The following is a 57671-nucleotide window of genomic DNA, read 5'->3' as shown; positions in this document are numbered from 1 at the left end:
CGTCGATGATTTCGATCACCGGTACGGCGGCAACTGGCAAGGCACTCGCGAACGCGACCGTTAGCATAAACTGCGCGCGGGGCTCGATGTCGGTCGCAGCAGATGCGAACGGAAACTACCACGCGACGTTCGGCGCATTGATGCCGTGCATGATCGCCGCGACTTCGGGCGGGACGATGCTGCATTCCGCAGCGTTCGCTAGCGGCACGTACAACGTGACACCGGAGACGGATCTGCTGTTGTCGTATCTGGCGGCGCAACTCGGTACGAATGAAAGCGGGCTCATCGCCGGCTTCACGGCAAACACGCAGTTTCAGCAGACGCTGGACAATCAAGCCGACGTTCTGGCTGCGCAGGCCGCTGTCGTCCGGGGTCTGCAGCAGAAGTACGGTGTTACGCTTTCCACGCCCAATTTTCTGAGCACCGCATTCACCGTCGGCCAACCAGGCGAGGACAGTGATCTGGAAGCGCTCCTCGCTCGCGGCGCAATCGACACCAACGGCGAACCGGACGCTGTCGCCGTCACACTCATGGTCACGATGGGGGCCGCAAATCCGCTTGCGACATCGCCAGGTACCGGCACAGGCGGAACCGGTGGGGCCGGTGGGGCCGGTGGGGCCGGGGTGGGCGGCACCGGAAGCATGGGGGGCATGATGTGAGACGACAATCCAAAATACCCGTGGGCCACATGGCCGCAACGGCAGCGCACCTTCATGATGATGCGCGCTCGATTCACTAAAATAGATGCATGGCCCTGTTCGCATCGGGAGGCGCCATGAATGAATTTGTCAACGTCGCAATCCGGCTGGTTGGATCGGTGTTTCGCCCTCAGTCATATGAATCCGTTGCCGATCTGATCGACATTTTTTCTGGACTGGCTGGTCTTTTTCTTCTCACCATCATCCTGCTCGCGCATGAAGTAGCCGAACGTGCCCACGAACGGAACCCGGACTGGCAGACCGATCCACTGCATTCCCATGCAGTTTGGTGGCGGCATCACAAAAGGTGACGCGCAACGCGCCGTTTCAGCCCGCGCATGGCGAACCGTGACAATGGCTTGCGTCCCGCCCATTGCCGGTTCGTCGCCCCCAGGGAAATCCCTCGCCATGCAGGAGCCGCCTGAACGGCCATAGAGCGCACCGACTACGTGATCTCGTGCGCCACGCGCGGCAATCGACCATGCTAGGCTACGCGTAGATATCTTGCCGCACGGTATCAATTCCGGCGTCAGGAAAAGAAGCATTGAAAGTTCACGTTGCCTGAATATCCGCGCCCGCTCCCTCGTTTAGTCTAAACGCAGGCGATATAAGGTGGATCGATGATCGACGTCAACCCGCGTATTGTCCGGCCGCGGCGCCTGTGCGTCGCACTATGCGGCTGCGCCGCAGTGGCCGGCTGCATGGTCGGTCCCGATTACCGCACGCCCCCCGCACCCGCTACCGACACCTACACCCCCTCGCCCCTGCCCGAGCAGACGGCCTCCGCTCCAGGGGCCGCCGGCCTCGCGCAGCGCTTTGTGCCGGGACAGGACATTCCCGCCGCCTGGTGGGCGCTCTTTCATTGCGAGCCGCTCGATGCGCTGATCCGCCAGGCGCTCGTGAACAGCCCGAACATCGCCGCGGCGCAAGCCGCGTTACGGCAGGCGCGCGAAAACTTCTCGGCGCAAGCGGGCGGAACCCTTTTGCCCAGCGTCGACGCGCAGCTTGGCGCCACGCGCGAAAAATTGAACGGTATCGCGTTCGGCCAGCCCGGCGTTGTCGATGAGTTCAATCTCTACAACGCATCGGTGAACGTGTCGTACAAACTCGACGTGTTCGGCGGCACGCGGCGCGAACTCGAAGCGTTGCACGCGCAAGTCGATTACCAGCAATTCCAGTTGCAGGCCGCCTATCTCGCGATGTCAGCCAACATGGTGACCGCGGCCGTCAAGGAGGCGTCACTACGCGCCCAGATCGAGGCAACCGAGCGGATCGCCGCGGAAGAAGACGAGCAACTGGGCGTACTCGGCAAACAATTCGACCTGGGGGGCGTGGGCCGCACGGCGGTACTCGCGCAACAGACCCTGTTGGCACAGACGCGCGCAACGCTGCCGCCGCTGCGCCAGCAACTCGACCAGGTGCGTCACCAGCTCGCCGTGCTGGCCGGCAAACTGCCCAGCGACACCGCGTTGCCCGAATTCAGGCTCGAGATGTTCTCGTTGCCCGAGACCCTGCCGGTCAGTCTCCCGTCGGCCCTTGTGCAGCAGCGGCCCGACATCCTCGCTGCCGACGCCGTGCTGCATCAGGCCAGCGCGCAAATCGGCGTGGCGACCGCGGCGATGTATCCGCAGATCACCTTGTCCGCGAGCTACGGCGCCGAGGCCCTGACGCCGGCCCAGGTGTTCAAAGCCGGCAGCACGATCTGGAGCCTGGGCGCCGGCCTGCTGCAACCGGTTTTCCACGGCGGGCAACTGAGTGCGCAGAAGCGCGCGGCCGAGGCGGCGTACGAGCAGGCCGATGCGCAATATCGTGAAACGGTGCTGCTGGCGTTCCAGAACGTCGCGGACTCGTTGCGCGCGCTCGATCACGACGCAGCCGGCCTGAAAGCGCAGACCGACGCCTGGCGCTCCGCTAGCGATTCGCTGGAACTGACACGCGGACAGTATCGCGTCGGCGGAGTGAGCTACCTGTCGCTTCTCGACGCCCAACGCCAGTACCAGCAAACGGTGGTGAGCCTCGCGCAGGCACAGGCATCCCGTTACGCCGACACCGCCGCCCTCTTCCAGGCGCTCGGTGGCGGCTGGTGGAATGCCGCTGCGCCGGCCGCCGCCGCAACGACGCATTGATGTTGCCCGACGGGACACCCGCTTCACCGCGCTTTGCAACATGCGCTGTCAGAAGGGAAAGAACGAAGGAAGGAACCGTCCGGCGCTTCGCCCAATGCCCTGCAAGGACATCACGATGACCGAGAAAAAACCGATGGCAAGGCGGCTGGTGATCATGCTGATCTGTGTCGGCCTGCTGCTGGCCGCACTCGTCGGATTCAACCAGTTCCGCATGTACATGTTCGGCAAGTTCATGGCGAGCAACGCGGCGCCGCCCGCCACCGTCTCCGCGGTCGTCGCCAGCTATCAATCGTGGCAGCCGCAGCTCGCGGCGGTTGGCAGCCTGCGCGCCGTGCGCGGCGTCGATGTCACCACCGAAGTGGCGGGCCTCGTGCGCGAGGTGGCATTCAACTCGGGCCAGGAAGCGAAAGCCGGGCAAATACTTGTCAGACTCAATGCCGACAGCGACGTGGCGCTGCTCCAGTCGCTACAGGCCGCCGCGGAACTCGCACAGACGGTCTACACGCGCGACAAGGCGCAGTACGACATCAAGGCGATCGCCAGGGCGCAGCTCGACGCGGACGCCGCCGACCTGAAGGGCAAGAAGGCGCAAGTCGCGGGACAGGCCGCCTTGGTCGAAAAGAAAACTATCCGCGCACCGTTTGCGGGGCGCCTCGGCATCACCACGATCAATCCGGGGCAGTACATCAATCCGGGCGATGCGATCGTCACGCTGCAAGCAATCGATCCGATCTACGCCGATTTCACCCTGCCGCAGCAGCAGCTCGGCCAGCTCGCGATCGGCCAGACCATCGTAGTCGACACGAATGCCTACAACGGGCAAACGTTCGTGGGCAAGATCCAGTCGGTCAGCCCGAAAGTCGACAGCGCCACGCGCAACGTGCAGATCGAAGCCAGCGTGGACAATCATGAGCGCAAGCTGCTGCCGGGCATGTACGCGAATGTGAAGATCGACGCGGGCGCTGGGCAGCGCTATCTGACGCTGCCGCAAACAGCCATCACGTACAACCCTTACGGCGCGACCGTGTTCGTCGTCAAGCCGGGCACCCAACCTGACGCGCAGGGCAAGACGCTGCCCATCGCGCAGCAGGTGTTCGTCACGCCAGGCCCGACACGCGGCGACCAGGTTGCGATCCTTAAAGGCGTCGACGCCGGCACCCAGGTCGTGACGAGCGGGCAGCTCAAGCTCAAGAACGGCACGCCGCTCGTCATCAACAACAGCGTGCAGCCGGCGGACAGTCCGAACCCGGCGCCTCAGGAACAATAGAGAGACCGCGCGATGACATTCACCGATCTCTTTATCCGGCGGCCCGTACTGGCATCGGTCGTCAGCCTGCTGATCCTCGTGCTCGGATTGCGCTCGCTGGCTGCCCTGAAAGTCAGCCAGTATCCGCGGACCGAAAACGCCGTCGTGACGATCAGCACCGCTTACTATGGCGCGAACGCCGACACCATTGCCGGCTTCATCACGCAGCCGCTCGAGGCGGCGATCGCCCAGGCGCAAGGCATCGACTACCTGTCCTCGACGAGCAGCACCGGCGTCTCGACCATTATTGCGACGCTGCGCCTGAATTACGACGCGAACCGCGCGCTAACCGAAATCAACACGCAGATCCAGTCGGTCCGCAACCAGTTGCCGCCGCAGGCGCAGCAGCCGGTGTTGACGGTGCAAGTCGGGCAGACCACCGACGCCATGTACATGGGCTTTTATAGCAGCGTGCTGCCGAGCAACAACGTCACGGATTATCTGCTGCGTGTCATCAAGCCCAAGCTCGATTCGATCGAAGGCGTGCAGACGGCCGAAATCCTCGGCGGTCGGCAGTTCGCGTTGCGCGCGTGGCTCGATTCGGCGCGGCTCGCCGCTCACGGCGTGACGGCGACCGACGTCTTCACGGCGCTCGGGAACAATAACTACCTCGCAACGCTCGGCACCACGAAGGGGCAAATGGTCAGCGTCGACCTGAACGCGGGCACGGACCTGCATACCGTCGACGACTTCAAGCAACTCGTCATCAAACAGAAGAACGGCGCGATCGTGCGCCTCGAAGAAGTCGCAAACGTCGTGCTCGGCGCAGACAGCTACGACTTCAACGTCGCATTCAGCGGCAAGCGTTCGGTGTTCATCGGCATCAAGGTCGCGCCGGATGCCAATATCCTCGATGTGGCCAAGCGCGTGAAGGCCGTCTTTCCCGGCCTGCAGAAGCAGTTCCCGACCGGCATGACGGGGGACATCGTTTATGACGCGACCGATTTCGTCAACACGGCGATCTCCGAGGTCATCAAGACGCTGATCGAGGCGCTGCTCATTGTCACCGCCGTGATTTTCCTGTTCCTCGGCAGCTTGCGCGCGGTGATCGTGCCGCTGATCGCGATGCCCTTGTCGCTCATCGGCACGTTCTTCGTGATGCAGTTGCTCGGCTATTCGATCAATCTGTTGACGCTGCTCGCGCTGGTGCTCGCGATTGGGCTCGTGGTGGACGACGCGATCATCGTCGTCGAAAACGTCGATCGCCACATGAAAGAGGAAGGCAAGGCGCCATTCGATGCCGCGCTGATCGCCGCGCGCGAACTCGGCGGACCGATTCTGGCGATGACCGTCGTGCTGATTGCCGTCTATGTGCCGATCGGTTTTCAGGGCGGCCTCACGGGGGCCCTCTTCACCGAGTTCGCCTTCTCGCTCGCCGGCGCGGTGACGGTGTCCGGTGTGATCGCGCTGACATTGTCGCCGATGATGTGCTCGCGCTTCTTCCGCGCGGAGCAGGAGTCGGGGCGCTTCACGCGATTTGTCGACGGGCAGTTCGAACGCGTTCATCGCGGCTACGGCCGTCTGTTGCACGCGACGCTCGATACCTGGCCCGTGTTCACCATCATGGGCGCGCTGCTGCTCGGCGGCACGGTCTACCTGTTCATGACGTCGAAATCGGAGCTCGCCCCGCAAGAGGATCAGGGGATCGTCCTGTCGCAGGTCCAGGGGCCGCCCAACGCGACCATCCAGCAGATGCAGATGTATGCGGACCAGGTGTTCGACATCTCCAAAGCATTGCCTGAATACGCGCAGATGTTCCAGCTCACCGGCGCGCCGACGCTCAACCAGGGGATCGGCGGCGTACTGTTCAAAACGTGGGATCAGCGCAGCAAAGGCGCGACCGTGTTGCAGCAGGAATTGCAGCAGAAATGGAATCAGATTGCCGGGGCGCGCGTCGCGGCATTCCAGTTTCCGCCGCTGCCAGGCTCGCAGGGCTTACCGGTGCAGTTCGTCATCAGCACGACCGAGCCTTTCGAGAACCTCAACGAGGTATCGCAGGCAGTCCTGCAAAAAGCCCGTGCGAGCGGGATGTTTTTCTTCGTCGACAGCGATCTCAAGCTCGATAAGCCGGAAGCCACGCTCGTTGTCGACCGCGACAAGGTGGCCTCGCTCGGGCTCTCGCAGAGCGACGTCGGACAAGCGCTCGGTTCGGCGCTCGGGGGCGGCTATGTCAACTACTTCTCGATCGCCGGGCGCTCGTACAAGGTGATTCCGCAGGTATTGCAGACCGACCGTCTGAATCCTTCGCAGGTACTCGATTACTACCTGCGCACGCCGGACGGCAGTGTCATCCCGGCTTCGACGATTGCGCATATCGAACACAACGTCGTGCCGGAATCGATCAACCACTTCCAGCAACTCAACTCGGCGACGATCTCAGGCGTGATCGTGCCGGGCGTGTCGCAAGGCGAGGTGCTCGATTTTCTGCGCAAGGCGACCGCTCAGGCCGCGCCAGCGGGATACTCGGCGGATTACTCGGGGCAATCGCGGCAGTTCGTTCAGGAGTCCGGTGGTTTCGTCATCACACTGATGTTCGCGACAATCATCGTGTTTCTCGCGCTCGCGGCGCAATTCGAAAGTTTCCGTGACCCGATCGTGATTCTGGTTTCGGTACCGATGGCGCTTTTCGGTGCGCTTATTTTCATCAACATCGGTTTGACGACGCTGAACATCTACACACAAGTCGGGCTCGTCACGCTGATGGGGCTCGTCAGCAAGCACGGCATCCTGATCGTCCAGTTCGCCAATGAGCTGCAACACGCCGGCAGATCGAAGCGCGAAGCGCTGGAAGAAGCAGCCGGCGTGCGGCTGCGCCCGATCCTGATGACAACGGCGGCGATGGTGCTTGGCGTGGTGCCGCTCGTGTTCGCCTCCGGCGCGGGCGCCGCGGGTCGTAATGCGATGGGGCTCGTGATCTTCACGGGGCTGTCGATCGGCACCCTCTTTACGTTGTTTGTGGTGCCTGCGATGTATATGTTCCTTGCCGCCGATCATCACCAGCAAGCCGGAGTGCCGAATTGAGTACCTGAAAGGCAATTATTTGAGGAATGGGTGCCTTTTTCTTATGAAAATCGACCCCTTCGGCGTGCGGGCAGGATGACGGCAAGTTGCATAAACTGGGCGGCGGTGCCGCTTGTCCATTCCTGTTCTACGATGCGGGCGCATCGCCGGCGAGAGCCCATGCCGCCTTGGGCAGAGGACGCATGAGCAAATAGAATGCGGCGACGTGCGTGATCATCAGCAGAGGCACGTAGATGATCGGGATCGCGTACGTGGAGCCCAGTTGCCCCGCCACGGCAGGAAGGCCGATCCGGGTCGCGTGGTAATAGTCGACGATGATGTCGGCCGCTCCCGCGAGATTGAAGGCGAACACGAAAAACCAGAAGAGCGGACGTATCCTGAAGGTGAGCAGCGCCAGGATGGCCAGCACGCCGGTTACGAAGTCGCCATAAGCGGCGAACTGGGCAAAGCTGGCCGGCAGACTGGGGCCAACCACGCCGGGAATCATGAAGACAAGCCCGAAGAAGCGGAAGCTGTGCAGCGTAGCGATGGCGCGTTGCGCGTCGGCTCGGTCCATCGACCTAAGCTTGGGCAGCATGTACGCGACGAAGCAAAGTAGCCAGGCGACATAGCCTAGAACGAGATGTATCTGAAAGCCGGTTTCGGGTGACATTGCGGAACTCCTGACGGGGGTTGGTCGACGCGGCATCGAGGGCCTCGATATCGGCGGGATTCCTGATTCACAAGCAGATTTTAGGACCGCATCCGACGAGCGACTATTCGCGATAGTATTGATGGGTTATGAAGCAAAACTTCACAGTCCGCCAAGGCGCGCTCGACGGTGTCGAGGCGTTCCTGAGCGTTGCCCAGCACCGCAGTTTTCGCAGAGCCGCTGCGGAACTCGGCGTGACGCCTTCGGCGATCAGCCAGACGATTCGCGTGCTCGAGGCGCGCGTCGGCGCCGCGCTATTCGTCCGCACAACGCGAAGTGTCGGCCTCACCGAAGCCGGCGAACAATTCCTTTCGCGAGCAAGACCCGCTTTCGAGGAGCTCGTCTCTGCAAGCGAGATCGCCCGTGAACTCGGACAGCGACCGGCCGGACTGTTACGCCTCTCGGTGCCGATCTCGGTAGTGCCGACCGTGTTGGAGCCACTGATCTCATCCTTCTGCCGGGCCTATCCCGAGGTCGAGGTTGAGATCGTCGCAAGCGCGGAGTTGGTCGACATCGCGGCCGGGGGGTTTGACGCCGGCGTCCGGCTCGGCCAGTTCATCGCGGCCGACATGGTCGCGGTACGACTGACACCGCCGTTTCGATTCGAAGTCGTTGGCAGCCCCGATTATCTGAGCCGGCAAAACCGGCCGGAGCGCATCGACGATCTGCGTGATCACAGCTGCCTGCGCATGCGCCGCTCGAACGGGTCGATCGCGCCCTGGCCCTTTGTCGACGGCGACAAGACCGTTGAGGCTGTCGTCGCCGGGCCGCTAATTGCGCACGACTACCCCACACTCCTTGGAGCGGCAATTCGAGGTGTGGGACTTGCACAACTACCCGGCCCGCTTACTGCCGCGCCGATTGCTGACGGCCGATTGCAAGCGCTGCTGACGCCCTTCGCCGTCACAGCGCCTGGGGTTTTTCTATACCACTCAGGCAGACACCAGGTCTTGCCCAAACTGCGCGCATTCATCGAGCACGTTAAATACCGGAGCGAGTAAGAGGATCGCCCTTGTTGGCGGCAGGGATGACCTCGTCACCGGCAAGATTGCACTCATCTAAACGGGTGGGTTGCGCGTGCACCGTTGCCAGCAACGCCGCAGGTCTTGTCGTCACATTTTCGAGTCGACGTCAACGAAGTAGCACGTTGAAAGAACGGCAATTTTCTAACCAAAACTTTCCGCACCTTACCGATGGCCGAGATGGGAGGGATATTCCCCCCTTACCAGGCATTTGGAAGTGTTGTCATCACTTACCCTGAGTGCTCAACCTGTAAGGAGATCGAGCATCATGAGCATACAAAGTGTAAGTGGTTCACAAACCGCCACGAACCTGCTTTCTGTCGGCGCCACGCGCCGCTCGACCGGCGGCGGCTGCGAAACAACGACGTCCTCGTCCACTTCGTCGACCAGTTCGACGGATTCGAACCCGCTGTTGTCGGCACTCGAGGCGGCGTTGTCGGCACTTGGGATCGGCAGCACGTCGTCGACCACGGCTACGTCGGGTACGTCGAGCACGACGGCTTCGTCGAGTTCTTCCAGCACTGCGGCCTCTTCGACCTCCTCCGCTTCCACCACGAGCGATTCGTCGACAACCAGTTCGGTTTCCGAAGCAATGCAGGCCTTTCTCGGGGCGCTGTTTCAGGCACTAGGGTCGCTTCAGCAACCGGGCAACAGTGACAGTTCCACGTCCAATAGCTCAAATAGCTCAAATAGCTCCAATAGCACGAGCGGCTCGACGAACTCGATCGCGGCTTCGTCCTATGGGGATATTGGCGGAGCGCTGAACGCGCTCGCACAGGAACTCGGGGCTGGCAGCACGACGAGTTCGAGTGCTACGTCCAGTAACTCGAATACTAGTAGCGATTCCTCTTCGTCTTCTTCGCAGGCGTCGACGCTGCAGACGGATTTTCAGTCTCTGTTGAGCTCACTCGGCGATAGCAGCTCGGGCACGTCGTTGCAGTCGTTTGTGCAGACGCTCGCGAATAACCTTAAGGGAAACTCGCATAGGCAGACGGTTGGGAACCTGGTGTCGACAACGGCTTAATGTAACGAAAGCCCAGGTGATTTTTCGTCCTTCCTGATGACTCCATCGGGAAGGACGGACGCCAAACCCGGCCGATCGAGTTCGCGAGGCCACGTAGTCCGATCTGAGCGACGCGATCTCCAATCGATCTCGAGTGGAGGGCTCCTCCCCTCCAGTTTCTATGGCGGCAAGGATCGGGACCTTCTTCACCCGGATCTCCGTCACGTGTTCAATCGAGGGGAACGGTTAGCTGGTCGATGACGGACCGCGTCTGGGGCCGAATGCCACGCCACCATGCGAATGCTTCTGCCGCCTGCTCCACCAGCATGCCTACACCGTCCGCGATGCCCAGCACGCCCGCATTGCGCGCGAGGCGCAGGAAGGGAGTCAGTCCCTTGCCGTAGGCCAGTTCGTAGGCCGCTCCCTCCGGATTGAACACATTCGGGGGAACCGGTGGCAACTCACCGGTGAGGCTGGCCGACGTGGCGTTCACCACCAGGTCGAAGCGGCGCATCGCTTCAAGGTCGCCGTAGCCGCAGGCAAGAAGCGAGGCGCGCACTCCGACTTGCGCCACCAGCGCCTCGGCTTTGCTCACGTTGCGGTTTGCAATAACCAGTTCAGCGGGCCGCGCCGCGAGGAAGGGAAGCAACGCCCCGCGCATCGCACCACCGGCGCCAAGGACTAGCACGCGCTTGCCGGCCATCGGCAGGTGCAGGTTGACTTCAATATCGCGCACCAGTCCCACGCCGTCGAAGTTTTCCGCCACGATCCGGCCGTTTTCAAACCTCAGCGCGTTAGCCGCTCCGGCCAGTTCCGCCCGCTCACTGCGGTCATCCGCCATCGCGAACGCCTTCAGCTTGAAGGGCGCTGTGACGTTCATCCCTTTGCCACCCGCGGCCCTGAAAGTGTTCACGGTCTCGGCAAACGCCTCCTGCGGGCTTATCGGACCTTCGATGGCCGTATAGGTCATGTCCTGCTGCGTCTCTTGCGCAAAGAGACCGTGAATCAAAGGGGATTTCGTGTGGCCGATCGGGTTGCCGATCACCGCGTACTGGTCAGTCATCATGGCCTCACGTTTGAATACAGCACGCCATCGGTCTGCATGGCGTCGATTTCGGCAGCGCCGAAGCCCAGTGACTGCGCGACTTCGGCGTTGTGCTGACCCAGATCGGGCGCGACCTCGCGGATCGTCGTATCGCAGTCGGAGAAGCGAAACGGCAGGTTCGGTAGACGCAGCGTGCCGTAGCGCGGATGCTGTTGCTCGACCACCATGCCCCGCGCGACGATCTGCGGATCGGCGAGCACTTCGTCGATGCGCTGTACCTTCGCGCAAGGCACGTCGATGCCATCGAGCAGTTCCAGCACCTGTGCCACCGGCCGGCTGGCAACCCAGGGCTGCACCACGGACAGGATGTCCAACCGGTTGGCATTGCGTCCCGCGCCGTCATGAAAACGCGTGTCGGCTCCGAAGCCGGACGGTCCGCCATGGGCCTCGACGAGGGCGGCGAAGCGTTTCCACGCGTCGTCCACCTGCGCTGCGATCACGAGGTCGCCATCGGCGGCACGGAACACGCCATAGAGCGTCGAAGTGGGCATGTCGTGACCGGTCTGTTCTGGAACAACGCCCTGCAGCGTGTAGCACTGCACCGCGTATTCGTGCATCGACACCAGCGTGTCGTAGAGTGCCATGTCAATGTGCTGCCCTCGCCCGCTCTTCACGCGACCGAGCAGCGCGGCGTTGATGGCCGCCACGGCGTGGATGCCCGTGTACATGTCACCGAGCGAGATGCGCATCAGCGGCGGCGGCTCGCCGGGCGTGCCGATCATCTGCATGATGCCGCTCTTCGCTTCGGCAATCAGGCCGAAGCCGGCGCGATGCGCATCCGGTCCCGTATGGCCATAGGCCGAGATCGAGCAGTACACCAGTTCCGGATTTCGCGCGGACAGCTCCGGATAGCCCAGCCCGAGCTTGTCCAGTGCGCCCGGCCGGTAGTTCTCGACGAATACATCTGCCGAGTCGCACAGGCGCTGCATGAAGTCCTTGCCGCGCGGATCCTTCATGTTGACGCTGACGCCACGCTTGCCCATGTTGAGCTGCAGGAAGTAGCCGCTTTGTTCGCTATCGAGCACGGTGGCATGCTGGCGCCCCGCGTCGCCACTGCCGGGGCGCTCCACCTTGATGACTTCGGCGCCGAGTGCCGCGAGACACCGTCCCACGTACGGGCCGGCCAGAAAGTGGCTGTAGTCGACGACGCGAATACCTTCGAGAGGACGGGCTTGCATCAGAACGCTCCCGGTCGGCGCGGCACCATCAGGCGATGCTCACCATGCTGGACGACCTGGCCGTCCTGATTGATCAACTCGGATGGCAACACAACGATGCCCCAGCCGGGACGGCTCTTGCTCGCCCGCATCGCCCCCACACGGAATTTCACGTGCAGCACCTCGTTGACCTTGATGGGCAGATTGAAGTCCCAGGTCCAGCCGAGCGACATCCCCGGAAGGAAACGGTAGTCACTTTGGGTCTTGAGCCCATCGGCGATAGACAGTCCGAACAGACCGTGTGCCACGATCGAGCCGAAGTGGCTCGCGTTCGCGTATTCCTCGTCCACATGCACCGGCGTGTGATCGCCAGTGAGGTCGGCATAGGCCAGAATGCGTTCTTTGGTCACCGTGTAGGTCGGGCTCACGCACTCGTCGCCCTCGCTGGCGTCGTCCCAGTATTTATCCACGATCGTCATGTCACACCTCCGCGCGCGGGTTGATCTCAAGTGCCCGCGCGACGCACGAGGCAGGCCTCGCCTGGATCAGTTCGACGGCGAGGCCGTCCGGCAGGCGCAACCAGTTGCGCCCTTGTGGCATTTCGCTGACGCCATATCGTTGCGCAGCGGCCAGCGCGGCCTCCATGTCTTCGCACATCACGCCCAGATGCGCGAGCCGGCCCTCAGGTTCTTCATGGCACGGGGCATGGATGAATTGCAGACCGCCAAGCGTCCAGTACTGCCTGGGTTCCTCGCGCGTGCCGTCGACCTCGCGCATCGTCATGCCGAGCACGTCTTCAAAGAAACGGATATGCCAGTGAATATCCTTCACCCAGATGGCGACATGCTCCAGATAGGCCTTGCTGCCGTTCATACGGTTGTCTCCGTTGTCGACCAGAGTTGGCGCTTTAGCGCTTACTCTGGTCCCATGCAAAACGTTGCGGTCGACCAGAGTTGGCGCTTCAGCGCTTACTCTGGTCCCATGCAAATTGTTGCTGTGTTGTCGGTCGGTCATGGCACGCTCGATGCCCTTGATGCAGGCCACCAGCGTCGCGTTGACCGGGGTCGGCACGCCGTGCCGTTGTCCCCAGCGCACGACCGCGCCGTTTATAAAATCGATTTCGGTGATGGAGCCCTTCTCGAGGCTTTGCAACATCGAGGTCTTGAAGGCGAGGGAAAGTCCTTCGCCGGCGAGGGTCCACGGGCGTTCGGGATCAGTGGTCGAGAGCTTCACGCCAGCGGCCTGAGCGACCGCCATCGCTTCGGCGACCGCCGCGAGCGCAGTCGTTTTCAACAGCGGTTCGTCGTAGAGTTGCCCGTAGGTCAGGCCGGTGGCGCCGGTCAGCGCGCCGGTTGCGACATTGACCAGCAGCTTGTCCCACATCGTGCCGACGATGTTGTCGCTGACCGTGGTGGCCAGTCCGGCGGCATTGAACGTTTCGGCAATCGCCATTGCGCGGGGGGTGATCCGGCCATCGAGTTCGCCGATGTAGGTGGCTTTCCCTGTGACGCCGGACTCGATGTGCCCAGGATTGCGCATCACGCCGCCGATGTAGGTCTTGCCGGCCAGCACACGCTCGCGACCCACGATGTCCGCGAGGACATCCTCGTGCCCAAGGCCGTTTTGCAACGACAGGACCAGTGTTTCGGCGCCAATCAGTTCCAATGCCCCGCGCATCGCCGCATCGGTATGGAATGATTTGACCAGCACGACGACCAGATCCACGGCACCGGCTTCGGCCGCACGCGTCGTGGCCAGGACCTTCACCCGGCGCGAGCCGTTGGCATCGTCCACCTGCAAGCCATCGCGCCGCATGGCCTCCACATGCGCCGCCGAGCGGTTCAGCAACCATACCTCGTTGCCGCCTTCAGTGAGTGCCGCGCCGATGGCACAGCCCAGTGCACCCGCACCCAGAATCGCAATCTTCACTGCTGTCTCCTCAATATGGAGACCAAGATACGAGCCGGCGTTCATATCGGCAATGCAATGATTACAATGAGGTCATTGCGCTGGACAATAAAGCCATGAATCCGACCGAACTCCCCGATCTGAAGCTGCTGCAGCTCTTCGACCTTCTCTACGACGTCCGCAGCGTCACGCGCGTGGCCGAGCAGCTTGGGCAGAGCCAGCCAACGATCAGCATCTGGCTGGGCCGCTTGCGCGATCATCTGCAGGATCCGTTGTTCGTCCGCACGCCGGGCGGCATGGCGCCGACGCCGCAAGCGGACGCACTGATCGGGCCGTGCCGGGAAATTCTCGAATCGTTGCGGCGCTTCGCTGCGTGGGAAATCGCATTCGATCCCACCACCGCAAAACGGCGCTTCCGTATCTGCATGACCGACGCCAGTCACATCACGCTGCTTCCCCGCATGCTCGCGCACGTGAGGGCACAGGCACCGGGCATACGCCTGGAAGCCGCGCGGATCGACGGCAATACCGAACGCGCGCTGGAATCCGGCGAGGCCGACCTTGCGATCGGCCACGTGCCCTGGCTGGGCGGCGGGATTTATCAGCAGCAGCTATACATGCAGGACTGGGTATGTCTGACGAATCGCCATCACCTGCGGCTGGGCGCTAAACTCAGGTTGAAGCAATACCGTGCGGCGGGGCATGTCGCGATTACTGCGGGGACCGGCGCCCAACTGCTGGAACAGGCGCTGGTGCGCGAGCACATCGAGCGGGACGTGGTGCTCGAGTTGCCGGGCTTCCTTGGGCTAGGGGCGATCATCAAAACGACGGACCTGATTGCGACGCTGCCGCGACACATTGGCGAGACCCTGGCGAGAGTCAATGAGCTGGCCGTTCATCCTTGCCCGGTGCCCGTGGAAGGCTTCGCCGTTCGGCAGCACTGGCACGCCAGATATCACCATGAAGCGGGAAATCGCTGGTTGCGCGGTCTGGTCGTGCAGTTGTTTGGCGGTCGGGCTGACCTGGTGCATCAGTGACCGGCCACAAAACGACACTCACAATTTTAGAAACGCGCCTGGATCGTACGGAAACCGGTGCGCGACCGCGTTTGGAATCGGACATGCGGTGTCTTGCTTCCCGCGCTACACGCTGTTGCGCTCCGCATGCAGCGGCTCGACATCTTATGCGGCGCTCCCTAGCGAAGTGCAACCGCTACCGCCTCTTCAATCTGCAGCGCAAAGCGTGCGTCGACATCGGGCACCGCGTAGCCAATTGACAGTTCCAGATACGCGTCGCCAAGCACCAATTGAACGAATGTTGCTGCCCGCAATGCAGCAGTCGATTCGTCAAAACGCTTTCGCAGAATTTTTGCGGCAAAGGCACGCACGACCTTTGCACCATTTTCGAAAAACACCTGGCCAAGTTCCGGAAGACGCTCGGCCTCAGCAACGATGGCCCGATAAAGCCGCAGATAATCCGGCGTAATAAGGCTTCGTGCCAGCAACCATCCCAACTCGCGCAACTCCACTTCGGGTGCGCCATCGGTTTGCTCGCCCTGAGCGCTGGCAAGCAGCACGCCCACCTGAGCGCACATCTCGCTGACCAAACCAACGAAGAGCGCCTCCTTCGACTTGAAGTGGCGGTAGACCGTCTGTTTGCCGACGCCGGCGGCCGAGGCGACATCGTCCATCGTTGCCAGACCGAAACCCTCGCGTAAAAAAACGGTTTTCGCGCCGTCGAGGATTGCAGACCGCTTACGGCATTGCAGCGGGGTCAGCCCGGGGAGAGAAGAATTGTCCATGCGAGATAAATAACAGATCGCCGAGTAGTTGACAAGACTGGGTAGTCTCGTTTAGATTTGCCAAAACGAGACTGATGGGTCTCGTTTGTATGACTATTCAACTTCGTAGCCAATCATTGGAGAACGCTTTGAAACTGTTCATTACGGGTGGTACCGGCTTCATCGGGCAAGCGGTCGCGCGCAAGGCAATCAGCCTCGGCCATCAGGTAACGGCGCTGGTGCGCGAGGACAGCTCGGCGGCCGCCAGCGCGCTGGCACGTCTCGGTGTGACACTGCATTCCGGCGACCTGCGTGAGCCGCAGTCTTTCGCTGCGACTGCCGGTGCCGCTGATGGCGTGGTGCACGCCGCGTCGACCAACGATGCTTCCGCCGCTGCTGCTGATGAGGCCGCGGCTGTAGCCATGCTTTCGCATCTGCATCCGGGCGCGGCGTTTGTCTATACGTCGGGCACCTGGGTCTACGGCAATACAGAGGGGGAGCGCGCGACTGAAGCATCGGCGCTGAACCCGACACCACTCATCGCCTGGCGGCCCGCAGTGGAGCAACAGGTGCTGGCGCTAGCAGCACGCCGCTCGATTGCTGCAGTGATCTTCAGGCCGGCGATGGTGCACGGCTACGGCGGCGGCGTCTTCGGCATGCTTGCCGGCATGGCCCGCCAGAGCGGCAGTGTGAGGCTCGTCGGCGATGGTCGTAACCACTGGCCTGCCGTTCACGTCGACGATCTCGCCACGGCCTACCTGAGCGCGGTGGAGCGGGCGGCAAGCGGCGACCGTCGAGTCGCGGGGCAGATCTTCAACGTGGTCGCGGAAGATGCCGTTGCCGTTGCCGAAATGGGTGAAGCGATTCGTGCCTCGGTCGGCGCCGGTCGCGTCGAACCCTGGCCGCTCGACGATGCTCGCAACTCGCTTGGACCGTTCGCTGACGCACTGGCGCTCGACCAGACAGTCAGCGGCCAGCATGCCCGGCAAGTTCTTGCGTGGGAACCCCATGGCCCCGGTCTGATCGCGGACCTCTCTGTACAAAAGCACTTTCAGCAATTCAACGGAGCATGACGATGGTGTGGACCAGTGCATCTTTCGAATCGATTCTCGCGACGATCGTAGCGGTTCTGTTCGCGGTTGCCGGGGTGGTCAATCTCACAGGACGCGGCGCGGTGAAGCGCGACTTCGCGCGCTGGGGTTACCCGGCCTGGTTTCATCTGCTCTGCGGCGCCCTTGAGCTGTTGTCTGCGGCACTTCTTTTTGGCCAACAAACCAGAGTCCTGGGCCTGACGCTGGCCGGTGCGATCCTGGTCGCCGTGCTCTTCACGTTGCTACGAAACCGGGAGCCGTTCGGGCATCTCGCTCCGGCGCTGATCTTCTCGGCTCTCGTTGTGGCTACTGTGGCGCTCCGCGCTTGAGGCTTGCTCGCCGCCCGGCGAGTGAGCCCGGGACGCTGACAGGCCGTGCGGGAAATCCGTGCTGCCGGTCCTTGAAATACGCACACGGATAACGGCCTTGGCGCAACTCCAATTTGATCACGTGCGTCACGCGTCCGCTTTTTGTAGCGATGGCCGGGCGCTCCGGGTCGCCTGCCGCCGATCAGAGATTTGCGTGGTTCAGGTTGGCATGCCGATTGCATGAGGCATGCACGCGGCCAGTTTCGGCCGTTCGACATCAATGTCTAGATCGTCGACACCCATTAGGGGGCCCGACGAACCCTTCGCCGCCGGGCCATGAGCGCAGACAATAGAGACATGTGTCTGTACATATCCAAATCAGCGCTCAGATCACAGGCTCTTGACCGCCTCCGTCGCGGCCTCGTCAATCAAGGCTGCAACTTCCACGGGTTTCGATGCCAGCGAGGCATGGCTGGCCACTAGCGTAATGATTTTCTTCGCGCCCAATCGGGCTGACATCCTCGCCTCGTTTTCCGGCGAAATCATTCTGTCTTCGCTTGAAATCTGATACCACGATGGCTTCTTCTTCCACGCAGGAGCCGTGATCGTATCGCCGAACGTACTGGCGAGCGGCGCCTTTTGTGTCACCCCCATCACCAGCCCCTCTTCCGGCGTCAGGTCCTGGCAGAAACTCTCGTGAAACTTTTCTGGCTTGACCCACAGATAACCATCGCTGTCAGGGGCGAGATTGGCCGCGGCAACGGGAACGCTTTCCTGCGTGATGCCGCCAGGGCTTTCGCCTGCATCGGGTGCAAAGGCCGCGATGTAGACCAGTCCGACAACGTTCGGCAGATCGCCTGCTTCCGTGATGACCGCACCACCGTACGAGTGACCGACGAGTAGTACCGGCCCATTGATCTGTGCAACCATTTTCCGGGTTCGCTCGGCGTCATCCGCGAGCGAGGTCAAGGGCATTTCGACAGCGCGAATCGACGAATAGCCCTTGCGTGAAAGTTCGATGATCACTTTGCTCCAGTGAGCGGCGCCGCCCCAGAATCCATGCACGAGAACGATCGTGGGTTTGTTGCTCATAGCTGACTCCCGTTCGATAGTCACAAAGGCTTCTCACCGGCGGACGTTGCCTCATGCGATCCGCCGGCGCTTCGGACCACAAAGAGAAAGCCGTCATGCGGTTCCCCCACACGCGTTCAGATCGAGGCTGATCGACGAGCAGCGCGCGGCAGTTCTGGGAACCCACGGCAACCTGAACTAGATTATTGGGCCAGGAATCCCCATTTACCATGACTGAAACGCCAAAAATGATGCCGACACGCCGAAACCCTCTGCGGCAACGCAATATCGCGTTACCGCGCGGGCGCCTTGCAGGGGACGTCTTTTTCGATGTATTCGATCTCGCCTGTGTGCGAGGCGGCATTCAGTCCGATTTTTCGGCGAGCGTTCGGAATGTCGCCGACGGATTATCGCGAACGCGTTTGAATGACTTTGCGAAAAGATAGTAGATCTTGCAAGTCCGTCGAATGGCGCATTTCGGCGGCCCGGGGCGCATCCCGCGAATTTGACGGTGCTTTCCGCGATTTGCATGGCAACATACCCTACGTTCGACAGGTGGGTACATTCAGGCGAACTACTACAGGAGGGAATATGTCCGAGCGCGACACTAAGCTCCACGGTTGCTGGCGGTTGGTTTCTTTTGATACTGAGCTTCAGGATTCAAGGGAGCGCAGTCAACCGTGGGGCGCCAACCCCAATGGGTACCTTATTTTCGGGTCTGATGGGCGCATGATGGTACTCATTACCGCAACGGCGCGGGAGCCAGGGGATACAGATGAGAAGCTGGTGGCACTTTTCCGTACTATGGTGTCCTATACAGGACGGTATCGGATAGATGGGGATAGGTTCATCACAAAGGTTGACTCATCTTGGAATGAAGCCTGGAACGGCAGTGAGCAGGAACGATCCTACAAGCTGGATGGAGACACCCTCGACGTCTTTACGGCCTGGATGCCGAATCCGTTAGTATCAGGAAATTCAATAGGAAGGGCTATTCTCAGTTTTAGACGCGAGTAATTTTCGCTACGCTGAGTTCGTAACTGGTCGCTAGTTTGCAGGTCATCAACTCGACGGTGAGTCTGGCAGCCCGGCAGCCACCTTTGAATGACTGCATTGTGACAGCCTCCAGATCGGCTTTGGGTCGAAAGGACGCATCCGCAGGAGTTGGGAGCGGACGTTCGCCGTAGTGAGGCGTGAACGTCCGCAATGCGCACCATGGCCGCCTCACCCATGCCGATACAGGTACCGCGGTGCAGGCGTGCCGGGCTGGCAACCGCTAACTCATTCCCCCGGCACCCTCACCCACCCTTCCATCAACACCCGCGCACTCCGGCTCATGATCGCCTTGGTGACCGTCCACGCCCCACCTTCCTCCCGAGCCTCGGCACCCACGCGCAACGTCCCCGACGGATGTCCAAACCGCACCGCATCCCGCGAGCCGCCGCCGGCGGCAAGATTCACCAGGGTCCCTGAAATCGCCGCCGCCGTACCGATCGCAACAGCCGCCGTCCCCATCATCGCGTGATGCAGCTTACCCATCGACATCGCCCGCACCAGCAGATCGACGTCACTCGCGGCAACCCGCTTGCCGCTGGAAGCAACGTAGTCGGCAGGCCTGGCGACAAAAGCAATCTTCGGCGTATGCTGCCGCGTCGCAATCTCATCGAGACTCTTGATCAGGCCCATCCGCACCGCACCATGCGCACGAATGGTTTCGAACATCGCCAGCGCCTTATCGTCGCTGTTGATAGCGTCCTGTAGTTCGGTGCCCGTATAACCGATCGCTTCCGCGTCCACGAAAATGGTCGGGATACCGGCATTGATCATCGTCGCCTTCAGCGTGCCGACACCGGGCACGTCGAGGTCGTCGACCAGATTGCCTGTGGGGAACATCGCGCCGCCAGCACCCTCTTCTTCGGCGGCCGGGTCCATGAACTCAAGCTGAACTTCAGCGGCCGGAAACGTCACGCCGTCGAGTTCAAAGTCACCCGTTTCTTGCACGGCGCCATCGGTAATACGCACATGCCCGATGATCGTCTTGCCGATATTCGCCTGCCAGATGCGCACAATAGCCACACCGTCATGCGGAATCCGGCTTGCATCGACCAGACCCGCGCTAATCGCAAACGGCCCCACCGCAGCAGACAGATTCCCGCAATTGCCGCTCCAATCGACAAAAGCCTTATCGATAGAAACCTGCCCGAACAGATAATCCACATCATGATCAGGCTTGCTGCTCTTCGCGATAATGACCGTCTTGCTCGTGCTCGATGTGGCGCCGCCCATGCCGTCGATCTGCTTGCCATAGGGATCGGGGCTGCCGATGACACGCATCAGCAACGCATCGCGCGCGGCGCCCGGCACCCGCGCCGCCTCGGGTAAATCCTGCAGCCGGAAGAACACGCCTTTGCTGGTACCGCCGCGCATGTACGTCGCCGGAATCTTGATCTGAGGTTTGTGGGCCATGAAATTAGTGTCCTGATGAGGGCTTAAAGGTCTTAAATAAAGGTCTTAAATAAAGGCCTTAAATAAAGGCCTTAAATAAAGGCCTTAAGCCGCAGCCTTCGTCGATTCAAGAAAGTCCTGCGCAAAGCGTTGCAACACGCCGCCGGCTTCGTAGATCGACACCTCTTCCGCAGTGTCCAGGCGGCACGTCACCGGTACCTCCACGCGCTCACCGCTCTTGCGATGAATCACGAGCGTGAGGTCGGCGCGCGGTTTGCGTTCGCCGATCACGTCGTAGGTTTCGGTGCCGTCGATAGCCAGCGTAAGACGATTCACACCCGGTTTGAATTCCAGCGGCAACACGCCCATGCCCACCAGATTCGTGCGGTGAATCCGCTCGAACCCTTCAGCCACAATCGCTTCCGCACCGGCAAGCCGCACGCCCTTCGCCGCCCAGTCTCGCGATGAACCCTGACCGTAGTCGGCCCCCGCGATCACGATCAGCGGCTGCTTGCGCTCCATGTAGGTTTCGATCGCTTCCCACATGCGCGTCACCTTACCCTCGGGCTCGATGCGCGCCAACGAACCTGCCTTCACCTTGCCGTCTTCCAGCACCATCTCGTTCTTCAGCGTCGGGTTCGCGAAGGTGGCACGCTGCGCGGTCAGGTGGTCGCCACGGTGGGTTGCGTACGAATTGAAGTCCTCTTCCGGCAAGCCCATTTTGGCGAGGTACTCACCCGAGGCACTGTCCGCCAGAATCGCATTCGAAGGCGACAGGTGGTCGGTTGTGATGTTGTCGCCCAGCACGGCCAGCGGACGCATGCCCTTAAGCGTGCGCTCACCGGCAAGCGCGCCTTCCCAATACGGCGGACGGCGGATGTACGTGCTCATCGGACGCCAGTCGTACAGCGGATCGGCCTTCTCACCGGTATCCACGGAAACGGCGAACATCGGTTCGTACACCTTGCGGAACTGTTCCGGCTTCACGCTCGAAGCGACGATCGCGTCGATCTCTTCATCCGACGGCCAGATGTCCTTCAGCTTGATCTCGTTGCCGTTAGCGTCGACGCCCAGCACATCCTTCTCGATGTCGAAGCGGATCGTGCCGGCAATCGCGTAGGCCACCACCAGCGGCGGCGACGCGAGGAAGGCCTGCTTCGCATACGGGTGAATGCGGCCGTCGAAGTTGCGGTTACCGGACAGCACAGCCGTCGCATACAGATCGCGATCGACGATTTCCTTCTGGATCACCGGATCCAGTGCACCCGACATGCCGTTGCACGACGTGCACGCATACGCGACCACGCCGAAGCCCAGTTGCTCCAGTTCCGGCAACAGGCCCGCGGCTTCCAGATACAGCGTGACCGCCTTCGAGCCCGGCGCGAGCGAAGTCTTCGCCCACGGCTTGCGGATCAACCCGTGCCGATTGGCATTACGCGCCAGCAAGCCGGCGGCGATCATGTTGCGCGGGTTGTTGGTGTTCGTGCAGCTTGTGATCGCGGCAATAATCACCGCGCCGTCCGGCATCAGGCCCGGCTCGTTCTCCACCTTGCCGCTGATACCGCGCGCAGCCAGTTCGGAAACCGGCAAACGGCGATGCGGGTTCGACGGACCCGCGAGCGTGCGCACCACGGTAGACAGATCGAACTTCAGCACGCGCTCATACTCGGCGTGCTTCAGCGTATCGCCCCACAGGCCGGTTTCTTTGGCGTAGGTCTCGACCAGCTTGACGAGTTCATCGTCGCGGCCGGTGAGCTTGAGGTACTTGATGGTCTGCTCGTCGATGTAGAACATCGCCGCCGTCGCACCGAATTCGGGCGCCATGTTGGCGATGGTCGCGCGATCGCCGAGCGTCAGGTTGGCCGTGCCTTGTCCGTAGAACTCGAGGTACGCGCCGACCACTTTTTCTCGGCGCAGGAATTCGGTGAGCGATAGCACGACGTCGGTCGCGGTAATGCCCTCAGCCGGCTTGCCCGTGAGCTCCACACCGATAATGTCCGGCAGGCGCATATAAGACGCACGACCGAGCATCACGCTTTCCGCTTCGAGACCGCCCACGCCGATCGCGATCACGCCGAGCGCATCCACCATCGGCGTATGCGAGTCGGTGCCGACGAGCGTATCGGGGAACGCCACGCCGTCTTTGACCTGCACCACCGGGCTCATGCGCTCGAGGTTGATCTGATGCAGGATGCCGTTGCCCGGCGGAATCACGTCGACGTTCTTGAACGCGCGCTTGGTCCAGTTGATGAAATCGAAGCGGTCCTCATTGCGGCGATCTTCGATCGCGCGGTTCTTCGCGAACGCATCCGGATCGAAACCGCCACACTCGACGGCGAGCGAGTGGTCCACCACAAGCTGCGTCGGCACGACCGGGTTGACCATCGCGGGGTCACCGCCTTGCGCCGCGATCGCGTCGCGCAGACCGGCGAGGTCGACCAGCGCGGTCTGGCCGAGAATGTCATGACACACCACGCGCGCCGGAAACCACGGAAAATCCAGCTCGCGCTTGCGTTCGATGATCTGCTTGAGCGACGCGGTCAGCGTCACCGGATCGCAGCGGCGCACGAGATTTTCGGCCAGCACGCGCGAGGTGTACGGCAGCGTGTCATAAGCGCCGGGCTGGATCGCATCGACGGCAGCACGCGTGTCGAAGAAATCAAGTTGAGTGCCGGGAAGGCGTTTGCGGTTGGCAGTATTCATAGCGTAGGGGACAAAACAATAATGATCCGGGGACAATGGCGGCAGCCGTGCTTCACAATCCGCTGCCCCTCTTTCAAGCGGCGCTTCCCTCGCAAGTCGATCGGATAGCTTGTGTAGTTTAGCTCGCGGTGGCACGACGGCTTGCCGTGTGTTTCGTTGATGCGCCGCACCATGCGCTTCAAAAAAACAGCCTTGGCTCGGGGTTCCAGCGAGCCAAGGCCCAACTTCATTGCGCCGCGCTCATGAGACGCAATGGAGGAGAAACGCTTGCGGCTTTGCGCTTACACGGCTTGCACCGCGCGCACCGTTAGACGCTTTTAGCCGCGCTTGGCGAGCGGCACGAACGGCAGGTCATCAGGACCGGTGTAATTCGCGCTCGGACGGATGATCTTGTTGTCGATCCGCTGCTCGATAATGTGCGCGCTCCAGCCAGCCGTACGGGCGATCACGAACAGCGGCGTGAACATAGCCGTCGGCACGCCCATCATGTGATACGAGACCGCGCTGAACCAGTCGAGATTCGGGAACATTTTCTTCGCTTCCCACATCACCGATTCAAGTCGCTCGGCGATGCTGAACAGCTTCAGGTTGCCCGCTTCCTTCGAAAGCTGCTTCGCGACTTCCTTGATGACCTTGTTGCGCGGGTCGGAGATCGTGTACACCGGGTGACCGAAACCGATCACCACTTCCTTGTTTTCCACGCGACGGCGGATATCGGCTTCGGCCTCGTCCGGCGTCTGATAGCGCGACTGGATCTCGAACGCGACTTCGTTCGCGCCGCCGTGTTTCGGACCGCGCAATGCGCCGATCGCGCCGGTGATCGCCGAGTAGATGTCCGAGCCCGTGCCCGCGATCACGCGGCCGGTGAACGTCGAGGCGTTGAATTCATGCTCGGCGTACAGGTTCAGCGACACATGCATCGCGTCGACCCACTCTTTCGACGGCTCCACGCCGTGCAGCAGGTGCAAGAAGTGGCCGCCGATCGAATCGTCGTCGGTTTCGACTTCGATACGCTTGCCGTTGTGCGAGTAGTGGTACCAGTACAGCAGCATCGAGCCGAGCGAGGCCATCAGCTTGTCGGCGATGTCGCGCGCGCCCGGCAGGTTGTGGTCGTCTTTCTCCGGCAGCACGGTGCCGAGCACCGACACGCCGGTGCGCATCACATCCATGGGGTGCGCGCCGGCAGGAACGCACTCCAGCGCGGCCTTCACATTCGCGGGCAGGCCGCGCAGCGCCTTGAGCTTCGTCTTGTAGGCGCTCAGTTCGGCTTGCGTCGGCAGCTTTTCGTGGACCAGCAGATAAGCGATCTCTTCGAATTCGCACGCACCGGCGATGTCGAGAATGTCGTAGCCACGGTAGTGCAGGTCGTTGCCAGTCTTGCCGACCGTGCACAGCGCGGTGTTGCCCGCCGTCACGCCGGACAGGGCGACGGATTTCTTCGGTTTGAAGGCGCCTGCATTAGGCGTGCTGCTATCGGCTTCACTCATAATTTCGTCTCCAACTGCGGGGGTTGCGTTCGTGCGGCAATCAGCGCGCCGAGCTTGTCTTTCAGGGTTTCAATGCGGTGACCGGTGAAAACGGAGGCTAATACAGCAAAGAATGGGCCAGGTGACGCGCCCACCGCTAAGCGGTTGATTTAACAAACAAACCACTCCCCGGCCGCGCCACCGGAAGGTTTCATAAGTGAAATCACGAGTTTCAAATTCGAAAACGACGGGTGCATAATACGCGGGCTTCTCATCCTTCCCGCCCCTTTTCTCCAGACAACGAGCCGCCCGCCGTGAGCACGCCTCCCTTCGACCCCGCGCAACGCCCACGCATCTGGGCCGTCAGCATCAGCCGCCTGCGCGATCTGTTCTTCGACATTGCCGGTGAGTACGTCGAACGCGCCGATCTGCGCATCGTCTCGCATGGCTTCGAAGACGCCGTGCATGAGATCGACGCAGTCGGGGCCGGGCGTCCGGATGTCGTGATCGCCGGCGGCTCCAATGGTGCGTATCTGAAAACACGCGTCAGCGTACCGGTCGTGCTGATCGGGCCGACTGGTTTCGACGTCATGCACGCGCTCGCGCGAGCGCGGCGCGACGGCGCGAAGGTCGCACTCGTCACGCACGGCGACACGCCGGACGAAGTGCGCCGCTTCATCGCTGCGTACGACATCGATGTGACATTTGCGTCGTATCAATCGGCGCAGGATGCGGAGAGTGTCGTTCTCGATCTGCGCGATCGCGGCATCGGCGCCGTGGTCGGCCCGGGGCTCATCGCCGATCTCGCGGCGAACGCCGGCATGGGCGCGGTGTTTCTGTACTCGCGCGCGTCGGTACGCGCCGCGTTCGACACCGCACTCGAAGTCGCGCAGGCCACTCGCCGCGAGACAGTTCGCCGTCAGCGGCTCGACAATCTGCTGCAGCATCTGCGCGACGGCGTGGTGGCGCTCGACGCGCAAGGGCGCGTCGAAGCGATGAACCAGCGTCTCGCCGGCGTGCTCGGCATCGACGCAGTGCAGGCAGTGGGCCGCGCGCTGCTCGACCTCGCACCCGATCTCGCGGGCAGCTTGCCGGACTCGGACGGCGATTCGTTCTGCACGGTGCGTGGCGCGAGCTATGTCGTGCAGCGCGGGCCGCTCGCGAGCAACGGCACGGCGCCCGGCACCGTACTGACGTTTCAGGAATCGCGCGCGGTCGAACGGCTCGACCGCACGTTGCGCTCGCGGCAGCGCGTGCAGCAGTTCAGCGCGCGTTACCGGCTCGGCGATATCGTCGGCGTATCCGCTTCGATGGAACGGGTCCGCACGCTCGTGCAGCGCTACGCCAGATCGGACGCCACCGTGCTGATTCTCGGCGAAAGCGGCACCGGCAAGGAGATGGTCGCGCAGAGCATGCATCAGCTGAGCGCGCGGCGCGACTTCGCCTTCGTCGCCATCAATTGCGGCGCGTTTCCCGAGGCATTGCTTGAGAGCGAGTTGTTCGGCTATGAGGAAGGCGCGTTCACCGGCGCACGCAAAGGCGGCAAGGCGGGGCTGATCGAAGTGGCGCACCGCGGCACCTTGTTTCTCGACGAAATCGCCGAGATGCCGCTGTCGTTGCAGAGTCGTCTGTTGCGCGTGCTGCAGGAACGCGAAGTCGTGCGGCTCGGTTCGACGGAGCCGACGCGCGTGGACATCCGGGTCGTTGCGGCGACGCATCGTGCGTTGACCGAAGGGATCGAGGCGGGCAGCTTCCGCGCGGACCTGTACTACCGGCTCAACATTCTGAGCATCGCATTGCCGCCGCTGCGCGAGCGGCCCACCGATCTGCTGCCGCTCGCGGTCGAACTGCTGTTGCAGGCCGCGTCGCGCGAGCCGAGACTGGCGACCCGGCTACCCGATGCGGATGCTGCGGCACGCGTCCTCAATGATCTCAGTGAGCCGTTAAAGCGTTACATGTGGCCGGGCAACGTGCGTGAATTGCAGAACGTGATAGAGCGGATTGCGGTTGAGCTTGCCGATGCAGACACGGACACGGGCTCAAACGGCGCAACAGAAACTGTCTTTACGCGCGAAGTACTCCGCACCGTCGCGCCCGAAATTTTCGAGCAGCCTCAAGCACGCTCAAAGAAAGCAGCGCTGACGCTACGCGAACGCAGCCGTCACGTGGAAGCCGACGAAATCCGCGCCACGCTCGCCGCATGCGACGGCGATCGCGATGCGGTTTGCGAGGCGCTCGGCATCAGCAAGACGACGTTATGGCGGAAGCTGAACGCGGCGCAGTAGCCTGAGCCGCGCCGCCGTGCTTCACCGCATGCTTCGCCGCATTCGCCCCGGCGCGCGCGATGAACATGCTGGGCGTCATCCCGCAGCATCGTTTGAAATGCCGGCCGAAGTGGCTTTGATCGAAAAAGCCCACCTCCGTGGCCACCACCGATCCCGGCACGCCTTCGAGCAACAAGGTCTGCGCCCGCTGAATCCGCAACCCGCACAGATAGCGATAAGGCGATGAACCGTACTGCTGACGAAACACTGTCGCGAAGCGCGACACGCTGAGCGCGGACAGCGCAGCGAGTTGCGCGAGCGTCACCGGTTCGTCGAAATGGGCTTCGATAAACGCCCGGGCGGCATTGAGGCTGATGGACTGTTTCATGACGTCGCAATGGTCGGGCGAGGCGCGGCTTGCTTCGCAAACCGGGAGACGGAAAACACGTCGAGGGGAATCTCCGTGCTACCCGTGTCGACGAGTTCGGCCAGCGTCTCGCCAACACCCGGACCGATCTGGAAACCCGAGCCGCAGAAACCGAACGCGTAGTACAGGCCCTCGACCTTGCTGCTCGGACCGATTACCGGTTCGTTGTCGGGCAGATAGCTTTCCACGCCGCTCCACACGCGAATCACGTGCAGCGGCGCCATCGCGGGCACGAGCCGCCGCAACTGCGCGACTTGCCGCACGGTATTGCGAGGCAGGACCGACGCGCGGCACGTCACGGCATCCGCCGGCCCACCGGGACCGCCGCCGACAATGATGTTGCCGCGCGGAATCTGGCGGAAATAGATGCTCTCTTCCTTGTTCGACGTGAACACGCCCATCGACGACTTGAACACATACGGCACCGGCTCGGTCACGGACATCTGCGGTCCGCTCACAACCAGCGGAACGGGTTCGCCGAACTGTTCGCTCAGACGGCTTGCCCAGGCGCCCGCGCAGATCACGAGTTGCGCGGCCCAATACACGTCGCCGCTGGCGCTCTCCACGCGAAACCGCCCGCCTTCTTTTTCGACGCGCACGATCTCGGTGTTCTCGATCACCTGAGCACCGAGCCGCGCGGCCGCACGACCAAACGCGGGCGCGGCGAGACGCGGATTAGCGTGGCCGTCGAGTGGTGAAATCGACGCCGCCAGCACCTCGCGACCGAGAAACGGAAAGCGTTCGAACAGGGCATCGCCATGCAGCACGGTGAGGTCGAGTCCGTACGCGCGGGCGTCGATCGCATATTGATCGAAATTCTCCACGTCCTTCTGGTGGTAGCACACGCGTGTGTGCCCCGAGGCCAGAAACTCGACGTCCTCACCGAGCAGTTCCGCCGAGCGTTGCCATGTACGCAGCGCTCGGTTCGCCATCGCCAGTTGCGGCAGCGCGCGGCCCTGCCGGCGGACGCCGCCGAAGTTCACGCCGCTTGCCTGTTGCCCCGTGAGTCCACGTTCGAGCAGAATCACCGAACGCTGACGCTGACGCAAAAAGAACGTGGTCGTGGTGCCCATGATGCCGCCGCCGATCACAATCACGTCGGCTTCGTTCGCGGTCGTCGCGCTCATTCGGCCACCTCCTCGGTCAGCGCCACAGGCAGCGGTTTGACGGGCGCCTGGCCGCGCAGCCGTCCCACCGAAGACAACGGCACCGAAGCCGCCGCCGCGATGATTTCCGCGCCGGCGTGGCCGCAGTAACGCCCTTGGCAGCGCCCCATACCGACGCGCGAAAAGGCCTTCGCGCGATTGGCTTCCTGGGCGCCGGTTGCGTGCACGACACGGCGTAACTCGCCGGCCGTAATCGCCTCACAGCGGCAGACGATCGTTTCGTCCGGCAACGCAGCGGCGAATTTCGCCGGCCACGGAAAGGCTTCGCGCAAGCCTGCGGCAAAGCGTGTGAAACGCGCGAGTTCGGCTCGCAAACGCTCGACACCTTCAACCTGCATGCCGTGATCGCTCAACGCCGCCAGTGCCGCGAGGCGGCCCGAACGTTCGGCAGCGTCCGCACCGCGCACTCTTGCGCCATCGCCGGCCAGGTAGACGCCCTTGACGCTGCTACGACCGTCGTCGTCGATTTGCGGAAGCCACTGACGCGACTTGTCGTCGAACTGGAAGCGGCACCCCGCGAGGTCCGCAAGCTGCGTCTCGGGACGCAAGTGATAACCGAGCGCGACCGCATCGCATGCCAGTTCCAGGTGCTTGCCATCCGGTAACGCAACCACGACACCGCTCACGCCCTCTTGCGGCGAGCCTTTGATCTCCAAAGGCTGTACGCCGCGATGAACCGGCACGTGCGCCTTTGCCAGCACACGCGTCAACGCAATCCCTTTTTTGAGCGCGGCCGGAATCGCCAGCAAACGCGGCAGTGCGGCCACGCGCTGCATGAACGTTGACGTATCGAGCACCGCGGCCACCTGCGCGCCCGCCTTCACATATTGCGCCGCCACGAGATACAGCAGCGGACCGCTGCCCATCATCACGATGCGCGAGCCGATCGCGCAGCCCTGCGATTTCAGCGCAACCTGCGCGCCGCCGAGGCTATAGGTGCCGGCCTGGTGCCAGCCCTTGACCGGCATCAGCCTGTCTGTCGCACCGCTGCAAACAATCAGCGAATCGAACGCCAGCGTCTGGTAGCGCGTACCGCTCACCAGATGCACGGCGTTCGGCGAGATATTCCAGACCAGCGTCTCGGGCAGATAGTCGATCTTGCCCTTCAGCGCGTCGAAGCTCTGATGCAGCGAAGCGGCGCGCGCGGCTTCAGTGCCGTACAGCGTCTCGTAGCTGCGCGAAAACCCCTCCGGTTGCCGCCGATAAATCTGGCCACCGTCACGCCGTCCTTCGTCGATAACCGTTGGCCGCAGCCCGGCTTCGACCAGCGCCTCGGCAGCGCGCACGCCCGCCGGGCCGGTGCCAATGATCACTACGCGCGGGGCCATACACCCTCCCCGGCTTCGGCCAGCTTCGTGACGATCGACATGCCAGGCAACGCGGGCGTACTGCACGCCCGCATGCGTTCGCCTTGCGCCGTCCAGACCCAGCAGTCCTGGCACGCGCCCATCAAACAGAAACCGGCGCGGCGGCCGTCGCCGAATTCGGAATCGCGCAGGGTGCTCACCCCGGTCAGCAACGCGACCATCAGCGTGTCGCCCTCGGCGGCCTCGCGCACAACGCCGTCCACGATAATCGGAAAGGTCTTGCGGCCCGTCTCCGCTATGCGCACAAATCGTCCGTTCATGCCGGGGTCGCCTCCGTGGTCTGCAAGCGATTCAATTCGGTGGCTGGATGATGGCAAAGAATCTCCGCGCCCGAAGGCAGCTTCTTCAGGGAAGGCGGCGTCATATTGCACATGCCGTCGATACGCACCGGACAGCGCGCGCGGAACGAACACAACTCGGGGACATCGGCACTCTCGCCCATCGGCGGCAACGCGGCACAACCGATCTCGCGGCGAGCATCGAGCCAGCCCGGTTTCAAGGCGGGCACCGAGTCGACCAGCAATTCCGTGTACGGGTGATATGGCGGCGCGGCGAGCACGTCGCGCTGCCCGGCTTCCACGCGCTGCCCCGCGTACAGCACGATCACTTCGTCGCAGATCGCGCGCACGGTCGAGATATCGTGGCTGATGAACATGTACGACACCCCGAGTTCGCGGCGCAATTCGGCCAGCAGATCGAGAATCGCCGCGCCCACCACCGTATCGAGCGCGGAGGTCACTTCGTCGCACAGAATCAACGCGGGATTGGCGGCGAGCGCGCGCGCCAGATTCACGCGCTGCTTCTGGCCGCCGGAGAGTCCGGCAGGCGTGCGCGTGGCGATCGAGGCCGGCAGCTTCACCAGATCGAGCAATTCCACCATGCGTTTCTTCGCCGCCGACCCACTCAGATGGTGATAGAACGCGAGCGGGCGGCCCAGAATATCGGCGATCGAATGGCTCGGGTTCAGCGCGGTATCGGCGTTCTGGAACACGATCTGAATCTGCCGGTACTGCTCCGGCGTGCGGCGCGACAGTTGCGCGGGCAAGGGCTTGCCGTCGAACAACACTTCGCCGCGCGCACGGTCGACGAGACCCGCCACCACCCGCGCAAGCGTGGTCTTGCCGGAGCCGGATTCGCCGATCACACCGAGCGTGCTGCCGCGTGGGATCGACAGGCTGACGTCGTCGAGCACGCGCACGGCGGGCGCGCCGAAGCGGTCGATCCGTCCATAGCCGGCCGCCAGCCCGCGAATTTCGAGCAGCGGCGGGATGTGCTTGCCGAGCAGCTTCGGCGTTTCCAGTTCCATTTCCGGACGGCGCGTGGCGGCGAGCAATTGCTGCGTGTAGGCATCCACGGGCGCATCGAGCACTTGCGCGACCGCGCCGTTTTCCTTCACCGCGCCGCCGTTCAGCACAACAATGCGGTCCGCCATCTGCGCGACCACCGCCAGATCGTGCGACACGTACACGGCGGTCGTACCGAGTTCGCGGACCACTTTCTTGAAGGCCGCGAGCACTTCGATCTGCGTGGTGACATCGAGCGCGGTGGTCGGCTCGTCGAACACCACCACCGCCGGATCCGTAATCAACGCCATCGCGGCCATCAGCCGCTGCAACTGCCCACCCGACACCTGATGCGGATAGCGATCGCCAATCGTCTCCGGCTCGGGCAGCGCAAGCGCGCGGAACAGGCCGATCGCTTTCGTGCGTGCCGCGTCCTTCGTCATCAGCCGATGCAGCAACGCGGGCTCGGTCACCTGATCCATGATCGTGCGCGCCGGATTGAAACCCGCCGACGCACTCTGCGCGACATACGCCACGGTCCGCGCCCGCAATGCGCGACGGCCCTGAGCATCGAGCGAGAGCACATCCAGCTCGCCGATCCGAATCGAACCGCTGCTAATCGAACAACCCGCGCGCGCATAGCCCAGCAGAGACAGCGCAATGGTCGTCTTGCCCGACCCGGACTCGCCGATCAGCGCCAGCACCTCGCCCTTCTTCACCGAAAAATCGACACCCTTGACGATTTCCGTCACCGGCCCCGGCGCCGCACCAGCGACGACCCGCAGGCCCTTTACTTCGATCATGTCCTGCTCAGCGCGATCAGCCATCATGCACCTCCATGGCTGCGGCCGCGACGCCGCAGGTTGTCGATCAACAGATTCATACCGATGGTCAGCGTCGCAATCGCAATGGCCGGCATCAAAACAGCGGGCGCCCCCTCGGACAAACCGCCGATGTTCTCGCGCACGAGCGATCCCCAATCCGCATTCGGCGGCTGCACGCCGAGCCCGAGAAAACTCAGGCCGCTCAGCAGCAGCACGATGAACACGAAGCGCAAACCGAAATCGGCGAGCATCGGATGAATCATGTTCGGCAGCACTTCGACCCGCGCGATATAGAAAATGCCCTCGCCGCGCGCTTTGGCCACTTGTACATATTCGAGGCCCATCAGGTTCACCGCGAGCGAGCGCGAAATGCGGAATGCGCCCGGGATATAGGCCAAAGCGGCGACGGTTGTCAGCATCGGGATCGACGATCCGAATGCGGCGATCACCACGAGCGCGAGCACCTTGCTCGGGATCGAAATCAGCGCGTCGAACAGGCGGCTGAGGATTTCATCGACCCAGCGTCCCGACACGGCGGCGAGCAAGCCGAAGAACGTGCCGATCACGCTGGCCAGCACCGCGGCCGCCAGCGCAAGGCCTACCGTGTAGCGCGCGCCGTAGAGAATCCGGCTCAACATATCGCGGCCGAGATAGTCGGTGCCGAGCGGATACGCCGCGCTATAGCGGCCGAAAATCTCCGTCGACGTCAGCGTGCCGCCTTTATACGGGGCGACGAGCGGCCCGATGAACGCGACGATCAGCCAGAACGCCACCAGCACGAGGCCGATCAGACCGAGCACCGAAAAACGATGCACGAGACGCTTGAGCACGCCCGTTTTCAGCGCCGCCGCCTCGTACGAAACCGGCTCCGGTAGAACCTGCTCGGGACTCACGTCGTACAACTCGGTCGTCGCGTGAGGCACGTGGGGATTGGTAGGTTGGCTCATCATCGACGCAGCCTCGGGTTGGATACGATTTGACACAGGTCGGCGATCATCACGAGTGCGAGATACGCCGCGCAGAACACCATCACGCAGCCCTGCACGAGCGGCATGTCGCGATTGGTGACGGCATCCACCATCAGGCTCGCGAGGCCGGGATAGTTGAAGATTGATTCCACGATCACCACGCCGCCGAACAGATACGACAGGCTCAACGCCACCGCATTAGCAATCGGCCCGATGGTATTGGGCAACACGTGCCACAGCACCACCCGCGCAGGCGAGGCGCCCTTGAGCACCGCCATTTCAACGTACGACGAATTCAACTGATCGAGCACCGCGGCGCGCGTCATGCGCGCCATCTGCGCGACGATCACGCAGCACAGCGTCATCACCGGCATCGCGTAGATGCGCAGCAGCGCGCCGAACGAATGCACTTCCGAGAGATACGACAGTGCGGGCAGCCAGCGCAGCTTGACGGCGAAGATCAGCACGGCAATCGTGGCGATCAGAAACTCCGGCACGGCCACCGTCGAGAGCGTGAGCACGTTGAGCGTGCGGTCGAGCAGCGAGCCGCGGAACATCGCCGAGGAAATACCGATCAGCAAGGCCACGGGCACCGAGACCAATGCCGTCAGACCGGCCAGCACCAGCGAATTCGGCAGACGCGTGGCGATCAACTCGCTGACCGGCAGATTGTTCGACAACGAGGTGCCGAAATTGCCGCTGACGATATGAAGGAGCCACTCGAAGTAGCGTTGCAGTGCCGGCTGGTCGAGACCGAACTGATGCCGCAATGCCGCTACGGCTTCCGGGGTCGCGGCCTGGCCGAGCGCCTGCTGGGCCGCATCGCCGGGAAGCAGCCCGGTGATGGCGAACACGACCGCCGAGACCAGCAGCAGCGTCAGCAGCGCGAGGCCAAGGCGCGCGGCGATGAGTCGTTGCGCATGTGCTTTCATCGAAAGTCGCCTCTATGGTTGAAGCCGCACGCCGCTCGATCAGCGGCGTGCTTATTGCCTGTATTGCCGGGTCCGACTTTCCAGTTCGCCAGACTGGAAACCCTTCGTTACTGCGCGTCAGTTGCTCACGCTTCCAGCCAGACGTTTTCCGCGAACATGAAACCCATCAGACCGGCCAGCGGAATCGAGCCGAGGCCCTTGAGCTTCGAGGTGTAGGCATCGAGCGAGCTCTGGAACAATGGAATGCCGACACCGCCGGTTTCATGCACCAACACCTGCATGTCGCCGTAAATCTTCTTGCGCTTCGCATCGTCCGGTTCGCCGCGTGCCGCGACCAGCATCTGGTCGAACTTCGCGCTCTTCCAGTTCGCTTCGTTCCACGGTGCGTCCGACTTGAAGAACTGCGTGAAGATCACATCGGCGCTCGGACGCGCGTTGATATTGCCGAAACCCAGCGGATGCTTCATCCAGTGGTTCGACCAGTAGCCGTCGGACGGCACGCGCGACACCTGCAGATTCAGACCGGCTTGCGGCGCCACCTGCTGAAGGAACATCGCCATTTCAACCGACCCTTCCGCTGCCGGCGAAGCGAAAATCTGGATCGGCGCGCTGCCTACTTTGGCCTTCTGGAAATGGAACTTGGCCTTGTCCGGATCGAAGGTGCGCTGCGGCAAACCGGCCAGGTAGTACTTGTTGGTCGGATCGATAGGCTGGTCGTTGCCGATCGCGCCGTAACCCTGGAAGATCGCCCGGCGCATCTGCTCGCGATCCTGCAGGTACATCATGCCTCGCCGAAAATCGTCGTTGGCGGTAATACCGCCCTCGTCGCGAACAATCAGGTCGGTGTACTCGCCCGTCTTCGTCTCCAGCACCGCAAAACCACCGGCGCTCTTGATCTGGGCGGTCGAACGCGGGCTCACCGAGTTGATCAGTTGCACGTCGCCCGAGAGCAGCGCATTCACACGCGCCGATTCGTCGCCGATACCGATCAGTTCGACTTCGTCGAGATACGGCATGCCCGGCTTCCAGTACTTCTCGTTCTTCACGCCGACCGTACGCACGCCTGGCGAGAATTCCTTGACCTTGAACGGGCCGGTGCCGATCGCCGTTTTGAAATCTTTGGTGCCGTCTTTAATGATCTGGAAATGCGAGGTGGCGAGAATCACCGGCAGATCGGCGTTCGGCCCTTCCAGCGTGATCGTGACTTCGTTCGGGCCGGTCGCCTTCACTTCCTTGATCTGATCGGCCAGCGTCTTCGCTTTCGACGCCGTGGCCGGGTCCTTGTGGCGCATGATCGAATACACGACGTCCGCCGGCGCGAGCGCCTTGCCGTCGTGGAACTGCACGCCGCTGCGCAGTTTGACGACCCACACCGTCGCATCCTTCGTATCCAGCGAGGTGGCGAGCGACATCTTCGCGCCGAGATGCGAGTCGAGTTCGGTCAGGCAGTTGTAGAACATGAAGCCGCGGACATAGTCCGTGCCGAGTGCGCCCTTGGCCGGATCGAGCGTGTCGGCGGCGGAAGCGGACTGCGTGGCCACGCGGATCTTGCCGCCCTGTTTCGGCTTCGCTTGCGCAAGCGCCGCACCGCTCGCGGTCAGGAGGCCCGCGCCCGTCACCGACATCATCCCGGCCGCGGCCATCGCGCGCAGCACGCCGCGTCGCGACGTGCCTTTTGACGTCAATCGCTCCAACTCGGTGCCGAGTTGAAGAGCGCCATGTTGTGAGGTTTCCTTATTCATCGAACTTCTCCGCGAGGGTGACAGGGATAGCAGCGTGGTTTGTAATGGCAAATACAACAGTGAGGAATCAATAGAAAATGTCTTTGATGCGGTAGTACGTCCCCACCAGCGGCAGGAACCAGGGTTTGCCGGTGTGCCCCGGAATCGCGGGCCATTCGGACTCGCGCCACGGATTGCGCTCTTCGTGGCCGTCCATCACGTCGGCCATCACCTGGCCCATGTGCGTCGACATCTGCGTGCCGTGGCCGCTATATCCCAGCGAAAAATAGATACCGTCGTGCTGCCCGGCATGCGGCAGGCGATCGGCAGTCATGTCGACGAGGCCGCCCCAGCAATAGTCGATACGCGCGCCGGCCAGCATCGGGAACAGCTCGGCGAGACCCTGCTGCAGAATCCTTCCGCTCTTCGCGTCCGACGGCTGCTCGGAGGCCGTAAAGCGCGCGCGGCCACCGAACAGCAAACGCGAATCGGGCGTCACGCGGAAGTAGTTGTGCATCAAACGCGTGGTGGTATACGCGCGCTGGTTCGGAAACACCTGCGTCAACAGGTCCGGCGACAGCGGTTCCGTCACCACGATGAACGAGCCGATCGGCGCGAGCCGCCGGCGATACCAGCCGAACGGACCATGCCGCGACGGGCCGGTCGCAATCAGCACCTGCTTCGCGCGCACTTCGCCGCGCTCAGTGGTGACCTTGAAGCCACCGCCGTCTTTCGCGATCGCGGTGACCGCCGCGTTTTCATACAGCTTCGCGCCGCGCCGAACTGCGGCACTTGCAAGTCCGACCGTGAACTTGCCCATATGCATCTGACCGCCATGCCGTTGCAGCAGTCCGCCGTGAAAACTGTCCGACTGGATTTCGTCGCGAATCCGTTCCCGCCCGATTAGTTCGATATCCGTATCGACTTCGCGCCGGATCAACTCCGCCGTCTTCTCCAGATGCGCGAAGTGATGCGGTTTCGATGCCAGCTTCAGCTTGCCGGTCGCGATGTAATTGCAGTCGATGCCCTCCTCGCGAATCAGGCGTTCGACCGTATCGACCGCATCCGAAAACGCGCGGTAGCAGGCACTGGCCCGCTCCACACCGAGTTGCGCGACCAGCGCGACGAAGTCCTGCGCGACGCCGGTATTGACCTGCCCGCCGTTGCGCCCGGACGCGCCACCGCCGATGCGCCCCGCGTCGAGCACCGTCACCGAGGCACCCCGTTTGCCCAACGCCTGCGCCGCCGACAGCCCGGTGAAGCCGCCGCCGATCACGACGACATCGGTCTGACCTTCCACCGGACCTTCACACGCCGAAACGAGCGGCGGTGCGGTGTCGAGCCAATAGGAATCGAGCTTCATCCGGTCTGTCCTTGAGAGGGGCAATGAGCGAGGCAGTGATTGCCGCAACCGGCGCTTACAGGCCGAGTTCCGCAGCCAGGTGCGGAATGTCGTTGACTTCGTAGTACTGGTAGTACGGCGTAGACGGTTCGTGGCCGCGCTTGACAAAGGCCTTGTGCTTGATGCCCAGGTCGTGTGCGGTCATCAGGTCGTAGCGCAGGCTCGACGACACGTGCAGCACGTCTTCCGGATTGCAGTTGAGCTGGTCGAACATGTATTCGAAGCCTTGCATGCGCGGCTTGTACGACTGTGCCTGCTCGGCGGTGAAGACCGCGTGGAACGGCGCGCCGAGCTTGTCGACGTTGCTCTGGATCTGGTTGTTCGAGGCGTTCGACAGAATCACCAGCTTATACTTTTTGGCCAGGCGCGAGAGGCCTTCTGGCACGTCCGGATGCGGGCCCCAGGTCGGCACGGCGGTGTAGATCTTCTCGGCTTCCACTTCATTGAACTCGACGTTCATGCGCTTGCACGCGCGGCGCAATGCGTTGACCACCACGTCGCGGTACGGCTTCCATGCGCCGAGTACTTCGTCGCGGCGATAGCCCGCGTAGAACGCAACGAGCTTCTCCAGGTCGTCGCCTTGCAGCACGTTGCCGAACATTTCGCGGGTCATGTCGGCCATGCGGAACTTCGTGAGGGTGCCGTAACAGTCGAAGGTGATGTATTTCGGTTCGAATTCGATCATGGTGCAGTCCTATCGTGGTGGTGAACTCGCTGCGAGCTCATTGGCGAAAGCAGGGAAAGCAGGTAAAGCTCATTCCTGTTAAAGATTTAATCAGCGCAAAAACATAGATGTTTCTGATTCGGGCGCTGCTGATGACACAAACCATGCGTTTTGAGGCCGTTGCGCAGCACAGTCTGCGGTGGATGGGCTGGAAGGCCCGTCCACATTGGTGTTGCGGGTGTTGCGGGTGTTGCGGGTGTTACCGGTGTTGCGGGTTTCGCTTCAAGGCCGCAGGTCGATCAGCACGCTCTTGAAACGCAGGTTTGCCTCGTAAGCCTGGCGGCCGAGATCCTTGCCGATGCCGGAGCGCTTGTAGCCGCCCGTGGGGATCATGAAGTCGGAGGTGCGGCCGTAGCGGTTAACCCAGACCGTGCCCGCTTCGAGGCCACGCACAAAGCGCAGCGCGCGGCCAAGATCCCCTGTGTGCACGCCGGCAGCCAGTCCGTACTCGGGATGCTGGGCAAGCGCGAGCGCCTCTTCTTCCGTATCGAAGGTCTGCAGCGTCAGCACCGGACCGAACACCTCTTCGCGCACCGCCTCGGAGTGGGACGTGACATCCGTGAGCAGCGTCGGGGTATAGAACGCGCCGTTCAACGCGTCGGCACCCCCGCCGTCGACGCGCACGCCGCCATAGCGCAGCGTCGCGCCCGCCTCCAGCGTGCGCCCGACGATCCCTTCGATGCGCGCGGCCTGCGGCGCGGAAATGATCGGCGACAACGTGGTGCCGGCGGCCCAGGTCGCGCCGGGCTTCAACTCGGCGAAAACTCGGCCGATGCGCTCGGCAAGCGGCTCCGCGAGACTCCGCTCGACCAGCAGCCGCGAGCCCGCGACGCACACCTGGCCGGCATTCCCGGTAATGGCGCCGGCAATCCGGCGCGCCACGTCGTCGAGACGCGGGGCGTCCGCGAACACGATTTGCGGACTCTTGCCGCCCAGTTCGAGCGTGACCGGCTTGGTGCCGCTCTGGGCGCAGGCCGCCATGATCGCGGCGCCCGTGCGCGTGGAACCGGTGAAGGTGACCTTGCTGATCTTCGGATGGCGCACCAGCGCGTCGCCGGTAACGCGGCCGTCGCCTTGCACCACGTTGAAGATACCGGCCGGCACACCCGCCTGCACGGCCAGTTCGGCGAGCCGCAACACCGAGAACGGCGTCATCTCCGAAGGCTTCAGCACCACCGCGTTGCCCGCCGCCAGAGCGGGCGCGATCTTCCACGACGCCATCACGAGCGGGAAATTCCACGGCGCGATCGCGCCGATCACGCCGTACGGTTCGGCAATCGTCATACCCAGATGATCGTGATCGGTCGCGGCCACGTCGCCGCCCAGCTTGTCGGCGAACTCGGCGTAGAAGCGAATGCCTTCGGCGGTGAACGGCACGTCCCAGCCGGTTGCCTGAGCGATCGGGCGCGTGGAGCCGAGCGCTTCCAGACGGCCCAGATACGGCGCATCGGCTTCGACCAGATCGGCAAAACGGCGCAAAATCTTCGCGCGCTCACGCGGCGCCATGCGCGCCCAGCCGCTCGTTCTGAACGCCTGCCACGCGTTCTCCACCGCGCGATCCACCGTCTCGGCACCGGCGACCGGCACCCACGCGTAGGCCACGCCGTCCGAGGGGCGTGCCACCTCGAGGCGGTGCTCGCCGCTGCGCAAGTCTGCTTCGACATACTCGCCGCCGATGAAATGTCCGCTGCGAAACGCGACGTCGTCCGGATTGAAGCTGTCCATGAGAGAAGTGTCCTGTGTGACGGGCTGTGAAGCTGGCTGTGTAGCTGGCTGTGAAGCCGGCTGGGTGGCTGGCTGGGTGACTGGCTATGAGTCCCGGGCGGTGCGTCGAGACAACGCCGCCGCCATGACAAAATCGTAGAGCCGCAGGCATGGCATATGTCGCCGACAAAAATCCCCGCGCAGCAGAACACGCCTGTAATGAGCGACCAAACTGGGCGTTTTGCATCGATTTGCGATGCGGCCCCTTCGAGCGCCCCGGATAAAAAGATCGTCCTAGTCACACCGCGCACCGGATGACACAGTGACGGCGTAAGCCTTCAGCCATTCAGGGAGTACGGCGTGTCCGATTCGATCACCACTAGACGCTTCACCCACGAGGACATCGCCGCCGCGCACGCGCTGACGGTCGAACTCAAATGGCCGCATCGCGCGGACGACTGGAGATTCGTCGCGCAGCTGGGCGTGGGTTTCGTCGCGGAAGACGCGAGCGGCGTGATCGGCACGGCGCTGTGCTGGAAATACGGCGCCGACCGGGCCTCGCTCGGCATGGTGATCGTGTCCCCCGAGCGGCAAGGGCTTGGCATCGGCAGAAAGCTGATGGAACTGGTGCTGGAAGAACTCGGCAGCCGGGTCACGTTTCTGCACGCCACCGCCGCCGGTCAGCCTTTGTATGAAAAGCTCGGTTTTTGCGCGATCGGTACGCTCGACCAGCATCAAGGCGCCGTATTCCAGCCGCCGCTCGTTTCCTTGCCGCCAGGAGAGCGTCTGCGCCCGCTCGGGTCGAGCGATACGGCACGGCTGGTCGAACTGGCATCGCAGGCGAGCGGCCTGGATCGTGGCGAAGTCTTGCCCGCCTTGTTGAGCGCCGCCGACGGCATCGCCCTCGATCGCGACGGTGAACTGGTCGGCTTCGCCCTGTTTCGCCGCTTCGGCCGCGGCTTTGCGATCGGACCGGTGGTCGCGCCCGCGTCGGAGGACACAAGTCGCGCCAAAGCGTTGATCAGCCACTGGCTGGCGCTGAACGAAGGCGTGTTCGTGCGCATCGATACGCCGGGCGAGAGCGGGCTAACCGAATGGCTGGAGCAGTTGGGGCTGCCGCGGGTGGATACGGTCGTCAAAATGGTTCGGCATGCCACGCCGGCCGATCTTGCGAACGCGGGCCATGCCGCGGGTAACAACGCAGACAACACCGCGCCCTATCTGCAATACGGCATCATCAATCAGGCGATTCTCTGACCCACCATGGCCTTCCTTTATAAAGCCGACCCGGCGCGCGGCGCGCAATGGGCAAAACTCTTCGCGCAGAAAGCACCGGACTTGCCGTTCCACATCTGGCCCGAACTGGGCGACCCAGACGCCATCCGCTACCTCGCCGCCTGGCAACCGCCTGACGATCCCACTCGCCTGTTCCCCAATCTCGAAGTCGTGTTTTCAGTCGGCGCGGGCATCGACCAGTTCGACCTGTCGGGTGTGCCCGCGCACGTGCCCGTGGTGCGGATGATCGAGCCGGGCATCGTCGAAGGAATGGTGGAGTACGTCACGCAAGCCGTGCTGACGATTCATCGCGATCTGTTCGACTATGGTCTTCAGCAACACCAGCAGGTCTGGCGCGAACTGCCGCTCAAGCCGGCCGGCGCGCGCCGCATCGGCGTGCTGGGGCTTGGCGTATTAGGCACGGCCGTGCTGGAAAAGCTGCGCTTATTCGGCTTTGCCTGTGCGGGATGGAGCCGTTCGCCGCGTGAGATCGAGGGCGTCGATTGCTATGCGGGCGAAAGCGCGCTCGACGAATTTCTCGCCCGCACCGATATTCTGGTCTGCCTGCTGCCGCTCACGCCCGCCACGCGCGGCTTGCTCAATGCCGGGTTGTTCGCGAGGCTGCCGCGCGGCGCGTCGCTAATTCAAACGGGGCGCGGACCGCACCTGAATCAGCCGGACCTGCTGGCGGCGCTAGACAGCGGCCAGTTGCACAACGCCATTCTCGACGTCACGGATCCCGAGCCGCTGCCCGCCGGTCATCGGTTGTGGACGCATCCACGCGTGCGTATCACACCCCATATCGCCAGCGCGACGCGGCCCGAGAGCGCCGTGGAGGTGGTGCTGGACAATCTGCGCCGCCATCGCGAAGGCCTGCCGATGCTCGGTCAGATTGACCGGACCCAGGGTTATTAAGCGCGGCGCTGGATGAATGCCCGAATAAACACCCACCCCGCGCGCGGCTTTTCAGCGTCCGCAGCAGAAAATGCTATGACCACGCATCAAAACGCGTCGCGCGCGCTTTTCAGACAATTGTTTAGGTGAGCAGGCGATCGCCGTGGATCAGTAGTATGGAACGGTCAACAGCCCTTCCCCGCGACGAGAAACCATCATGCCGATTCATTCGCTCATTGAAGCCGACCGCAAGCATCTGATTCACCCCGTCATCAATTACCGCGCGCACGAGGCCCGCGGCGTCACCGTTCTCGAGTCCGCCAGCGGCGCGTTTCTGCGCGACGCGGCCGGCAACGAACTGCTCGACGCCTTCTCCGGCCTGTGGTGCGTCAATGTGGGCTACGGCCAGCAAAGCATTGTCGACGCCGCCACCGAACAGATGAAGAAACTGCCCTACGCGACCGGCTATTTTCATTTCGGCTCGGCCCCGGCGATCGAATTGGCGCAAAAGCTGGTAGAGGTGTCGCCCGCTTCGCTGCAACACGTGTATTTCACGCTAGGCGGCTCCGACGCGGTCGATTCGGCCATCCGCTTCATCACGCACTACTTCAACGCGACCGGCCGGCCGCAGAAGAAACACATCATCGCGCTGCAACGCGGCTATCACGGCTCGTCGACGGTGGGTGCGGGGCTGACCGCGTTGCCCGCGTTCCACCGCCATTTCGATCTGCCGCTGCCGAACCAGCACCATCTGCCGTCGCCGTACGCGTACCGCAACGATTTCGCCGACGACGCCGCGTTGATCGCCGCCTCGGTGGCCGCGCTCGAAGCAAAGGTGGCCGAACTCGGCGCGGACAACGTGGCGGCCTTCTTCTGCGAACCGATTCAGGGCTCGGGCGGCGTGATCGTGCCGCCGGTAGGCTGGTTGAAAGCGATGCGTGAAAGTTGCCGCAAGCTCGGCATTCTGTTCGTCGCCGATGAAGTCATCACCGGTTTCGGCCGCACGGGTCCGTTATTCGCCTGCCAGGGCGAAAACGTCGAACCGGATCTGATGACGGTGGCGAAGGGTTTGACCGCGGGCTATGCGCCGATGGGCGCCGTGCTGATGTCTGACGAAATCTATCAGGGCATTGCCGATGGCGACGCCGAAGCGATCGTCGGCCACGGCCATACGTACTCGGCCCATCCGGTTAGCGCGGCAATCGGTCTCGAAGTGCTGCGCCTGTATCAGGAAGGCGGCCTGCTCGCGAACGGCGTGGCGCGTGGCCCACGTTTCGCCCGCGGCCTCGACGCGCTGCTCGCGCATCCGCTGGTAGGCGACTCGCGCCATCGCGGCCTGCTCGGCGCGCTCGAACTCGTATCGGACAAAGACAGCAAGGCCGGTTTCGATCCCGCGCTGAAACTGTCCGAACGGATCGCCGCCGCCGCGTACGAGAACCGCCTGATTTTCCGTGCGTTCGGCGACAATATTCTCGGCTTTGCGCCGGCGCTGTCGTACACCGAGGCCGAGTTCGATCTGATGTTCGAGCGCCTCGAAAAAACCCTCGACGACGTTCTCGCACAAGCCGATGTCCGGGCCGCGCTGAAGGTCAAAATTCATGCCACTGCGTGCTAGAGTAGAGGACCGTTCGAGACCCTTTCACCCATCGCCGGAGCGATAACGTTACGATGAGCAGCGACAGCAAGCTGGACCGGATTGATCTGCGCATACTTTCCCAGTTGCAAAAGAAAGGCCGCATAACCAACGTCGAGCTTGCCGACGCGGTCGGCCTTTCGCCCAGTCCTTGCCTGATCCGGGTCAAGCGCCTGGAAAAGGCCGGCTACATCATCGGCTACGGTGCGCAAATCCAGCTCGAAAAACTCGGCGACGTGCAGATCGTGTTCACGGAAGTCACGCTCGCCGATCATCGGCGGGAAGACTTCATCAAGTTCGTGAATGCGATCAAAGACGTCGACGAGATCGTCGAGTGCCATCTGGCGAGCGGCGGTTATGACTATCTGCTGAAGTTCGTCACGCGTAGTGTCAGCCACTATCAGAGCATCGTGGAAGGTCTGCTGGAACGCGATATCGGCATCGAGAAGTACTTCAGCTACGTGATCATCAAGTCGCCGTTCGTGAAGAGTCATTACCCGCTCGAAACGCTGTTCTCGCAGAACCACCACTAATACAACAGCCACAACAGCCCGTTTTACGGATAATCGCTAAACCGGGATATCGGTTCGCTTTCCGTTGTCGCCGGCGTATAGCCCGGCACATTCGCGCGAAACTGATTGAGCAAGCCGTTATCCACCTGCGAAAAGCCTTTGAGCTGAAGCTGCATCAACACCCGCGTGCCGGTGCTGGGAGACGTGGTCGAGCTGGTGGCGTTGGTGTATTTCTCGAACGCGACGCCGAACGACCAGCAATCCGCATCGTATTGAAGTCCGAGCAATCCTGCGATCAGCCGGTGTGTGCTCATGTCGTAATTGACCCGCGCCACGCTGACAATGTTGTGCAACAGCGGCCATTGCTCGGACACGATGAACTGATTCACCGGTTGATAGTCGAGCGTGCTGTTGGCGCGCGTGTAGCGATACGCTACATTCAACACCTGCCGTGAAGCCGGCGACCAGCCGAAACCGGCTTCCGCATTCGTCAGGTAGCGATTGGCCTGGCTGTACTCCACGGCCTGTTCCGCCGAAAATCCCGCACCCAGCTTGTACGACGCACCGCCAATCACACTCGTGCGCGCAACGGTGCCGATGGCATCGTCCACGTTGAGGGTCACGCGTGGCGTACGAAAGTCATACTGTTCTGCAAGGACGAAGCGAGACCGTTCGTCGCCGCTCGCGGGATCGATAAAGCGCGTCGTGAGAGCCGCCGTGAGGCGGTTGGCATCGGAGACCCGGTCATTGCCGACAAAGCTGTTGGGCATGAACAGTTCCGCCAGCCCGAAATCGGCCGTCGCCGTATCGAACAGCGGCGCGAAAGTCTGGTTGCGGTAAGGCGTATACACATAGAACAGCCGCGGTTCGAGCGTCTGGATATACGATTGCCCGAAGAGCCGCACGCTTCGTTCGAAGCGCATGCCCGAATCGAGGCTGAAGGTCGGCACGTTGATATCGAACGTTTTCGGCTGCCCGGCGGGCGCGCTCGATCCGATCGACGTCAGGTCATAGGCGGCGAAATGCCATGCGAGCTTCGGCGTGATGAACCAGCCGGGACGCTCGATCGGATAGCTGATGTAAGGATTGAAAACGAAACGGCTGCCTTGCGTCGCATCCGCCGACGAGATCGTGAAGCGCGTCGCATCCGCTTCGGCACCAAAGTCGAAACCGCCCACGTTATAGCGTGCGTAGTGGACATTGACCTGCGGTTCGCGGTTATACGTCGAGTCGCTGGTAAAAGCTTGCCAACGTTGTTCGCGCGCCTGCACACTCCACGGCCCGTTGGTGTAGGTCAGACCCGCTTCCTGCTGATACAGCGTGGTGGAGCCCGTCGGAAACGCGACACCCGACGCGAGATCGGTCACCACCGTCGAATCCGACACGCGGTTGTAGTTGACGTAGGCGCCAAAGCCCGAGCCGAGATTCCAGTTCTGATTCAGCGCAATCGAGTAACGGTCGGTTTTGGTGATGGCATCGTGCGGCAGCCACGCAACCGAGATCGACCCCGAAGCATTCGGCTGGAGATAGCGGTAGTCCGCCGTCAACATCTCGCCGCGTTTCGACAGGACGCGCGGCGTCAGCGTTAGATCGTAGTTCGGTGCGAGGTTGAAGTAGTACGGCAACGCAATGTCGACGCCATTGGTCGAACTGATCGAAAACGTGGGCGGCAGCAAGCCGCTGCGCCGCGCACCCGACAATGGAAACGATAGCCACGGACTCGCCAGCAGCGGCACGCCCTGGAAGAACAGCACGCCATTGTGTGCGATCCCTTCGTCGTTGCCGCTATCCATGTCGAATTCGGAGGCCTTCAGATACCACGCAGGGTCCGACTCGCATTGGCAAGTGCTGTACGTGCCGTGATGAACGACCGTGCGCTCGCTATCGATCAGATCCGCGCGTTGAGCGCTCCCCCATCCCCCCGTCAGATGAAAACGATACTTGGGTACGCTAATGTAGCCTTCGTTCGCGTCGACGTAAAAATGCGCGTCCGGGCCATCGAACACATTGCCATCGTTCACGAGTCGCACCTGCCCGTAAGCGTCGGCCTTGTCGGTATCGACGTCGTAGTGCAGCGCATCGCCCTTGACGATCGACGCATCGCGCCGCAGTTGCGCGTGGCCCTTCAGCGAAACGTCTGTGGCGGTCGTGGCGGTCACCGAATCGGCAATCACCGAGGTAGTGGGCTTGTCCCCCGCCCGCAAGGGCTGCTCGGTCAGTTGCGGATCCAGCCGCAAGCTCCACACGCCGTCGAGCGGTTCCGGCACCGCGGAGGCACCGGCTAATTGCGCATAGCCGGCCAATGGCACGCATCCAGCCGTACCCAGCACGAAAGAAACGAGAGGCCTTAAGCGTAGGCGTCGAAGTACACCGCGTAGTATCAAAACAGATAAGGATCGGAAAGGAAGACAGGCGCGTCGAGGCGAATAAAGGCGAATAAAGGCCCTGACGTGCATCAGGTTGAACAGCGGCGAGTAAGCGTGGTGCTATTGGAGCGTGACGTCGTTGGAGCGGGGACTCTGTTCGCCTGCCGCGTTCGCCGCGCCACCGAGCGCCTGCAGCAGATATGGAATCTGCTCCGCGGGCAAAGAAAACGACAGCCCCGCGCTGCCGGAAAGACGGAACCGGATCACCACCATCTCCATTCCGTCCAGCCGGCCGACCTCCCAGCCCTGGCAGTGCAGCGCGAAACCCATCTCCTGATTGTTGTGAATCACGCGATCGGCATGCTCGATCGCGTTCGGAAGCGCCACCAGCAGATCATTGAGCACCGAACGGTGAAGTGCCGCCGTGGGTTGGTTGCCGTGTATGAGCAGATATTGACCATCCGCCGTCAACTGCATATCCGTGATCGAATTCAACATGAAGGCCGACAGATCAGACACGGCGTGCGCCCTCCCGCGTGCCCCCGGCATGAGCAACGCTCCTGCCCTGCGCCGCGTTCACCGTGCTGCCGGACACGTCGCGCAGCGAGCGCTTCGACGCCATTGCCAGACATGCCGAGAAGATCGGCGACGAGCTGACGCGTAAGACAGCCGCAAGAATCGCCGGTGAAAGAAATTCGATCATGATCAATTCTCCAAATGGTGCTACCTGAGGCAGCGAAAGCCGACCATTTGACGATACCAGCGCAAAACCGGCTTCAGGTTACGCGCGCCCTACGCTTCCTTCGGATCTGTAACGCATTATTTCCACGCCCACGCTGTAATCCGCACCGGCCTGAGCAGCCTGCGCGATGCACACGTTAGCAACCCTAATGGGCGGAAAGTTTTCAGTAACGGATAGCGGGGAAACGCGATCCTATACTTCGCGCTTTCCAGAGCCATAAAACGCCGTTTCGAATGCATCGCTCGCTGTCGAGCGTTCTTGTTTGCGCTACGCGCGCTGCATCAGGACAGAACCCCAAGATGAATCTTCAAGCTTTAACGAGCCGTATTGCGGGCGCGCTCTCGCTCGCCGGCATCACGCTGACAACCGGATCGGCGCACGCGGCACAGCCGTTTGTCGTGCAAGACATCCGGATCGAGGGACTCAAACGCATCGAACCCGGCACTCTGTTCGCCTATCTGCCTATCAAACAAGGCGGCATGTTTAGCGACGATAAGGCTTCGGAAGCCATTCGCGCGCTCTACGCCACGGGCTTTTTCAATGACGTCAAGATTTCGACTGAAGGCAATGTCGTTATCGTTCACGTTCAGGAACGTCCGGCGGTGGGCACGATCGACTTCGCCGGCATTCACGAGTTCGACAAGGAGAACCTGACCAAGGCACTCGGTTCGGTCGGCTTGTCGCAAGGCCGCTACTACGACAAGGCGCTGCTCGACAAAGCCCAGCAGGAACTCAAGCGCCAGTACCTGACGCGCGGATACTACGCCGCCGAAGTCGCCACCACGATCACACCGATCGACCGCAACCGGGTGGCAGTGTTGTTCTCGGTGACTGAAGGTCCGAGCGCGAAGATCCGTCAGATCAACTTCATCGGCAATAAGGTATTCAGCACGGACACGTTGCGCGACGAAATGCAGATGTCCACGCCGAACTGGTTCTCCTGGTACACAAAGAACGACCTGTACGCGAAAGACAAGCTGACCGGCGACCTGGAGCACATTCGCTCGTACTACCTGAATCGCGGTTATCTGGAGTTCAACATTGAATCGACCCAGGTATCGCTGACGCCGGACAAGAAAGAGATGTACCTGACGGTCACGCTGCACGAAGGCGAGCCGTACACCATTTCGTCGATCAAGCTGGCAGGCAACCTGCTCGATCGCGAGGCGGAGCTGGCCAAGCTCATCAAGATCAAACCGGGTGAGCGCTTCTCGGCTGAAAAGCTGCAAGCCACCACTAAGGCCATCGTCGACAAACTCGGCGAGTACGGCTATGCGTTCGCCACCGTCAACGCGCAGCCTCAGATCGATCAGGAACACCACAAGGTCGACATCACGCTGCAAGTGGATCCGAGCCGCCGTGTGTACGTGCGTCATATCAATGTGGTCGGCAACACGCGCACGCGTGATGAAGTAGTACGCCGCGAAATGCGCCAGCTCGAAAGCTCGTGGTTCGATTCGAATCGTCTCGCGCTGTCGAAAGACCGGGTCAACCGTCTCGGCTACTTCACCGATGTCGACGTCACCACGGTGCCGGTCGAAGGTTCATCCGACCAGGTCGACGTGGACGTCAAGGTGACCGAAAAGCCGACCGGCGCAATTACGTTGGGCGCGGGCTACTCGTCGACGGACAAGGTAGTGCTCTCAGCGGGCGTGTCGCAGGACAACGTGTTCGGCTCAGGCACGAGTCTCGCCTTGAACGTGAACACCGCGAAGACCTACCGCACGCTGACGGTGACCCAAACCGATCCGTACTTCACGGTGGACGGCATCAAGCGGATTACCGACGTCTACTATCGCACCACCTATCCCCTTTACAACTACACCGACACGAGTTTCCGGATCATCACCGTCGGCGCGGACCTGAAATTCGGCATTCCTTTCTCCGAAGCCGACACCGTTTACTTCGGCGTCGGTCTCGAACAGAACCGGCTGTCGATCGATTCCTCGACGCCTCAAAGTTACAAGGACTACGTAGCTGAATTCGGCGACGTCGTGAACAATGTCCCCGTCACGGTGGGCTGGGCCCGGGACGATCGCGACAGTGCACTAGTGCCGAGCCGGGGTTATTTCCTGCAAGGCAATGGCGAGGTCGGCACCCCGCTTGGCGGCACCGAGTACTACAAGGCGGACGTTCAGGCGCAGTATTACTATTCATTCGCGCGCGGCTTCATTCTCGGCCTGAATCTTCAAGGCGGCTACGGCAACGGCTTTGCTGGAAAGGCGTATCCGATCTTCAAGAATTACTACGCGGGCGGTATCGGCTCGGTACGCGGCTACGATGCGGGTTCGCTCGGCCCGACCGACAAGACGACCGGCGACCCGATCGGCGGTTCGCGCATGGTCGTAGCCAATGTCGAGATGACGTTCCCGTTGCCCGGCAGCGGCTGGGACCGGACACTGCGCGTCTTCACTTTCATGGACGCCGGCAACGTCTGGGGCGACGAAGGCAACAGCACGGGCGCCAACGGATTGCGGTACAGCTATGGCGCGGGTCTCGAATGGATTTCACCGATCGGCCCGCTCAAGTTGTCGCTTGGCTTCCCGCTTGTCAAACACGCCACCGATAAGTACCAGAAATTCCAGTTCCAGATCGGCACGTCGTTCTGATCTGGAACACCGCTCGCGGTCGGTGTATGAGGACCGCGGGCATCACTCGCATCATTCAGCCGCGCTTACAACTCCTCCTGACGTCCTACCCCGCCTGAACCGGTTCCCGATCCGTTCACAGCACCGCGCATTCTCCCTCCCGCTCCGTTTTCACAAAGTCTTCTCAGTTTCGCCATTGTTGCTCCGACATTGGCATCTATCATTCGCTCATCATCAGCGCGACCGAGTACGGTCCGCTTTCTGAGCCCGATAGGTCGCTCAAAAAAATAGCGAATTGTTGAACGTGAACATCGCACAGACCGCAATCGTCGATTCCGGTTGGGAGGTAACGCAGATTTATGACTATCAGCCTGCTTGTAGTCGAACCCGATCAATCAGTCCGGGATCAGTTGCGCTCTCACTTTCAAAAGAACCAGATCGCGCTCTCGGTACTGTATAGCGCGGTTCAGCTTGCCAGCCGGGTGGAACTGGAGTGTCCGTCAGCGATTCTCTTGCGTGCCGAGTCGCCGATGATTGAAGCACGAGAAGCGCTGCGGCAACTCCGGCTAGCGGGCTACGACATGCCCATCTTCGTACAAAGCAGCTCCGACGAGATCGTCGATAAAATCGTCGCTTTCGAATTGGGCGCGGATGACTATATCGTCGACCCAGTCGATCCTCACGAATTAACCGCCAGGATCAAGCGCGCCGTGCAACGCTGCAACCGCTCGCTCTGCGATGCCCCGGAAATTCGTGAGAAGGTTTTGTTCGGCAGTTACCAAATAGACTTTGCGACGCGGCGCCTGGTGAGGGACGGCTGTGAAATCCCGCTGCGATCCGGCGAGTTTGCCTTACTCAAGCTGTTTGCAAGCAACCCGATGCGAATCTTGACGCGCGCGATGGTCAACAGCCAGCTAGGCAGGGCGGAAAGCCAGAAGGCCAGTCTGGACGTTGCGGTCTGCCGCTTACGCGGCGTGATAGAAGCCGATCCGTCCGCCCCGAGGTTCATTCAGACCTTGCGCGGACGAGGCTATATGTTCGTACCCTCGCCAGAGTCGCCACCCTCGCATGAGGTACGCGAAAGTGCGATTACGATGCACGATGGAATGGACTGAGAGAGTCCCGCGAGCATGCGCGTATAACGCTATACGTGCATGCAGGCGTGCATGCGCCCAGATCATCCGCGGCGCCTTCGGAAACGCGCCCGGTGCCGTTGCCGCGGGAGAAAGCATTGATGCTCTCCAGGCGCAATCCATGGCGGATTGAAGGGCAGCAGATCGCTGCCGCGGCCAGGACGAGTATGAGGACGCGCATAACGGAATGCTCAAAGTTGATCTTGTCAGTCAGACAGCCATAGGACACCGAAGTTTTTTTGACTGAATTACACTCCCTTTCTGCCGGACCGATCTACTTTCAGTAACGAGGTTGAGCAGCGCTTAGGCTCGCCGCAGGCGCACGCGGCTCGCAGGCGTAGCGGGGTCATCGGTCAGGGTGTGACGCTGACCGATGCGATGCAGACTCACGCGCTCCCTGATCTCGGCCACGGTCGCGGCGCCTCGCACCGCAATGCAGGAGTATTCGCCGTTGCGGTTGATCCACTCGACGATCCGGCAGCACTCGCCCCACGGCTGCATGAGCGGCGCGGAAACGCGGCAGCCGCGTATCTTCACGGCATCAGAAACGCGTGGTGCGCTAAGGCCGTTTTGAGCCTCGCGGCGGGCGCCGGCAACGGCGGCTGTCTTTCGGCCGGGCTGGAAACCGCGCGATTCGGCACGGATCGCAGGTGAAGAAACTTGCATGAGATTGCTCCACTGACTGAACTGACGGAACTCACCATCGGACATGGCCTCTTTGTCAGGCCACTGTAAAAGTGCCATACCATCATATCCAGACAACGCGCAGACACAACGAAGAAAGGATGGAGAAGTTGTGGAGATTCGCCGGCAACTGTGGATTGACACCGCATTCATCTAGAATTCAGCCATGCAAAGTGAAACGATCCGAATTTGTCCAGGCCGCCCTTTCAGGACCTTTCTCTCGCACGTGCGGCAACAGCGAATGAAGATGCGCTTTGGCCGATTTGGCCGATTTGGCCGCTTTGGAATTACCTGGAAAATGTTCCTCGCGGTATTAGTCGCATGCCTCGCGATTTCCCTAACTATGGGATACGCCTTGCGCGTGAGCTTCGAAAACGGCTTCCTGCACTATGTTCGCGAGCGCAACGCCGGGCGCATCAAAGCCGTCATGGCGAAGGTCACGAGTGAATACGCCGCTCACGGCAACTGGAGCTTCCTGCGGGAGCATCCCGACGCATGGCTCGCGCTGCTGGACGGCGCCGCACACGACGCCCTGCGCGAAGAACTCGCCACCGCGCAGTTAGGCAAGTTGCCGGGCTGGCGAACCTTTCCGGGCAGCGGCAGCGTTCAGCAACTGCTCGGGCCGCTCTCGGGCCCGTCAGAAGGACCGCATTGGGGCATGCGCCTTCCGCCCGCGCCACCACCCAATCAGGACATGGCGATGGAGCGTGACCGTGTTTCGGCAAGCGGCGTCGCGGGCGGTGACAGTCGCTATGACCGGCCTGCGCCTTCAACCCCTTTGGCGTCATCTCCCGCCTCGCTGCCTTCGCGTGACGGCGTGGCTCGCGACACGCCGCCCGAGGGGCCGCCCGTCACACTCTACGACGCCAGCCATGAACTCGTGGCGAGCACCGGCCAGCCTCCGCCGCCCGGCAGCACGATGAGACCGGTTGTCTATAGCGGCAAGGTGGTGGGCTGGCTCTCCGTGAACGGGCCCGACACCCTTTCGGACGCTGCGGACATCGCGTTCCAGGCGCAGCAAAAACGCTCGACCTGGGAGATCGCGGGCGTTGCTGTCGTGCTCGCGGCGCTCGTCGCACTGATCCTTGCCCGCATCGTTCTCGCGCCGGTCAAGCGCCTGATGAAATCGCCGGGACGCATTTTTTCTCGCGACTACCTGCTGAGTCATCTCTACGCGGATCACCGTGTGGTCACCGACCGGACCATCGACAGCCATATCAAGAACCTGCGCCGCAAGCTGCAGGGCGCACGGCCGGACAGCGAGCCGATCGCGTCCGTGTACGGCGTGGGCTACCGTCTGGAGATCTGATCGATACGGCGGATAACGTCTTGAGGTCTTGATCCGGCGCGGGCCGTTTTCGAATTCAGGTCGCCTGTCCTGAAGGTGCCGCCGTCTCAGGCGGCGGACTCCATTGCGCGAATTCCTCGCTCAGAAAGTCGACGCACACCCGCACCTTCGCCGATTGCGCAAGCCGCGCCGGGTACACCGCCCACAGGTTCGCGGGTTGCGTGACCTCGGGAAGAATCTGCTGCAACTGGCCACTGTCGAGCAACGGACGCACGTCCCACATCGAGCGCAACACGATCCCGCGACCGGCCAACGCCCATTGCACGGCCACTTCGCCGTGATTGGTGGAAAGCGGCCCGGTGACCTTGATCGACGCCGTTTCGCCGCGCACATTCAAGCGCCACAGACCGAATGGATGGTCGCGCTCCTTGATAGCAAGACACGCATGTGCGGACAGATCGGCGAGTTGCCGCGGCGTGCCATGCCGTGCGAGATAACCGGGCGAAGCGCATAACACACGATGATTCGACGCGAGCCGCTTCGCAATCAGGTGCGGAGCGATCTCGTCGCCGATCCGGATATCGAGGTCGAAGCCTTCGCCGCCCACGTCGACGAGACGGTCGAACAGATCGAGCCTCACGCTCAGTTGTGGATATCGCTCGGAGAAGCGGGCCAGCGCGGGCGCCACGAAACGGCGGCCGAAACCGAAGCTGCTGGAGATGCGCAGCTTGCCGCCGGGAATGCGGCGCGTAGTGGAGACGTCTTCCACCAGTTGATCGACGTCGTCGAGAATCTTTTCGGCCCATGTGTAGACGCGCTCGCCGGCCTCGGTAATCGCGACGCGCCGAGTGGAGCGATGCAATAACCGCGTACCGAGCGTAGTCTCGAGCACATTGATGCGTTTGCTGACATACGCCGCGGACACCGACAGCGCCTCCGCCGCCGCGCTGAAACTCGATTTGCGCGCCACTTCACAAAACACGCGCAAATCGCCGAGATCGGGTGACGGAACGGCGTTCATAGGGTTTCCGTTTATGCACGAATCGTGCACAGTGGCTTAACTAAAGCGACCATTTTAAGCTCAAACGGCAGGAATAAAATAACCGCAATCGAATCGTTGAATCGTTGAACCGCCGAACGCCCAAATAGGAGGAGCAGGAACATGTCGAAGAAATATCGGATTGCGGTCATACCCGGCGACGGCATCGGTGTCGAAGTGATGCCGGAAGCCATTCGCGTGCTGGACACGGTGCAAAAGCGCTTCGGCATCGAACTGGAGTATCAGCACATTGAATGGGCAAGCTGCGATTACTACGCGAGGCACGGCAAGATGATGCCGGACGACTGGAAAGCCCAACTGCAATCGGCCGACGCGATTCTGTTCGGCGCGGTTGGCTGGCCCGACACCGTGCCTGACCATATCTCGCTGTGGGGGTCGCTGCTGAAGTTCCGGCGCGAATTCGATCAGTACATCAACCTGCGCCCTGCCCGGCTCTTCGCCGGTGTGCCTTCGCCGCTCGCGGGCCGCAAGCCGGGCGACATCGATTTCTGGATCGTGCGCGAGAACACCGAGGGCGAATATTCGTCGGTGGGCGGCGTCATGTTCGAAGGCACCGAGCGCGAGTTCGTGCTGCAGGAATCCGTGTTCACGCGGCACGGTAGCGAGCGTGTGCTGAAGTTCGCGTTCGATCTCGCGCAACGGCGCGAACGCAAGAAGATCACCGTGGCCACGAAGAGCAACGGCATAGCGATCAGCATGCCGTGGTGGGACAAATGCGCGGCCGGTATCGCGGCGCAGTATCCAGATGTGACGTGGGACAAGCAGCACATCGACATTCTCTGTGCGCGCTTCGTGCTGAACCCGGACCGCTTCGACGTCGTGGTCGCAACCAATCTGTTCGGCGACATCCTCTCCGATCTCGGTCCTGCCTGCACGGGCACGATCGGCCTCGCGCCGTCGGGCAATCTGAACCCGGATCGCAAGTTTCCGTCGCTGTTCGAGCCGGTGCACGGTTCGGCGCCCGATATCGCCGGTAAAAACATCGCCAATCCGATCGCGATGATCTGGTCGGCCGCGATGATGCTCGACTTCCTGGGCAAGCATGAGGGCGCGGAACGCGAGGCGCATGACGCGATTCTCGCGGCGATCGAAGCAACGCTGATCGAAGGCCCGCATACCGGCGATCTCGGCGGCAAGGCGAACACCACCGAAGTCGGTCAGGCGATCGCTGGGAAACTCGCCTGAGCCTGTCGGCCCCAACCCTCTCTCGAGGACACTTTCGAATGAGCACGGAAATCTACCCCATCGAAGTCGAGTTCCCGGATATTTCGGTTCACGAACAATCGTCGTCCGGCATCGCCTACGTTCATACGTTCGACTCGGGCGTGCCGGGACCGCATGTGATGATCAACGCGCTCACGCACGGCAACGAAGTGTGCGGGGCGATCGTCGTCGACGAACTGCTGCGCCGCGGCTTAAGGCCGCGTCGCGGATGCCTCACGCTCGCCTTTGCGAACGTCGCGGCCTACCAGCGTTTCGATCCTGCAAAGCCCGACGCGGCCCGCTTCGTCGATCAGGACTTCAATCGCGTGTGGACCGCCGCGATGCTCGACGACACATCGAGCACGTCGAGCGAATTGGCCCGCGCACGCGAAATACGCCCGGTGACCGACACCGTGGACATGCTGCTCGATCTGCATTCGATGCATGAGAAGAGCAAGCCGCTGATCGTGGCGGGACCGCTGCAGAAAGGCATCGACCTCGCGGTGCGTCTCGGCACGCCCGCCACGGTGATCTGTGACGCAGGTCATCCCGAGGGTCGCCGCATGCGCGATTACGAAGGCTTCGGCTCGGCGGACAGTGCAAAAAACGCGTTGCTGATCGAATGCGGACAACACTGGGAACAGAGCGCGGTTGCCGTGGCGCGCGACACGACCGCGCGCTTCCTGCTGCTGGCCGGCGTGATCGACGAAGCGGATCTGCCGGGCGGCTGGCTGGCGCCGCTGCCGCCCGCCCAACACATTGTTCGCGTGACGCAACCGGTGGTCGCGACCAGCATGGATTTTCGTTTCGCGGCGCCGTACACCGGCCTGGAGATCTTTCCGGATGCCGGCGCGGTGATCGGCTGGTCGAATGGCGAAGCGGTGGTCACGCCTTACGATAACTGCATGCTGGTGATGCCGTCGCTGCGGCAGTTGCGCCCAGGCGTTACCGTCGTGCGGCTGGGCAAGATCGAACAGACCGTCTCGAACGCAAACACGAGTTTCAATACGGCCGGCCGATGAATCGGCTCCCGCACATTCAAAAGGTAACGTGAACATGAAGGTTCAAAGCATCAAACAAAGCGTGAGTCTGCCGAATCTGGAGGACTGGGGCACTGCGGGGCTGCCCGGCACAACACCGCTCCAGGTGTCGGGTGTGCAGCGCGTCATCAAGGGCAGCGAAGCTATCGACACCGGCATTTTCGAGTGCACGACCGGCACGTATCGCCGCTCGATCAAGCAGGCCGAGGTGATGCACTTCCTCGCGGGGCGCGGCCGCTTTACACCCGATAACGAAGAGACCGTCCATTTTGAAAGCGGCGACACGCTCTTTTTCGAAGCCAATACAGAAGGGCTTTGGGAAGTCGAGGAAACCATGCGAAAAGTTTACGTGATCTTCTGAGCCCTACCCCGAGCGCCGTCTCCCGGCGCTCGCTCCCGTCTCACCCTGCCCCAAGCCGCACTCCCGACGCCCCCCCTCGCTGCGGCATCCACAACCGTTCCCGCTATTCCTTTGCTCCGCCCCATTCGTGGGCATCTGCAATATAGTCGGGTAATCCCGCGTTGCTCCTCTTTGTCAAACTACTTACAGTTCGAGGTCGTTCGCATAATGAATCAGCGTTCTATATGCGAACAAATCGGATGCGCGCCGCAGGCGTTCCAGCGCACCAACATGCAACACGCTCGACACGACGGGTTCGGGCCACACCATCACGGCCACTGCGACCATAGGCGACGGCTTGCCGAGCGCGCCGTCGTCGTCGCGCAGCCCGTGCGTTGCCGGCGTAGGCATCGTGCACCGCTTCTAACCAGCGTACGATCGTAAAAGAAAGGAAGGTTCGTGACGGCGAGCCTTCCCATGTTCTGCATGTCAGGAGACCACCATGAGCCGCAGCACCGCCGTGAACGTTCAAACGTTTATCAACGACCATCCCTTCTCGCCGTTCCAGTGGCTCATTTTTTTCATGTGTTTCGTCATCGTCCTGCTGGACGGTTTTGACACAGCCGCGATCGGCTTCATTGCACCGTCGCTGATCGCTGAATGGGGCATCACCCGGCCGGCGCTCGCGCCAGTGCTCAGCGCGGCGCTGTTCGGCCTCGCGTGCGGCGCGCTTGGCTCAGGGCCGCTGTCCGACCGGCTCGGCCGGCGCTCGATGCTGCTCGGCTCGGTGCTCCTGTTCGGTGTGGCCTGCTTCGCTTCGGCGTTCTCGAACAGCATCGAACACCTCACGATGTTGCGCTTCATCACCGGCGTCGGCCTCGGTGCGGCCATGCCGAACGCCGTGACCATGATGGGCGAATACTGCCCGGATCGCCGCCGCGCGACCGTGATCAATCTGATGTTCTGCGGCTTTCCTTTGGGCGCGGCCTTCGGCGGCTTTCTCGCTGCGTGGATGATTCCGCACTTCGGCTGGCGCAGCGTGCTGCTGCTCGGCGGTATCACGCCGCTGGTCCTGCTGATCGTGCTGGTCGTGAAGATGCCGGAGTCGGTTCGCTACATGGTGGCCAATAGCAAGCCAGTTGAACGGATTCGCGCAGCGCTCGCGCGCATTTCGAGCGACGCCGCCGAAGCCGGCAGCTTCATCATGACGGAGACCGCGCCGCAAACCGG

The 57671-nt window shown here is 62.2% G+C and carries 51 protein-coding genes and 1 pseudogene (2 of these 52 running past the window's edge); 22 read left to right on the top strand and 30 right to left on the bottom strand.

From position 1 onward, the window contains the following. The 5 genes from KHO23_RS10715 to KHO23_RS10695 form a co-directional block, all read left to right on the top strand. A protein-coding gene (locus KHO23_RS10715) for a hypothetical protein (protein WP_211610989.1) crosses the window boundary here: on the top strand, window positions 1–659 show its 3' portion. The gene continues 115 nt to the left of window position 1, outside the view; only the last 659 of its 774 coding nucleotides appear in the window; its start codon lies off the left edge, out of view; the stop codon is at window positions 657–659. Window positions 660–775: 116 nt separating this feature from the next. After that, window positions 776–1009 carry a hypothetical protein gene (locus KHO23_RS10710; RefSeq protein WP_211610988.1) on the top strand — a complete coding sequence of 78 codons (234 nt, stop codon included), beginning with the start codon at window positions 776–778 and terminating at the stop codon, window positions 1007–1009. A 309-nt stretch (window positions 1010–1318) separates the two neighbouring features. Then, complete coding sequence (locus tag KHO23_RS10705) at window positions 1319–2824, top strand: efflux transporter outer membrane subunit (RefSeq protein ID WP_211610987.1); 1506 nt, start codon at window positions 1319–1321, stop codon at window positions 2822–2824. A gap of 115 nt (window positions 2825–2939) precedes the next feature. Beyond that, window positions 2940–4091 (top strand): efflux RND transporter periplasmic adaptor subunit, encoded by a 1152-nt coding sequence (locus KHO23_RS10700; RefSeq protein WP_211610986.1) that lies wholly within the window; start codon window positions 2940–2942, stop codon window positions 4089–4091. A 12-nt stretch (window positions 4092–4103) separates the two neighbouring features. Further along, window positions 4104–7151 carry an efflux RND transporter permease subunit gene (locus KHO23_RS10695; RefSeq protein WP_211610985.1) on the top strand — a complete coding sequence of 1016 codons (3048 nt, stop codon included), beginning with the start codon at window positions 4104–4106 and terminating at the stop codon, window positions 7149–7151. Window positions 7152–7278: 127 nt separating this feature from the next. Here KHO23_RS10695 and KHO23_RS10690 read toward each other — a convergent pair whose 3' ends face one another. Further along, window positions 7279–7803, bottom strand: coding sequence for a hypothetical protein (locus KHO23_RS10690; RefSeq protein ID WP_211610984.1), 525 nt, complete (start codon window positions 7801–7803; stop codon window positions 7279–7281). A gap of 128 nt (window positions 7804–7931) precedes the next feature. On the opposite strand from KHO23_RS10690, the gene KHO23_RS10685 reads away from it, so the two are divergent. Continuing rightward, window positions 7932–8843 carry a LysR family transcriptional regulator gene (locus KHO23_RS10685; RefSeq protein ID WP_211610983.1) on the top strand — a complete coding sequence of 304 codons (912 nt, stop codon included), beginning with the start codon at window positions 7932–7934 and terminating at the stop codon, window positions 8841–8843. A 264-nt stretch (window positions 8844–9107) separates the two neighbouring features. Here KHO23_RS10685 and KHO23_RS10680 read toward each other — a convergent pair whose 3' ends face one another. From KHO23_RS10680 to KHO23_RS10655, 6 genes and pseudogenes are all read right to left on the bottom strand, one after another. Further along, window positions 9108–9419: a hypothetical protein gene (locus tag KHO23_RS10680; RefSeq protein WP_211610982.1), complete on the bottom strand. Its 312-nt coding sequence runs from the start codon at window positions 9417–9419 to the stop codon at window positions 9108–9110. Between the two features lie 677 nt (window positions 9420–10096). After that, on the bottom strand, window positions 10097–10930 hold the full coding sequence (gene aroE / locus KHO23_RS10675; RefSeq protein ID WP_211611178.1) for a shikimate dehydrogenase: 834 nt from the start codon (window positions 10928–10930) through the stop codon (window positions 10097–10099). Then, window positions 10930–12150, bottom strand: coding sequence for a CaiB/BaiF CoA transferase family protein (locus KHO23_RS10670; protein ID WP_211610981.1), 1221 nt, complete (start codon window positions 12148–12150; stop codon window positions 10930–10932). Before KHO23_RS10670 ends, aroE begins: the two co-directional genes overlap by 1 nt. Further along, the gene (locus KHO23_RS10665) at window positions 12150–12608 is read right to left on the bottom strand and encodes a MaoC family dehydratase (protein WP_211610980.1); all 459 of its coding nucleotides are present in this window, start codon (window positions 12606–12608) and stop codon (window positions 12150–12152) included. Before KHO23_RS10665 ends, KHO23_RS10670 begins: the two co-directional genes overlap by 1 nt. A 1-nt stretch (window position 12609) precedes the next feature. Further along, window positions 12610–13002: a VOC family protein gene (locus tag KHO23_RS10660; RefSeq protein ID WP_211611173.1), complete on the bottom strand. Its 393-nt coding sequence runs from the start codon at window positions 13000–13002 to the stop codon at window positions 12610–12612. Between the two features lie 126 nt (window positions 13003–13128). Beyond that, window positions 13129–14058 (bottom strand): annotated as a pseudogene (locus tag KHO23_RS10655) (ketopantoate reductase family protein); the annotation flags it as partial. Between the two features lie 95 nt (window positions 14059–14153). Between KHO23_RS10655 and KHO23_RS10650 the strand changes: the two are divergent. Continuing rightward, a complete protein-coding gene (locus tag KHO23_RS10650; protein ID WP_211610979.1) occupies window positions 14154–15074 on the top strand; it encodes a LysR family transcriptional regulator in 921 nt (306 codons plus the stop codon). A gap of 158 nt (window positions 15075–15232) precedes the next feature. On the opposite strand, the gene KHO23_RS10645 is transcribed toward KHO23_RS10650, so the two are convergent. Continuing rightward, window positions 15233–15838 (bottom strand): TetR/AcrR family transcriptional regulator, encoded by a 606-nt coding sequence (locus KHO23_RS10645; RefSeq protein WP_211610978.1) that lies wholly within the window; start codon window positions 15836–15838, stop codon window positions 15233–15235. A 128-nt stretch (window positions 15839–15966) separates the two neighbouring features. On the opposite strand from KHO23_RS10645, the gene KHO23_RS10640 reads away from it, so the two are divergent. Then, window positions 15967–16890, top strand: a complete 924-nt coding sequence (locus tag KHO23_RS10640) for an NAD-dependent epimerase/dehydratase family protein (protein WP_211610977.1) — start codon at window positions 15967–15969, stop codon at window positions 16888–16890. Between the two features lie 2 nt (window positions 16891–16892). Further along, window positions 16893–17237 (top strand): DoxX family protein, encoded by a 345-nt coding sequence (locus tag KHO23_RS10635; RefSeq protein ID WP_211610976.1) that lies wholly within the window; start codon window positions 16893–16895, stop codon window positions 17235–17237. A 369-nt stretch (window positions 17238–17606) separates the two neighbouring features. On the opposite strand, the gene KHO23_RS10630 is transcribed toward KHO23_RS10635, so the two are convergent. Then, window positions 17607–18308 (bottom strand): alpha/beta hydrolase, encoded by a 702-nt coding sequence (locus KHO23_RS10630; RefSeq protein WP_211610975.1) that lies wholly within the window; start codon window positions 18306–18308, stop codon window positions 17607–17609. Window positions 18309–18878: 570 nt separating this feature from the next. Between KHO23_RS10630 and KHO23_RS10625 the strand changes: the two genes are divergently transcribed. Next, window positions 18879–19304, top strand: a complete 426-nt coding sequence (locus KHO23_RS10625) for a lipocalin-like domain-containing protein (RefSeq protein WP_211610974.1) — start codon at window positions 18879–18881, stop codon at window positions 19302–19304. 264 nt (window positions 19305–19568) lie between these two features. On the opposite strand, the gene prpF is transcribed toward KHO23_RS10625, so the two are convergent. The 4 genes from prpF to prpC form a co-directional block, all read right to left on the bottom strand. Beyond that, complete coding sequence (gene prpF / locus KHO23_RS10620) at window positions 19569–20753, bottom strand: 2-methylaconitate cis-trans isomerase PrpF (RefSeq protein ID WP_211610973.1); 1185 nt, start codon at window positions 20751–20753, stop codon at window positions 19569–19571. A gap of 84 nt (window positions 20754–20837) precedes the next feature. Next, complete coding sequence (acnD, locus tag KHO23_RS10615) at window positions 20838–23435, bottom strand: Fe/S-dependent 2-methylisocitrate dehydratase AcnD (protein ID WP_211610972.1); 2598 nt, start codon at window positions 23433–23435, stop codon at window positions 20838–20840. Further along, window positions 23432–23665 (bottom strand): hypothetical protein, encoded by a 234-nt coding sequence (locus tag KHO23_RS10610; protein ID WP_211610971.1) that lies wholly within the window; start codon window positions 23663–23665, stop codon window positions 23432–23434. Before KHO23_RS10610 ends, acnD begins: the two co-directional genes overlap by 4 nt. An 87-nt stretch (window positions 23666–23752) precedes the next feature. Then, window positions 23753–24922: a bifunctional 2-methylcitrate synthase/citrate synthase gene (gene prpC, locus KHO23_RS10605; RefSeq protein WP_211610970.1), complete on the bottom strand. Its 1170-nt coding sequence runs from the start codon at window positions 24920–24922 to the stop codon at window positions 23753–23755. Window positions 24923–25215: 293 nt separating this feature from the next. On the opposite strand from prpC, the gene prpR reads away from it, so the two are divergent. Further along, the gene (gene prpR / locus KHO23_RS10600; RefSeq protein ID WP_211610969.1) at window positions 25216–27186 is read left to right on the top strand and encodes a propionate catabolism operon regulatory protein PrpR; all 1971 of its coding nucleotides are present in this window, start codon (window positions 25216–25218) and stop codon (window positions 27184–27186) included. On the opposite strand, the gene KHO23_RS10595 is transcribed toward prpR, so the two are convergent. The 11 genes from KHO23_RS10595 to KHO23_RS10545 form a co-directional block, all read right to left on the bottom strand. Next, window positions 27143–27553, bottom strand: coding sequence for a helix-turn-helix domain-containing protein (locus KHO23_RS10595; RefSeq protein WP_211610968.1), 411 nt, complete (start codon window positions 27551–27553; stop codon window positions 27143–27145). The two genes, prpR and KHO23_RS10595, sit on opposite strands and share 44 nt — an antisense overlap. Next, a complete protein-coding gene (locus tag KHO23_RS10590; RefSeq protein ID WP_211610967.1) occupies window positions 27550–28719 on the bottom strand; it encodes an NAD(P)/FAD-dependent oxidoreductase in 1170 nt (389 codons plus the stop codon). Before KHO23_RS10590 ends, KHO23_RS10595 begins: the two co-directional genes overlap by 4 nt. Beyond that, the gene (locus KHO23_RS10585; protein ID WP_211610966.1) at window positions 28716–30086 is read right to left on the bottom strand and encodes an FAD/NAD(P)-dependent oxidoreductase; all 1371 of its coding nucleotides are present in this window, start codon (window positions 30084–30086) and stop codon (window positions 28716–28718) included. The genes KHO23_RS10590 and KHO23_RS10585 overlap by 4 nt, the downstream gene beginning before the upstream one ends. Continuing rightward, window positions 30071–30385, bottom strand: coding sequence for a (2Fe-2S)-binding protein (locus KHO23_RS10580; RefSeq protein WP_211610965.1), 315 nt, complete (start codon window positions 30383–30385; stop codon window positions 30071–30073). The genes KHO23_RS10585 and KHO23_RS10580 overlap by 16 nt, the downstream gene beginning before the upstream one ends. Continuing rightward, complete coding sequence (locus KHO23_RS10575; RefSeq protein WP_211611170.1) at window positions 30382–32235, bottom strand: ABC transporter ATP-binding protein; 1854 nt, start codon at window positions 32233–32235, stop codon at window positions 30382–30384. Before KHO23_RS10575 ends, KHO23_RS10580 begins: the two co-directional genes overlap by 4 nt. Further along, on the bottom strand, window positions 32235–33182 hold the full coding sequence (locus KHO23_RS10570) for an ABC transporter permease (RefSeq protein ID WP_211610964.1): 948 nt from the start codon (window positions 33180–33182) through the stop codon (window positions 32235–32237). Before KHO23_RS10570 ends, KHO23_RS10575 begins: the two co-directional genes overlap by 1 nt. Next, a complete protein-coding gene (locus KHO23_RS10565; RefSeq protein ID WP_211610963.1) occupies window positions 33179–34132 on the bottom strand; it encodes an ABC transporter permease in 954 nt (317 codons plus the stop codon). Before KHO23_RS10565 ends, KHO23_RS10570 begins: the two co-directional genes overlap by 4 nt. 125 nt (window positions 34133–34257) lie before the next feature. After that, window positions 34258–35874 carry an ABC transporter substrate-binding protein gene (locus tag KHO23_RS10560; RefSeq protein ID WP_211610962.1) on the bottom strand — a complete coding sequence of 539 codons (1617 nt, stop codon included), beginning with the start codon at window positions 35872–35874 and terminating at the stop codon, window positions 34258–34260. Window positions 35875–35941: 67 nt separating this feature from the next. Then, entirely contained in the window at window positions 35942–37216 is a 1275-nt protein-coding gene (locus KHO23_RS10555; RefSeq protein WP_211610961.1) for an NAD(P)/FAD-dependent oxidoreductase, read from the bottom strand. Between the two features lie 55 nt (window positions 37217–37271). Further along, a complete protein-coding gene (locus KHO23_RS10550; RefSeq protein WP_211610960.1) occupies window positions 37272–37940 on the bottom strand; it encodes a haloacid dehalogenase type II in 669 nt (222 codons plus the stop codon). Between the two features lie 261 nt (window positions 37941–38201). Beyond that, a complete protein-coding gene (locus tag KHO23_RS10545; RefSeq protein ID WP_211610959.1) occupies window positions 38202–39704 on the bottom strand; it encodes an aldehyde dehydrogenase family protein in 1503 nt (500 codons plus the stop codon). Window positions 39705–40043: 339 nt separating this feature from the next. Here KHO23_RS10545 and KHO23_RS10540 point away from each other — a divergent pair, with 339 nt between their 5' ends. The 4 genes from KHO23_RS10540 to KHO23_RS10525 all read left to right on the top strand — a co-directional run bounded on the left by KHO23_RS10540 (window position 40044) and on the right by KHO23_RS10525 (window position 44018). Then, window positions 40044–40940: a GNAT family N-acetyltransferase gene (locus KHO23_RS10540; RefSeq protein WP_211610958.1), complete on the top strand. Its 897-nt coding sequence runs from the start codon at window positions 40044–40046 to the stop codon at window positions 40938–40940. A 6-nt stretch (window positions 40941–40946) separates the two neighbouring features. Then, complete coding sequence (locus tag KHO23_RS10535) at window positions 40947–41873, top strand: 2-hydroxyacid dehydrogenase (protein ID WP_211610957.1); 927 nt, start codon at window positions 40947–40949, stop codon at window positions 41871–41873. 196 nt (window positions 41874–42069) lie between these two features. Beyond that, window positions 42070–43467: an aspartate aminotransferase family protein gene (locus KHO23_RS10530; protein WP_211610956.1), complete on the top strand. Its 1398-nt coding sequence runs from the start codon at window positions 42070–42072 to the stop codon at window positions 43465–43467. 53 nt (window positions 43468–43520) lie between these two features. Beyond that, on the top strand, window positions 43521–44018 hold the full coding sequence (locus tag KHO23_RS10525) for an Lrp/AsnC family transcriptional regulator (protein ID WP_211610955.1): 498 nt from the start codon (window positions 43521–43523) through the stop codon (window positions 44016–44018). Window positions 44019–44041: 23 nt separating this feature from the next. Here KHO23_RS10525 and KHO23_RS10520 read toward each other — a convergent pair whose 3' ends face one another. The 3 genes from KHO23_RS10520 to KHO23_RS10510 all read right to left on the bottom strand — a co-directional run bounded on the left by KHO23_RS10520 (window position 44042) and on the right by KHO23_RS10510 (window position 47066). Further along, window positions 44042–46327, bottom strand: coding sequence for an LPS-assembly protein LptD (locus tag KHO23_RS10520; RefSeq protein WP_211610954.1), 2286 nt, complete (start codon window positions 46325–46327; stop codon window positions 44042–44044). A gap of 156 nt (window positions 46328–46483) precedes the next feature. Continuing rightward, window positions 46484–46882: a hypothetical protein gene (locus tag KHO23_RS10515; RefSeq protein WP_211610953.1), complete on the bottom strand. Its 399-nt coding sequence runs from the start codon at window positions 46880–46882 to the stop codon at window positions 46484–46486. Continuing rightward, window positions 46875–47066 carry a hypothetical protein gene (locus tag KHO23_RS10510; protein WP_211610952.1) on the bottom strand — a complete coding sequence of 64 codons (192 nt, stop codon included), beginning with the start codon at window positions 47064–47066 and terminating at the stop codon, window positions 46875–46877. The genes KHO23_RS10515 and KHO23_RS10510 overlap by 8 nt, the downstream gene beginning before the upstream one ends. 338 nt (window positions 47067–47404) lie before the next feature. On the opposite strand from KHO23_RS10510, the gene bamA reads away from it, so the two are divergent. Together bamA and KHO23_RS10500 are read left to right on the top strand one after the other, a co-directional pair. Further along, complete coding sequence (gene bamA, locus KHO23_RS10505) at window positions 47405–49714, top strand: outer membrane protein assembly factor BamA (protein ID WP_211610951.1); 2310 nt, start codon at window positions 47405–47407, stop codon at window positions 49712–49714. Between the two features lie 338 nt (window positions 49715–50052). After that, on the top strand, window positions 50053–50808 hold the full coding sequence (locus tag KHO23_RS10500; RefSeq protein ID WP_211610950.1) for a winged helix-turn-helix domain-containing protein: 756 nt from the start codon (window positions 50053–50055) through the stop codon (window positions 50806–50808). 321 nt (window positions 50809–51129) lie between these two features. Here KHO23_RS10500 and KHO23_RS35550 read toward each other — a convergent pair whose 3' ends face one another. After that, window positions 51130–51492, bottom strand: a complete 363-nt coding sequence (locus tag KHO23_RS35550; RefSeq protein ID WP_211610949.1) for a DUF2866 domain-containing protein — start codon at window positions 51490–51492, stop codon at window positions 51130–51132. A 379-nt stretch (window positions 51493–51871) separates the two neighbouring features. Between KHO23_RS35550 and KHO23_RS35005 the strand changes: the two genes are divergently transcribed. After that, the gene (locus KHO23_RS35005) at window positions 51872–52819 is read left to right on the top strand and encodes a winged helix-turn-helix domain-containing protein (RefSeq protein WP_236066786.1); all 948 of its coding nucleotides are present in this window, start codon (window positions 51872–51874) and stop codon (window positions 52817–52819) included. Window positions 52820–52874: 55 nt separating this feature from the next. Here KHO23_RS35005 and KHO23_RS10485 read toward each other — a convergent pair whose 3' ends face one another. Beyond that, window positions 52875–53819, bottom strand: coding sequence for a LysR substrate-binding domain-containing protein (locus KHO23_RS10485; protein WP_211610948.1), 945 nt, complete (start codon window positions 53817–53819; stop codon window positions 52875–52877). A 141-nt stretch (window positions 53820–53960) separates the two neighbouring features. Here KHO23_RS10485 and KHO23_RS10480 point away from each other — a divergent pair, with 141 nt between their 5' ends. The 3 genes from KHO23_RS10480 to KHO23_RS10470 are packed head-to-tail and all read left to right on the top strand — an operon-like array spanning window position 53961 to window position 56462. Continuing rightward, window positions 53961–55043: a tartrate dehydrogenase gene (locus tag KHO23_RS10480; protein ID WP_211610947.1), complete on the top strand. Its 1083-nt coding sequence runs from the start codon at window positions 53961–53963 to the stop codon at window positions 55041–55043. Between the two features lie 38 nt (window positions 55044–55081). Then, entirely contained in the window at window positions 55082–56083 is a 1002-nt protein-coding gene (locus KHO23_RS10475) for a M14 family metallopeptidase (RefSeq protein ID WP_211610946.1), read from the top strand. Window positions 56084–56117: 34 nt separating this feature from the next. Beyond that, window positions 56118–56462 carry a cupin domain-containing protein gene (locus KHO23_RS10470; RefSeq protein ID WP_211610945.1) on the top strand — a complete coding sequence of 115 codons (345 nt, stop codon included), beginning with the start codon at window positions 56118–56120 and terminating at the stop codon, window positions 56460–56462. Window positions 56463–56645: 183 nt separating this feature from the next. On the opposite strand, the gene KHO23_RS10465 is transcribed toward KHO23_RS10470, so the two are convergent. After that, the gene (locus KHO23_RS10465) at window positions 56646–56852 is read right to left on the bottom strand and encodes a hypothetical protein (protein WP_211610944.1); all 207 of its coding nucleotides are present in this window, start codon (window positions 56850–56852) and stop codon (window positions 56646–56648) included. A 91-nt stretch (window positions 56853–56943) separates the two neighbouring features. On the opposite strand from KHO23_RS10465, the gene KHO23_RS10460 reads away from it, so the two are divergent. Then, window positions 56944–57671 carry the 5' portion of an MFS transporter gene (locus KHO23_RS10460; RefSeq protein WP_211610943.1) on the top strand. Its footprint extends 631 nt past the window's final position, so only the first 728 of its 1359 coding nucleotides appear in the window; it begins with the start codon at window positions 56944–56946; its stop codon lies off the right edge, out of view.

It is taken from the genome of Paraburkholderia haematera, assembly GCF_905220975.1.
Classification (GTDB): Bacteria; Pseudomonadota; Gammaproteobacteria; order Burkholderiales; family Burkholderiaceae; genus Paraburkholderia; species Paraburkholderia haematera.
Note: the sequence above shows the minus strand (reverse complement) of the source record. Positions and strands in the feature narration are given on the sequence as shown.

Coding starts and splice junctions, on each gene's coding strand:
- KHO23_RS10710 (WP_211610988.1), top strand. CDS start 776: ATGAATGAATTTGTCAACGTCGCAATCCGGCTGGTTGGATCGGTGTTT.
- KHO23_RS10705 (WP_211610987.1), top strand. CDS start 1,319: ATGATCGACGTCAACCCGCGTATTGTCCGGCCGCGGCGCCTGTGCGTC.
- KHO23_RS10700 (WP_211610986.1), top strand. CDS start 2,940: ATGACCGAGAAAAAACCGATGGCAAGGCGGCTGGTGATCATGCTGATC.
- KHO23_RS10695 (WP_211610985.1), top strand. CDS start 4,104: ATGACATTCACCGATCTCTTTATCCGGCGGCCCGTACTGGCATCGGTC.
- KHO23_RS10690 (WP_211610984.1), bottom strand. CDS start 7,803: ATGTCACCCGAAACCGGCTTTCAGATACATCTCGTTCTAGGCTATGTC.
- KHO23_RS10685 (WP_211610983.1), top strand. CDS start 7,932: ATGAAGCAAAACTTCACAGTCCGCCAAGGCGCGCTCGACGGTGTCGAG.
- aroE (WP_211611178.1), bottom strand. CDS start 10,930: ATGACTGACCAGTACGCGGTGATCGGCAACCCGATCGGCCACACGAAA.
- KHO23_RS10670 (WP_211610981.1), bottom strand. CDS start 12,150: ATGCAAGCCCGTCCTCTCGAAGGTATTCGCGTCGTCGACTACAGCCAC.
- KHO23_RS10665 (WP_211610980.1), bottom strand. CDS start 12,608: ATGACGATCGTGGATAAATACTGGGACGACGCCAGCGAGGGCGACGAG.
- KHO23_RS10660 (WP_211611173.1), bottom strand. CDS start 13,002: ATGAACGGCAGCAAGGCCTATCTGGAGCATGTCGCCATCTGGGTGAAG.
- KHO23_RS10650 (WP_211610979.1), top strand. CDS start 14,154: ATGAATCCGACCGAACTCCCCGATCTGAAGCTGCTGCAGCTCTTCGAC.
- KHO23_RS10645 (WP_211610978.1), bottom strand. CDS start 15,838: ATGGACAATTCTTCTCTCCCCGGGCTGACCCCGCTGCAATGCCGTAAG.
- KHO23_RS10635 (WP_211610976.1), top strand. CDS start 16,893: ATGGTGTGGACCAGTGCATCTTTCGAATCGATTCTCGCGACGATCGTA.
- KHO23_RS10630 (WP_211610975.1), bottom strand. CDS start 18,308: ATGAGCAACAAACCCACGATCGTTCTCGTGCATGGATTCTGGGGCGGC.
- KHO23_RS10625 (WP_211610974.1), top strand. CDS start 18,879: ATGTCCGAGCGCGACACTAAGCTCCACGGTTGCTGGCGGTTGGTTTCT.
- prpF (WP_211610973.1), bottom strand. CDS start 20,753: ATGGCCCACAAACCTCAGATCAAGATTCCGGCGACGTACATGCGCGGC.
- acnD (WP_211610972.1), bottom strand. CDS start 23,435: ATGAATACTGCCAACCGCAAACGCCTTCCCGGCACTCAACTTGATTTC.
- KHO23_RS10610 (WP_211610971.1), bottom strand. CDS start 23,665: ATGAAGTTGGGCCTTGGCTCGCTGGAACCCCGAGCCAAGGCTGTTTTT.
- prpC (WP_211610970.1), bottom strand. CDS start 24,922: ATGAGTGAAGCCGATAGCAGCACGCCTAATGCAGGCGCCTTCAAACCG.
- KHO23_RS10595 (WP_211610968.1), bottom strand. CDS start 27,553: ATGAAACAGTCCATCAGCCTCAATGCCGCCCGGGCGTTTATCGAAGCC.
- KHO23_RS10590 (WP_211610967.1), bottom strand. CDS start 28,719: ATGAGCGCGACGACCGCGAACGAAGCCGACGTGATTGTGATCGGCGGC.
- KHO23_RS10585 (WP_211610966.1), bottom strand. CDS start 30,086: ATGGCCCCGCGCGTAGTGATCATTGGCACCGGCCCGGCGGGCGTGCGC.
- KHO23_RS10580 (WP_211610965.1), bottom strand. CDS start 30,385: ATGAACGGACGATTTGTGCGCATAGCGGAGACGGGCCGCAAGACCTTT.
- KHO23_RS10575 (WP_211611170.1), bottom strand. CDS start 32,235: ATGGCTGATCGCGCTGAGCAGGACATGATCGAAGTAAAGGGCCTGCGG.
- KHO23_RS10570 (WP_211610964.1), bottom strand. CDS start 33,182: ATGATGAGCCAACCTACCAATCCCCACGTGCCTCACGCGACGACCGAG.
- KHO23_RS10565 (WP_211610963.1), bottom strand. CDS start 34,132: ATGAAAGCACATGCGCAACGACTCATCGCCGCGCGCCTTGGCCTCGCG.
- KHO23_RS10560 (WP_211610962.1), bottom strand. CDS start 35,874: ATGAATAAGGAAACCTCACAACATGGCGCTCTTCAACTCGGCACCGAG.
- KHO23_RS10555 (WP_211610961.1), bottom strand. CDS start 37,216: ATGAAGCTCGATTCCTATTGGCTCGACACCGCACCGCCGCTCGTTTCG.
- KHO23_RS10550 (WP_211610960.1), bottom strand. CDS start 37,940: ATGATCGAATTCGAACCGAAATACATCACCTTCGACTGTTACGGCACC.
- KHO23_RS10545 (WP_211610959.1), bottom strand. CDS start 39,704: ATGGACAGCTTCAATCCGGACGACGTCGCGTTTCGCAGCGGACATTTC.
- KHO23_RS10535 (WP_211610957.1), top strand. CDS start 40,947: ATGGCCTTCCTTTATAAAGCCGACCCGGCGCGCGGCGCGCAATGGGCA.
- KHO23_RS10530 (WP_211610956.1), top strand. CDS start 42,070: ATGCCGATTCATTCGCTCATTGAAGCCGACCGCAAGCATCTGATTCAC.
- KHO23_RS10525 (WP_211610955.1), top strand. CDS start 43,521: ATGAGCAGCGACAGCAAGCTGGACCGGATTGATCTGCGCATACTTTCC.
- KHO23_RS10510 (WP_211610952.1), bottom strand. CDS start 47,066: ATGATCGAATTTCTTTCACCGGCGATTCTTGCGGCTGTCTTACGCGTC.
- bamA (WP_211610951.1), top strand. CDS start 47,405: ATGAATCTTCAAGCTTTAACGAGCCGTATTGCGGGCGCGCTCTCGCTC.
- KHO23_RS10500 (WP_211610950.1), top strand. CDS start 50,053: ATGACTATCAGCCTGCTTGTAGTCGAACCCGATCAATCAGTCCGGGAT.
- KHO23_RS35550 (WP_211610949.1), bottom strand. CDS start 51,492: ATGCAAGTTTCTTCACCTGCGATCCGTGCCGAATCGCGCGGTTTCCAG.
- KHO23_RS10485 (WP_211610948.1), bottom strand. CDS start 53,819: ATGAACGCCGTTCCGTCACCCGATCTCGGCGATTTGCGCGTGTTTTGT.
- KHO23_RS10480 (WP_211610947.1), top strand. CDS start 53,961: ATGTCGAAGAAATATCGGATTGCGGTCATACCCGGCGACGGCATCGGT.
- KHO23_RS10475 (WP_211610946.1), top strand. CDS start 55,082: ATGAGCACGGAAATCTACCCCATCGAAGTCGAGTTCCCGGATATTTCG.
- KHO23_RS10470 (WP_211610945.1), top strand. CDS start 56,118: ATGAAGGTTCAAAGCATCAAACAAAGCGTGAGTCTGCCGAATCTGGAG.
- KHO23_RS10465 (WP_211610944.1), bottom strand. CDS start 56,852: ATGCCTACGCCGGCAACGCACGGGCTGCGCGACGACGACGGCGCGCTC.